This window comes from Enorma burkinafasonensis (genome assembly GCF_902150035.1).
In the GTDB taxonomy this organism is placed as follows: Bacteria; Actinomycetota; Coriobacteriia; order Coriobacteriales; family Coriobacteriaceae; genus Enorma; species Enorma burkinafasonensis.
The window spans coordinates 1-57,671 of record NZ_LR597504.1; the positions used below are offsets into that span (position 1 = coordinate 1).

At 66.8% G+C, this 57,671-nt stretch carries 42 protein-coding genes (1 of these 42 running past the window's edge); 11 read left to right on the forward strand and 31 right to left on the reverse strand.

Going from position 1 to position 57,671, the window contains the following annotated elements:
• Positions 1-18 precede the first annotated feature (18 nt).
• The 4 genes from glpK to prfA all read right to left on the reverse strand — a co-directional run bounded on the left by glpK (position 19) and on the right by prfA (position 4,921).
• Entirely contained in the window at positions 19-1,560 is a 1,542-nt protein-coding gene (gene glpK, locus FS885_RS03340) for a glycerol kinase GlpK (protein ID WP_144743597.1), read from the reverse strand.
• Between the two features lie 13 nt (positions 1,561-1,573).
• A complete protein-coding gene (locus FS885_RS03345) occupies positions 1,574-2,323 on the reverse strand; it encodes an L-threonylcarbamoyladenylate synthase (RefSeq protein ID WP_144743598.1) in 750 nt (249 codons plus the stop codon).
• A 161-nt stretch (positions 2,324-2,484) separates the two neighbouring features.
• Positions 2,485-3,606, reverse strand: coding sequence for a N5-glutamine methyltransferase family protein (locus FS885_RS03350; RefSeq protein ID WP_144743599.1), 1,122 nt, complete (start codon positions 3,604-3,606; stop codon positions 2,485-2,487).
• 247 nt (positions 3,607-3,853) lie between these two features.
• Positions 3,854-4,921 (reverse strand): peptide chain release factor 1, encoded by a 1,068-nt coding sequence (gene prfA / locus FS885_RS03355; protein ID WP_144743600.1) that lies wholly within the window; start codon positions 4,919-4,921, stop codon positions 3,854-3,856.
• 379 nt (positions 4,922-5,300) lie between these two features.
• Here prfA and FS885_RS03360 point away from each other — a divergent pair, with 379 nt between their 5' ends.
• Complete coding sequence (locus tag FS885_RS03360; protein ID WP_144743601.1) at positions 5,301-5,807, forward strand: low molecular weight protein-tyrosine-phosphatase; 507 nt, start codon at positions 5,301-5,303, stop codon at positions 5,805-5,807.
• A gap of 207 nt (positions 5,808-6,014) precedes the next feature.
• Here FS885_RS03360 and FS885_RS03365 read toward each other — a convergent pair whose 3' ends face one another.
• The 4 genes from FS885_RS03365 to FS885_RS03380 all read right to left on the reverse strand — a co-directional run bounded on the left by FS885_RS03365 (position 6,015) and on the right by FS885_RS03380 (position 9,854).
• A complete protein-coding gene (locus tag FS885_RS03365) occupies positions 6,015-6,899 on the reverse strand; it encodes an aldose 1-epimerase family protein (protein ID WP_144743602.1) in 885 nt (294 codons plus the stop codon).
• A 127-nt stretch (positions 6,900-7,026) separates the two neighbouring features.
• Positions 7,027-7,779, reverse strand: coding sequence for an amino acid ABC transporter ATP-binding protein (locus tag FS885_RS03370; protein WP_281281376.1), 753 nt, complete (start codon positions 7,777-7,779; stop codon positions 7,027-7,029).
• Positions 7,780-7,782: 3 nt separating this feature from the next.
• Positions 7,783-8,997 (reverse strand): amino acid ABC transporter permease, encoded by a 1,215-nt coding sequence (locus tag FS885_RS03375; protein ID WP_144743603.1) that lies wholly within the window; start codon positions 8,995-8,997, stop codon positions 7,783-7,785.
• A 29-nt stretch (positions 8,998-9,026) separates the two neighbouring features.
• Positions 9,027-9,854, reverse strand: a complete 828-nt coding sequence (locus FS885_RS03380; protein WP_144743604.1) for a transporter substrate-binding domain-containing protein — start codon at positions 9,852-9,854, stop codon at positions 9,027-9,029.
• A 458-nt stretch (positions 9,855-10,312) separates the two neighbouring features.
• On the opposite strand from FS885_RS03380, the gene FS885_RS03390 reads away from it, so the two are divergent.
• From FS885_RS03390 to FS885_RS03400, 3 genes are read left to right on the forward strand one after another with little or no spacing between them, the layout of a single operon-like run.
• Complete coding sequence (locus tag FS885_RS03390) at positions 10,313-10,810, forward strand: MarR family winged helix-turn-helix transcriptional regulator (RefSeq protein WP_144743605.1); 498 nt, start codon at positions 10,313-10,315, stop codon at positions 10,808-10,810.
• The gene (locus tag FS885_RS03395; protein ID WP_144743606.1) at positions 10,807-12,609 is read left to right on the forward strand and encodes an ABC transporter ATP-binding protein; all 1,803 of its coding nucleotides are present in this window, start codon (positions 10,807-10,809) and stop codon (positions 12,607-12,609) included. The genes FS885_RS03390 and FS885_RS03395 overlap by 4 nt, the downstream gene beginning before the upstream one ends.
• The gene (locus tag FS885_RS03400) at positions 12,599-14,566 is read left to right on the forward strand and encodes an ABC transporter ATP-binding protein (RefSeq protein WP_144743607.1); all 1,968 of its coding nucleotides are present in this window, start codon (positions 12,599-12,601) and stop codon (positions 14,564-14,566) included. The genes FS885_RS03395 and FS885_RS03400 overlap by 11 nt, the downstream gene beginning before the upstream one ends.
• Positions 14,567-14,744: 178 nt before the next feature.
• On the opposite strand, the gene FS885_RS03405 is transcribed toward FS885_RS03400, so the two are convergent.
• Together FS885_RS03405 and FS885_RS03410 are read right to left on the reverse strand one after the other, a co-directional pair.
• Positions 14,745-15,722, reverse strand: a complete 978-nt coding sequence (locus FS885_RS03405; RefSeq protein ID WP_144743608.1) for a hypothetical protein — start codon at positions 15,720-15,722, stop codon at positions 14,745-14,747.
• A gap of 438 nt (positions 15,723-16,160) precedes the next feature.
• Positions 16,161-16,991, reverse strand: coding sequence for an HAD-IIB family hydrolase (locus FS885_RS03410; RefSeq protein ID WP_186365766.1), 831 nt, complete (start codon positions 16,989-16,991; stop codon positions 16,161-16,163).
• A 151-nt stretch (positions 16,992-17,142) separates the two neighbouring features.
• Here FS885_RS03410 and rlmKL point away from each other — a divergent pair, with 151 nt between their 5' ends.
• Entirely contained in the window at positions 17,143-19,395 is a 2,253-nt protein-coding gene (gene rlmKL, locus FS885_RS03415; RefSeq protein ID WP_144743610.1) for a bifunctional 23S rRNA (guanine(2069)-N(7))-methyltransferase RlmK/23S rRNA (guanine(2445)-N(2))-methyltransferase RlmL, read from the forward strand.
• A gap of 80 nt (positions 19,396-19,475) precedes the next feature.
• Here the strand turns inward: rlmKL and FS885_RS03420 are convergent, their stop codons facing one another.
• Positions 19,476-20,159, reverse strand: a complete 684-nt coding sequence (locus FS885_RS03420; protein WP_144743611.1) for a transaldolase family protein — start codon at positions 20,157-20,159, stop codon at positions 19,476-19,478.
• A 319-nt stretch (positions 20,160-20,478) separates the two neighbouring features.
• On the opposite strand from FS885_RS03420, the gene FS885_RS03425 reads away from it, so the two are divergent.
• Both FS885_RS03425 and FS885_RS03430 read left to right on the forward strand, forming a co-directional pair.
• A complete protein-coding gene (locus tag FS885_RS03425; RefSeq protein WP_144743612.1) occupies positions 20,479-22,650 on the forward strand; it encodes a KUP/HAK/KT family potassium transporter in 2,172 nt (723 codons plus the stop codon).
• 240 nt (positions 22,651-22,890) lie between these two features.
• A complete protein-coding gene (locus tag FS885_RS03430; protein ID WP_144743613.1) occupies positions 22,891-25,113 on the forward strand; it encodes an LTA synthase family protein in 2,223 nt (740 codons plus the stop codon).
• Between the two features lie 85 nt (positions 25,114-25,198).
• On the opposite strand, the gene FS885_RS03435 is transcribed toward FS885_RS03430, so the two are convergent.
• Positions 25,199-25,969: a tyrosine-protein phosphatase gene (locus tag FS885_RS03435; protein WP_144743706.1), complete on the reverse strand. Its 771-nt coding sequence runs from the start codon at positions 25,967-25,969 to the stop codon at positions 25,199-25,201.
• A 166-nt stretch (positions 25,970-26,135) separates the two neighbouring features.
• Between FS885_RS03435 and FS885_RS03440 the strand changes: the two genes are divergently transcribed.
• On the forward strand, positions 26,136-27,710 hold the full coding sequence (locus tag FS885_RS03440; protein ID WP_144743614.1) for a Mur ligase family protein: 1,575 nt from the start codon (positions 26,136-26,138) through the stop codon (positions 27,708-27,710).
• 123 nt (positions 27,711-27,833) lie between these two features.
• Here FS885_RS03440 and FS885_RS03445 read toward each other — a convergent pair whose 3' ends face one another.
• The 10 genes from FS885_RS03445 to carA all read right to left on the reverse strand — a co-directional run bounded on the left by FS885_RS03445 (position 27,834) and on the right by carA (position 41,466).
• Entirely contained in the window at positions 27,834-28,346 is a 513-nt protein-coding gene (locus FS885_RS03445) for a 4Fe-4S binding protein (RefSeq protein ID WP_144743615.1), read from the reverse strand.
• Between the two features lie 6 nt (positions 28,347-28,352).
• Positions 28,353-29,441 carry a hydrogenase large subunit gene (locus FS885_RS03450; protein WP_144743616.1) on the reverse strand — a complete coding sequence of 363 codons (1,089 nt, stop codon included), beginning with the start codon at positions 29,439-29,441 and terminating at the stop codon, positions 28,353-28,355.
• 2 nt (positions 29,442-29,443) lie between these two features.
• Positions 29,444-30,106, reverse strand: coding sequence for an NADH-quinone oxidoreductase subunit C (locus tag FS885_RS03455; RefSeq protein ID WP_144743617.1), 663 nt, complete (start codon positions 30,104-30,106; stop codon positions 29,444-29,446).
• Between the two features lie 8 nt (positions 30,107-30,114).
• Positions 30,115-30,552 (reverse strand): NADH-quinone oxidoreductase subunit B family protein, encoded by a 438-nt coding sequence (locus tag FS885_RS03460; RefSeq protein ID WP_144743618.1) that lies wholly within the window; start codon positions 30,550-30,552, stop codon positions 30,115-30,117.
• A gap of 12 nt (positions 30,553-30,564) precedes the next feature.
• A complete protein-coding gene (locus FS885_RS03465; protein ID WP_144743619.1) occupies positions 30,565-33,450 on the reverse strand; it encodes a proton-conducting transporter transmembrane domain-containing protein in 2,886 nt (961 codons plus the stop codon).
• A 116-nt stretch (positions 33,451-33,566) separates the two neighbouring features.
• Positions 33,567-34,751, reverse strand: coding sequence for an FprA family A-type flavoprotein (locus tag FS885_RS03470; protein ID WP_144743620.1), 1,185 nt, complete (start codon positions 34,749-34,751; stop codon positions 33,567-33,569).
• 99 nt (positions 34,752-34,850) lie between these two features.
• The gene (locus FS885_RS03475) at positions 34,851-35,270 is read right to left on the reverse strand and encodes a helix-turn-helix domain-containing protein (protein WP_144743621.1); all 420 of its coding nucleotides are present in this window, start codon (positions 35,268-35,270) and stop codon (positions 34,851-34,853) included.
• Positions 35,271-35,349: 79 nt separating this feature from the next.
• Entirely contained in the window at positions 35,350-36,441 is a 1,092-nt protein-coding gene (locus FS885_RS03480; protein WP_144743622.1) for a M42 family metallopeptidase, read from the reverse strand.
• 84 nt (positions 36,442-36,525) lie between these two features.
• Complete coding sequence (carB, locus tag FS885_RS03485) at positions 36,526-39,816, reverse strand: carbamoyl-phosphate synthase large subunit (protein WP_144743623.1); 3,291 nt, start codon at positions 39,814-39,816, stop codon at positions 36,526-36,528.
• Between the two features lie 231 nt (positions 39,817-40,047).
• Entirely contained in the window at positions 40,048-41,466 is a 1,419-nt protein-coding gene (gene carA, locus FS885_RS03490) for a glutamine-hydrolyzing carbamoyl-phosphate synthase small subunit (protein ID WP_144743624.1), read from the reverse strand.
• Between the two features lie 307 nt (positions 41,467-41,773).
• On the opposite strand from carA, the gene FS885_RS03495 reads away from it, so the two are divergent.
• Positions 41,774-42,667 (forward strand): pyridoxamine kinase, encoded by an 894-nt coding sequence (locus tag FS885_RS03495; protein ID WP_144743625.1) that lies wholly within the window; start codon positions 41,774-41,776, stop codon positions 42,665-42,667.
• Between the two features lie 6 nt (positions 42,668-42,673).
• Here FS885_RS03495 and FS885_RS03500 read toward each other — a convergent pair whose 3' ends face one another.
• Together FS885_RS03500 and FS885_RS03505 are read right to left on the reverse strand one after the other, a co-directional pair.
• Positions 42,674-43,663 carry a hypothetical protein gene (locus FS885_RS03500; protein ID WP_144743626.1) on the reverse strand — a complete coding sequence of 330 codons (990 nt, stop codon included), beginning with the start codon at positions 43,661-43,663 and terminating at the stop codon, positions 42,674-42,676.
• 20 nt (positions 43,664-43,683) lie between these two features.
• The gene (locus FS885_RS03505) at positions 43,684-45,477 is read right to left on the reverse strand and encodes an ABC transporter ATP-binding protein (RefSeq protein ID WP_186365774.1); all 1,794 of its coding nucleotides are present in this window, start codon (positions 45,475-45,477) and stop codon (positions 43,684-43,686) included.
• A gap of 246 nt (positions 45,478-45,723) precedes the next feature.
• On the opposite strand from FS885_RS03505, the gene FS885_RS03510 reads away from it, so the two are divergent.
• Positions 45,724-46,239, forward strand: a complete 516-nt coding sequence (locus tag FS885_RS03510) for a bifunctional nuclease family protein (protein ID WP_144743628.1) — start codon at positions 45,724-45,726, stop codon at positions 46,237-46,239.
• A 119-nt stretch (positions 46,240-46,358) separates the two neighbouring features.
• On the opposite strand, the gene gyrA is transcribed toward FS885_RS03510, so the two are convergent.
• The 7 genes from gyrA to FS885_RS03545 all read right to left on the reverse strand — a co-directional run bounded on the left by gyrA (position 46,359) and on the right by FS885_RS03545 (position 57,191).
• Positions 46,359-49,100: a DNA gyrase subunit A gene (gene gyrA / locus FS885_RS03515; RefSeq protein ID WP_144743707.1), complete on the reverse strand. Its 2,742-nt coding sequence runs from the start codon at positions 49,098-49,100 to the stop codon at positions 46,359-46,361.
• Between the two features lie 32 nt (positions 49,101-49,132).
• Positions 49,133-51,157 (reverse strand): DNA topoisomerase (ATP-hydrolyzing) subunit B, encoded by a 2,025-nt coding sequence (gene gyrB / locus FS885_RS03520; protein ID WP_144743629.1) that lies wholly within the window; start codon positions 51,155-51,157, stop codon positions 49,133-49,135.
• 118 nt (positions 51,158-51,275) lie between these two features.
• A complete protein-coding gene (locus FS885_RS03525) occupies positions 51,276-51,827 on the reverse strand; it encodes a DciA family protein (RefSeq protein WP_144743630.1) in 552 nt (183 codons plus the stop codon).
• Positions 51,808-52,950, reverse strand: coding sequence for a DNA replication/repair protein RecF (gene recF / locus FS885_RS03530; RefSeq protein WP_144743631.1), 1,143 nt, complete (start codon positions 52,948-52,950; stop codon positions 51,808-51,810). The genes FS885_RS03525 and recF overlap by 20 nt, the downstream gene beginning before the upstream one ends.
• Before the next feature lie 24 nt (positions 52,951-52,974).
• Positions 52,975-54,078: a DNA polymerase III subunit beta gene (gene dnaN / locus FS885_RS03535; protein WP_144743632.1), complete on the reverse strand. Its 1,104-nt coding sequence runs from the start codon at positions 54,076-54,078 to the stop codon at positions 52,975-52,977.
• A gap of 238 nt (positions 54,079-54,316) precedes the next feature.
• A complete protein-coding gene (locus tag FS885_RS03540) occupies positions 54,317-55,945 on the reverse strand; it encodes a DnaA ATPase domain-containing protein (protein ID WP_144743633.1) in 1,629 nt (542 codons plus the stop codon).
• Between the two features lie 31 nt (positions 55,946-55,976).
• Positions 55,977-57,191 (reverse strand): ATP-binding protein, encoded by a 1,215-nt coding sequence (locus FS885_RS03545; RefSeq protein WP_144743634.1) that lies wholly within the window; start codon positions 57,189-57,191, stop codon positions 55,977-55,979.
• 353 nt (positions 57,192-57,544) lie between these two features.
• Here FS885_RS03545 and rpmH point away from each other — a divergent pair, with 353 nt between their 5' ends.
• Positions 57,545-57,671, forward strand: the 5' portion of a protein-coding gene (gene rpmH, locus FS885_RS03550; RefSeq protein WP_019127408.1) for a 50S ribosomal protein L34. 8 nt of this gene lie beyond the right edge of the window; 127 of the gene's 135 nt are visible here — the first part of the coding sequence; it begins with the start codon at positions 57,545-57,547; its stop codon lies off the right edge, out of view.

A 57,671-nucleotide genomic window follows, 5' to 3' on the forward strand; every position in this document is an offset into this window, starting at 1 on the left:
GGTCGGGGGCGAGCGGGCCTACGCGTGGACCGTGCGGGCGCGGTCCACGGCGGCATGCCAGCCGGCGAGGCACGCCGCGCGGCACTCGTCGGCCATCGCCGGCTCGAAACGCTTCGCGACGTCGCGGTTCTGCCTGATCTCCTCGCGGTCCTCCCAGAAGCCCACGGCAAGGCCGGCGAGGTAAGCGGCGCCGAGCGCCGTCGTCTCGACCGAGGCGGACTGGATGACGGGGATCCCCAGCAGGTCCGCCTGGAACTGCATGATGAAGTCGTTGCGCGAGGCGCCCCCGTCGACGCTCAGCTCCTCGAGGCGCACACCGGCGTCGGCCTCCATCGCGCGGAGCACGTCGAAGCTCTGGTACGCCATGGACTCGCAGGCGGCACGGACGATACTCGCGCGGTCGGAGGCGCCCGTGAGGCCGCAGATGAGCCCCTGCGCAGTGGGGTCCCACCACGGCGCGCCCAGGCCGCTGAACGCCGGCACCAGGTAGCAGCCGCCGTTATCCTCGCGCGAGCGCGCGATGTCGGCGGTCTCGGACGCCTTCGAGATGATGCCCAGCTTGTCGCGGAGCCACTGGATGACCGACCCCGCGTGGAAGATCGACCCCTCGAGGGCGTAGCTCACCGTGCCGCCCTCCGCGATGCCGATGGTCGAGACCAGGCCGTTTCTCGACTCGACCACGGTGTCGCCCGTGTTCATGAGCAAAAAGCAACCGGTGCCGTAGGTGTTCTTGGCCTGGCCGGGATCGAAGCAGCAGTGCCCGAACAGCGACGCCTGCTGGTCGCCCGCCACGCCGGCGATGAGCGGCGCGTGCGTCATGACCTCGTGCGAGATGCGGCCGTACTCGCACGAGCTGCTCCGGACCTCGGGCAGCATGCACCGCGGGATGTCGAGGAGCTCGAGCAGCTCGTCGTCCCAGGTGCAGGTATGGATGTTGAAGAGCATCGTGCGGCTCGCGTTGGTGTAGTCGGTCGCGAAGACCGCGCCGCCCGTGAGGTTGTAGATGAGCCAGGTGTCGACCGTGCCGAACATGAGGCGGCCCGCCTCGGCGAGCTCGCGGGCGCCGCTCACGTTGTCGAGGATCCAGGCAAGCTTGGTGGCCGAGAAGTAGGCGTCGGGCGTGAGGCCGGTCTTCTGGCGGATGAGGTCGGTGCAGCCCTCGTCGACGAGGCGCTGGGCGAGCGGGGCGGTGCGGCGGCACTGCCAGCCGATGGCGTTGTAGATGGGCTGGCCGCTGTCGCGGTCCCAGACGATGGTGGTCTCGCGCTGGTTGGAGATGCCCACCGCGGCGATGCTGTCGGAATGGATGCCGCTCTTGAACTGGACCTCCATCATGACCGCGATCTGCGAGGCCAGGATCTCCATCGGGTCCTGCTCGACCCAGCCCGGCTCGGGGTAGGTGCACTTGAGCGAGCGCGACGACTGCGCGACGATGCAGCCGTACTCGTCGACGATGACGGCGCGCACCGACGTGGTGCCGCTGTCGAGCGCCATGATGTACGACCCGCCGAACGAGTACACGTTGTCCACCAGGTTGAGGTCCTTCAAGGAGAGCGCCATCGTTTCCCGCTTTCTAGTAGGTATCCCGCGCGCGTCGCGTCTGGGCGGCGAGCGCGGAGCGCGCGACGCGCTCGAGGTCTTCGATCGGTAGGGCGCCGCGGCGGATGACCTTGAACGTCCCGTCCACGCACGACACGATGGTCGAGGCGTCGCGGCACGGGGTCGCGCCCGCGTCGAGGGCCACGTCGACGCCGTCCAAGACCGCCTCCTCGACATCGGCGAAGGCAGCGGGCGCCGGCGCCCCGTGGGTGTTCGCGCTCGTGCAGGCGAGCGGGCAGCCGCACGCCCTGATGAGGGCCTGCACCGCCGGCGAGGCCGATGCCCTGAGCGCGACGGTGCCGTCGGCCGCCTGCATGTAGGCGGGCACGGAGGGCTTGGCGCGCACGATGAGCGTGAGCGCACCAGGCCAGAACGCCTCGGCGAGCGCACGGGTCGCGGGATCGACGTCGATGCCGTAGCTATCGAGGCTCGAGGCGTCTGCGACGAGCCACGGCACGGTCTGGGCGAGGTCGCGCCGCTTCACCGTGAAGATCCGCCGGTAGCCCGTCGCGGGGGCGGGCAGGGCGGCGCCGTTGACGCGCGGGGCCCGGGGCGCGGCGTCCATCTCAACCTGTCCGTCGACCAGGGGGCCGACCGCGGCGGCGAGCCCGTAGACGGTCTCGGTCGGGATGAGCGCGAGGCCTCCCGCGGCGAGCTCGCGCGCGACCTCCTGTATCGCGAGGCCGGAGGGAATCCCCTCCCCTATGCGGTATATCGTCTGCATCGCGCGCGGCGCACCCTTCCGAAAATCCGTTCCCTATGGCTGAGCGTTCGAAGTATTCTCTCACGGCTCCAGGCGTTTTCGCCCCGCGGCGGCAGGCGAGGCCGCAGACGGGGATATGTCTCCGGTGGAAGGGGTGTTGTGTGGCGGAAACGTGATGCGCGCTACAGGCGCGCGGGCGTGCGCGCCAGCACGAAGCGCGAGCGGCCCGTCAGGTCGGGCATGATCTCGACCTCATCCATACCGGCCTGGCGGCAGAGCGCCGCGGCGGCCTCGAGGGAGTCCTCGAAGAGCTCGCAGGCGAAAAGCGCCCCGGGTTTGAGCATGGCGGGCGCCGCCGCGAGCAGGCGACGGAACACGTTGAGGCCGTCGGCACCCCCGTCGAGCGCGAGGTCGGGCTCGTGCTTGCCCACCTCATCGGGCAGCGTGCCCATCACCGAGGTGGGGATGTAGGGCGGGTTGGACACGAGCGCGTCGAACGTGCCCGCTTCCTCGGCGGTCACCGGCGCGACGAGGTCGCCGAGCCTGAAGTCGACCGTTTCGGGGTCGATGCCCAGCTGGGCACGGTTGCGCTCGGCGAGGGAGACCGCCCGCTCGCTGATGTCGGTGGCGATGCAGCGGACGCGCCCGGGGCGCTCGGACGCGAGCGCGAGCGAGATGCAGCCCGTTCCGCAACCGACCTCGAGCACGCGGACCTCGGCCGGGGCGATGGCGTCGTCCTCTCGGGTCATCTCGTCCTGCGCGACGGATTGCGCATCGTCCGTATCCGGGGCGGCCGGCGCGTCCCCCTCCGGGGCGACGTCTTCGCCGGCATCCGCGGCGCCCTCCGCCCCGGCCTCCGCCGCCGCGGCGGCGCGCTCGGCCTCGCGGGCCCGCTCGACCTCGGCGTTCCACGGGAGCTCGGTGCGCTCGCGCGCGGGCTTGGCCATATCCGGGATCGTGCGCGCCAGGCGGTCGAGCACGAGCTCCACGAGCATCTCGGTCTCGGGGCGGGGGATCAGCACGCCCGGCTCGCAGGCGACCGTGAGCGACCTGAAGGGCGCCTCGCCGATGATGTACTGCAGCGGCTCGCCCTTGGCGCGGCGCACGACCCCATCGTGCATGAAGGCGAGCTCCTCGGGCGTGAGGGGCCTATCGAAGCTCGTGTATATGCCCACGCGGTCAAGGCCGGTCGCCGCCCCCATGAGCCAGTCCGCCGAGACGCGGGGGTGCTCCACCCCCTTGCTCGCCAAGAACTCGACCGTCCACTTGATGCACCGCTCGATCGTCCAGGTCTCGTCAGCCATGTCGGCCCCTTCCTCGCTGCGCTGGCGGGCGCGCCTTCCGTGCCACCATGGTCGCGGTCCCATCCAACGGGAATGCCGCGTCATCTGACCCAGACCTCTCCGAAACCAAACGGGGCGCTTCCCCCTATCTGGCCGGCGCAGGTGAGGGCATCCGCTGTGTGGCATGCGGTGCGCACGGCCCGCGGGAGCCGGCGGCAAAACTCGTCAATATCCCACAAATCGCGCGCGGTCCCGCCGCGCCCGGCCCTTAGACCGCCTGGGCGAGCTTCTCCGCGCGGTCGGCGGCGGCGAGCGCGTCGATCACGGTGCCCAGCTGATCGCCCAGAAGCACGCCGTTGTAGGTGGAGTTGAAGCCGATACGGTGGTCGGTCACGCGGTCCTGCGGCTGGTTGTAGGTGCGGATCTTCTCGGAGCGGTTGCCGTGGCCGATCTGGCTCTGGCGCTCGGCGCCGAGCTCCGCCTGCTGCTTCTCGAGCTCCATCTCGTACAGACGGGCGCGCAGCATCTGCATGCAGACCTCGCGGTTCTGGATCTGCGAGCGCTGCTCCTGGGACTGCACCACGGTGTTGGTGGGCAGGTGGGTGATGCGCACCGCGGAGTACGTGGTGTTCACGCACTGGCCGCCGGGGCCGGACGCGCAGTAGGTGTCGATGCGCAGGTCGGACTGGTCGATGTGGATGTCGATCTCGTCGGCCTCGGGCAGCACGGCGACCGTCGCCGTCGAGGTCTGGATGCGGCCCTGGCTCTCGGTCTTGGGCACGCGCTGCACGCGGTGCACGCCGCTCTCGTACTTCATGACGGAGTAGACCTTGTCGCCCGAGACCTTGAACTCGATGGACTTGAAGCCGCCGGCATCCGACGGGCTCGAGTCGAGCACCTCCATCTTCCAGCCCTTGGCCTCGATGAAGTGCTGGTACATCTTGAACAGGTCGCCCGCGAAGATGGCCGCCTCGTCGCCGCCGGCGGCGGAACGGATCTCGACGATGGTGTTCTTCTCGTCCATGGGGTCGCCGGGGATGAGCAGGAACTTGATGTCCTCCTCGAGCTGGGGCAGCTTGGCCTCGTTCTCGGAGATATCGGCCTGCAGCAGCTCCTTCTCGTCGACGTCGGACGCCTCGCGCAGCATCTCCTTAGCGGCCTCGATGTCGTCGAGGGCACCCAGGTACTCGCGGGCCTTCGCGATGAGTTCGGACTGGTGCGCGTACTCCTTGTTAAGGCGCGTGAACTCCTTGATGTCGGAGGCGACGGACGGGTCGGAGAGCTTCTTCTCGAGCTCCTCGTAGGCGGCGATGAGTTTCTCTAGCTTGTCGCGCATGATGGTTCCTTCTCTTGGGGGCGCAGCGCGCCGGGTTCGACAGGTGAGGGGCCGGGCGGCGCGGTGCCGCTCGACGGGTGATGGCGGGGTGTCCCCCAGCTAGAGCATATCGAACCGAGAATACATGCGCGTCCTTTCTTCCGGCACTTAATCATACCCGGAGCGGCGGGACGGGCAAGCGGCAAGGCGCCGCCGGGGCATCTCCCCACATGTTCACCTCAGACGCGCGCGGCGATTCCCGGCCGGGCACCCGCGCCCGCGACACATCGAGACGCCCGTACCGGGCCGTGGCGGCGCCGTTTCCCCGCCTACCGAAGACGGCTATGATATGAGCCGACTTGCTACCGGTAACTTAAGTATTAGTAAAGGCTTGGATTCCATGCACCGCATCCTCTTCGTCTGCCATGGCAATATATGCCGCTCCACCATGGCCCAGTCCGTCATGGCCGAACTCGTCCGCCGCGCCGGGCGCGAAGCCGAGTTCGAGATCGACTCCGCAGCCGCCACGCGCGAGGCGCTCGGCTGCACGCCGCACCATGGGACCGTCGCGGAGCTCGGGCGGCGCGGGGTGCCGGTCGTCCCCCATCGCGCCCGCCAGATCCAGGCGGACGAGTACGCGGACTGGGACCTCATCATCGGGATGGACGATGAGAACATGGACGACCTGGAGCGCATCCTGCGCCGGAGCCCCGCATGGCGGCTCGACGGCGGCGCGCGCGTGCGCAAGCTGCTCTCGTTCGTCGGGGACGGGGCGCTCGACCCCGCCCCGCGCGATAGGGCCGGCCGCGTGCGCGACGTGGCCGACCCCTGGTACACCGGTGACTTCGACGCCACCTACCGCGATGTGCTCGCCGGCTGCGAGGCGCTGCTCGCCGAGCTCTCGTAGCGCCGGTCGCAGTACGGAAAGCGTTAAGTGCACCAAAAACAACGTTGGGTGCAAACTCCCTGGGGATTCTCGGGCAGCGTTTCCGAATTCCCCTGCGGGTTTGCACCCAACGCGTTTTGGACTGCACCTAACTTGGAAAGCAAAGCGCAAAGCGGAGCTCGCGCCCAGCCCGCAAAAGCTCGCCGCGGCGTCCTGCCGGGCGCGCCGCTACAGCAGCGTCACCGTGAACGAGCGCTCGTCCACCGCGCCGGGCTCGAGCAGCGTGATGTCGCGCTTGTGCTCGAAGACGTCGTCCTCGCTCGTGAGCGTCGAGTGACCCGTCCAGGGCTCGAGCGCGACGAACGGCGCGTCGCCGGCGGCGGACCAGATGCCGATGTACTTGAAGCCGGCGAAGTCGATCTTCACGCCGTGGCCGGAGACGCGGCTGCGCAGCGTGAGCGTGCTACCCGGCACGTCGGTGAGCATCACGGCGTCGTCGGCGAAGAGCTCGTGGGTGATGGGCAGCACGTCGGCGTCGTCGATGACCGTGGCGGCGGTGTCGTAGGTGAGCAGGCCGCCCTCGGCGATCTTGGGCGCGATGCACGTCCACGGCTCCTCGAACGCGAGCTCGTAGTCGGCGAAGCGCTCGTTGGCGGTGCCCGGCGCCGGCACGTTGAACGCGGGATGTCCGCCCACGGAGAAGGGCAGCACCACGTCGCCGGTGTTCTCCACGCGGAAGGTCTGGGTGAGGCTCGCCGGCCCGGTGAGCGCATAGGTCATGTTGAGCTTGAACGCGTACGGGTAGGCGGCGCGCGTCTCGGCGGAGTCCGTGAGCTCGAGGGTCACCGCGTCGGCGCGCTCATCGACCACGCGGTGCTCGTAGTCGCGCGCAAGGCCGTGGCGGCCGAACGCGACCGGGCCCTCGGCGGACACGGCCTTGCCGTCGCGGATGGACCCCACGATGGGGAAGAGGATCGGCGCCTGCTTGGCCCACCAGCGCGGGTCCGCCTGCCATAGGTACTCGTTGCCGTCCAGGCTGAGGCTTGTGAGCTGGGCGCCGAGATGGTCGATGGCGGCCGAGAGGCCCCCGCGGGAGATGGTCGTGGTGGACATGCGGACTCCTTAGAACGTATGGCTTGCGGCGGGCGGCGGGGCCCGCATGTCCCATCGTAGCGCTCCGGGGCACCGCGCCCCGCGACGCCTCGGCGACCGGGCCGGATGGGCCCCGCGGGCGCCCGGCCTAGTCGTCGAGGTACCGGGAAAGGAACTCGCGGGTGCGCGCGTGCTCGGGCTCGGTGAACATCTTCTGCGGCGAGCCCTTCTCGGCGATCACGCCCCCGTCCATGAAGACCACCTCGTCCGAGACGTTCTTCGCGAACGACATCTCGTGCGTGACCACCACCATGGTCATGCCGCCGCGCGCGAGGTTGCGCATGACCTCGAGCACCTCGCCCACGATCTCGGGGTCGAGCGCGCTCGTGGGCTCGTCGAAGAGCATCAGGTCGGGGTTCATGCAGAGCGCCCGCGCGATGGCGACACGCTGCTTCTGCCCGCCCGAGAGCGTGCTCACCGACGCGTCGGCGAACTCGGCGAGGCCCACCGACTCCAGATGGCCGCGGGCGACGCGCTCCGCCTCGTCCTTCTGCATCTTCTTCAGGGTCACGGGCGCGAGCGTGCAGTTGTCGAGCACGTTCATGTTGTTGAAGAGGTTGAAGCCCTGGAACACCATGCCGATGCTCTCGCGCAGCTTGTTGACGTTCACGTGCGCCGCGGCGAGGTCCTCGCCGTGGAACCACACGTGCCCGGCGTCGGGCGTCTCGAGCAGGTTGATGCAGCGCAGAAGCGTCGACTTGCCCGAACCGCTGGGGCCGATCACCGTCACCACCTGGCCGGGCATGACCTCAAGGTCGATGTTGCGCAGCACCTCGTGGCTCCCGAACGACTTGCGCAGGCCCTCGATGCGCACCATGGGCTCCATCGTCGTATCCATCATGCTCTACGCCCCCATCGTGTCGGCGGCCGCGGCGGCGGCCTCGGTGTTCACCGTGGAATCTGACATGCCGGTGACCCCGGCCCCGCGCCCGCCCAGACGGCGCGACAGCTTGTTGAGCAGCCATGTCGCCACCATGGTGAGGACCAGGTAGGCAACCGCGGCGATCATGTTGGCCTGCAGCTGCTGCCAGTAGATGCCCGCGACGGTGTTCGTCGCGAACATGAGGTCGAAGGTGCCGATGACCGAGAGCACCGACGAGTCCTTGATGTTGATGACGAGCTCGTTGGAGAGGCCGGGAATCGCGAACTTGATGCCCTGCGGGAACACGACCTTGCGCATGGCCTGCCACTGGGAGAGGCCGAGCGAGCGTGCCGCCTCGGTCTGGCCCACGTCGACCGACTCGATGCCGCCGCGCAGCACCTCCATCATGTAGGCGGTCGAGTTGATGGAGATGGTCACGAGGCCCGCCGTGAAGGCCGACCAGACCGCGTTGACCTCGCTCGTCCCCATGCCGGAGCCGCGCAGGACGCCGATCACGCCGTAGTAGATGATGCCCGCCTGGACCATCATCGGCGTGCCGCGGATCACGGTGCTGTAGACCTTGGCGAACCAGGTGCCCACGATCTTGAGAAAGCGGACCAGGTCGTTATCGGGCCTGTCCACGGTCTGGATGCGGCAGAACACGAGCAGGAGCGCGAGGAAGAACGCGATCACGGTGCCGAGCACGGCGAGCTCGACGGTGGTCGCGATGCCCGTGAGGAACATGTCGCGGCCGTGCCAGAGCATGTAGAGGATGCTCTGGAGCGCGTCGGCGGGCCGGCTCTCGACCGTGGTGGCGACGGCCCACGCGGAGGCGAGCCCCATCGCGATGCGGTCGACGACGAGGACCGCCGTGATGGCCCACACGAGGTAGGACCCCCAGCGCAGGAGCCGGCGCACCGGCGGCCGCGTGAAGGGCGAGCGCTCGGCGTAGCGATCGCGGAGCGAGAGCTTCACGACCAGGGCGACAGCGCTCAGGCCGACCCATGCGGCGAGCAGCCAGTACATGACCACCTCGACCGGGTAGGCGTAGTACATGAAGCTGAACCAGGGACGCGGGCTGCTCGAGAGCAGCATGCCCAGGCAGGCGACGGCGCTCGTGGCGAGCAGGACGTAGCGGTGATCATCGAGCACGAAGGACGCGAGGCGACCCCGTCTCGAGGTAGCGGTGGTTGTCATGGAAAACCCCTTTGTTCGAAAAGGCCGGCCTAGGCGGGCTGGCGGTCCATGCAGGCCGTCCAGAGTTCCTGGCGCTCGTCGTCGGAGATCGTGGCGATGGCGTCGTTGATGCGCTCGAGGATCTCCGGCTGGCCCAGGGCGATCGCGGCGTTATCGGGCATGGGCGTGCCCTCGAAGCGGTCGGTCATGTCGAGCTGCACGAAGTTGGGGTACATCTCGAGGAGCTTGGGCACACTGAGCTCGGAATAGGTGATGGCGTCGCACGAGCCGCTCGCAAGGTTCTCCACGACGAGCGGGATCGTGTCCGCCGGCGTCATGTGCACGCAGCCGGGGATCTGCTCGATCACGTCGTCGTACATGGTCGACACCTGCCCCAGGATGTAGGCGCCCTTAAGGTCGGCGAACGTGGTCGCGCCCACGTAGGGCGAGTCGTCGCGCACGATGAGGGCGACGTCGTCATCGAGGTAGGAATCGGAGAAGTCGGCCGACTTGGCGCGCTCCTCGGTGACCGACATGCCCGCGCAGACGATGTCGATCTGACCGTTGTTCAAGGCGTCGATAAGGCCCGAGAAATCAAGCTTGACCGCCACGGGCTCCATGTCGAGCGCCTCGGCGATGACCTTGGCGACCTGGACGTCGTAGCCGTCGGCGTAGGCGCCCGAGACGTTCTCGATGGGGATGGTGAACTCGCTCGGCTCGGCGGTCTGCCAGTTGAACGGCGCGTATGCCGCCTCCATGCCGACACGGAGCGTGACGCCGTCGCCGAGCACGCCCGAAGATGCGCCGCCCGTGGCTTCCGGGGCCATGCCCACGCGCGCGTCGGGCGCCGCGGGGCCGCAACCGGGAAGTACGGCCATGCCTCCCATCCCTACGATGAAGCCCGAGAGCTTCAGCAATCTGCGCCGTGTGTATAGCGCAGGTCCGTCCTGCGAATCACGTGAGGTGGTTCCCATGGCTGTTCCTTCCTGTTGTTCAAACCCCTTCCGTACGCGCAACCGGAGGGGACCCATTCCCCTCCCCCTTGCAACCTAATGCGAGAAAGTTCCGCGTACATGCGGCATCATACACCGGACGTGCATACCATCTCAGGAGATTTACCGATTTGATACATTTTGGCCTTAACTAATCCTGATTATTTTTCCGGTCGATTCATCTATCGGTATATTCGGCCGACCCTGCGGGTTTACCGCACGGCCCTCCCGACACCGTTCCGTGAATCATTTGCAACCTAATGGTTCGGTACCTTGACACTGAGATCCACCGTAGTAATCTGCTTACGTTCACGAATCGCAACCGTATAGGGAAGGAGGGCTCCATGAGCATGCACGGGGACGACGACCCTTCGCACAGGCAGGGTCATGACGAGACGCCGGATGCGGGCGCGCCCGAGGTCGACGAGAGCGACCTGCTGGCGCGGCGCCTGATCGCGGGCCTCGGGTTCTGCGGGCACTACCTGCATTTCCATGGAGGCGGGCGCTCGGGCAAGGCGCCCATCATCTGCCTCATCGCCAAGCACGGCGGCGAGATGTCCCAGCAGGAGCTCGGCTCGTACTTCGAGCTCAAGCCGGGGTCGCTGTCGGAGGTGCTCGCCAAGATCGAGACCTCGGGCCTCATCGAGCGCACGCGCAACCCCGAGGACCGCAGGCAGCTCACCATCCGCCTCACCGAGAAGGGCCTCGAGGAGGCCGCACGCGACCAGGAGGGCCGCGACCGCTTCCGCCGGGAGGCGTTCGACAACCTCACCATCGAGGAGCGCGAGCAGCTCGCCGGCATCCTCGATAAGATCCGCAACCGTTGGGAGGAACTTGCATGATCAAAACGCTCATGGCGAGCATCCGTGAGTACCGCAAGGCCGCCATCGCGACGCCCATCATCGTGTTGGGCGAGGTCGTCATGGAGGTCGCGATCCCGTTCGTGACCGCACGGCTCATCAACACGATCCAGGCCGGGGCGACGCTCGGCGAGCTCATGCCCTACGCCGGCGTGCTCGTGTGCATGGCGCTCGCGTCGCTGGCCTTCGGCATCGGCGCCGGTATCACCTGTAGCCAGGCCAGCTGCGGCTTCGCGAAGAACCTGCGTCACGACGTCTTCGCCGCGGTGCAGCGCTTCAGCTTCGCCAACATCGACCAGTTCTCGAGCTCCTCGCTCGTGACGCGCCTCACCACGGACGTCACGAACGTGCAGCTCGCCTACATGATGATCATCCGCACCGCCGTGCGCTGCCCGATGCTGCTCATCTGCGGCATCATCATGGCGTTCATCATGGCAGGCCCCCTGGCCGTCGTGTTCGTGATCATCGTGCCCCTGCTCGGCTTCGGCCTCTTCAAGGTCGTGCGCACCGTGCACCCCATCTTCCGTGCCGTGTTCCGCAAGTACGATGCCCTGAACGAGTCCATCGAGGAGAACGTCACCGGCATGCGCGACGTGAAGAGCTACGTGCGCCAGGAGTACGAGAAGCAGAAGTTCGGCCGCGCGGCGCAGGACGTGTGCGCCGACTTCACCCGTGCCGAGAAGATCCTCGCCCTCAACAACCCCATGATGAACTTCTCCGTGAACACGGTGTTCGTCGTGGTCATCCAGTTCGGCAGCTACCTCATCATCACGAGCCGCGGCACCCTCATGAACGTCGGCCAGATGAGCGCCCTCACCACCTACGGCTTCATGATCCTCATGGCCCTCATGATGGTGTCGATGGTCTTCGCCATGATCACCATGGCGCAGGAGTCGGCCGAGCGCATCGTCGAGGTCATCGAGACCGAGCCCACCATCAAGAACCCGGAGCACCCGGTCACCTACATGAAGGACGGCTCGATCGACTTCGACAACGTGACGTTCAAGTACTCCGAGAAGGCCGAGCACCGCGCGCTCGCCGAGATCGACCTGCACATCGCAAGCGGCGAGACCCTCGGCATCATGGGCGGCACCGGTTCGGCCAAGACCTCGCTCGTGAACCTCATCAGCCGCCTGTACGACGTGACGGAGGGCTCCCTCAAGGTCGGCGGCGTGGACGTGCGCGACTACGACCTCGAGTACCTGCGCAACAACGTCGCCGTGGTGCTGCAGAAGAACGTGCTGTTCTCGGGCACCATCAAGGAGAACCTGCGCTGGGGCAAGGAGGACGCCACCGACGACGAGATCAAGGAGGTCTGCGAGCTCGCGCAGGCCGATGAGTTCGTCCAGGGCTTCCCCAAGAAGTACGACACCTACATCGAGCAGGGCGGCACGAACGTCTCCGGTGGCCAGAAGCAGCGCCTGTGCATCGCCCGCGCGCTGCTCAAGCACCCGAAGGTCCTCATCCTCGACGACTCGACGAGCGCCGTCGACACCAAGACCGACGCGCTCATCCGCGAGGGTCTGGCACAGTACCTGCCCGAGACCACCAAGATCATCATCGCGCAGCGCACGAGCTCCGTGGAGCACGCCGACCGCATCCTCGTGCTCGACAACGGCCACATCGCCGGGCTCGGCACGCACGATGAGCTCATGAAGACCTGCGACATCTACCGCGACACCTACGAGAGCCAGAACCGCATGAGCGAGGAGGCCGCTCCCGCAGAGGCCCCCGCGCAAGATGCCGCAACCCAGGAAGGAGGTGTCGCCGATGTCCGCTAATAACGCACGCGAACAGTACGAGGCCAACCGCCAGAACGTCGCCGGGCGCAGCAAGCAGCCGGCCAGGCGCACGGGCGCCCGCGGCAAGACGCTCATCCGCCTGCTGCGCACCCTGTTCTCGTTCTATCCCAAGCTCCTGCCGCTCGTCTTCTGCTGCCTGGTGGTCAACTCCATCCTCTCGGCCCTGCCCGCGACCTTCATGCAGCGGGCCCTCGAGATCGTGACCGCCACGTGGGAGTCGGGTGACTGGGCGAGCGCCGCCGGTCCCATCCACGGCATCGTGATCACCCTCATCTGCATCTACGCCGTGTCGCTCACGCTCAGCTTCACGTGGAACCGCGTCATGGCCGTCGTCACGCAGGGCTCGCTCGAGAAGTTCCGCGAGGAGGTCTTCGACCACATGCAGGACCTGCCCATCCGCTTCTTCGACACGCGCCAGCGCGGCGACATCATGAGCCACTACACCAACGACATCGACGCGCTGCGCCAGATGATCGGCCAGTCGCTGCCCAACATCACGCTCACGATCGTGACCTGCATCTCCGTGATCTGCGTCATGCTGTACTACAGCGTGTGGATGTGCATCATCATCGTGGCGGGCGTGCTGTTCATGTCGTATGTGACCAAGCAGCTCGGCGGCCGCTCCGCGAAGAACTTCGTGGCGCAGCAGCGCGAGATCGGCATCGTCGAGGGCCATGTCGAGGAGATCATGAACGGCCAGCGCGTCGTGAAGGTCTTCTGCCACGAGGACGCGGCGCAGGAGGACTTCGACGTGCGCAACGAGGCGCTCTTCCAGGCGGCCCGCGCGGCGAACATGTACTCCAACACGCTCGGCCCCATCCTCATGAACCTCGGCAACCTCATGTACGTGGTGGTCGCGGTCGTGGGCGGCGTGTTCATCGAGCTCGGCGTGCCCAACCTCTCGGTCTCCGGCCTCGCGTTCTCCATCGCGGTCACGGTGCCGTTCCTCAACATGACCAAGCAGTTCGCGGGCCAGATCGGCCAGATCTCGCAGCAGATCAACGCCGTGATCATGGGCCTCGCCGGCGCCGAGCGCATCTTCGAGCTCCTGGACGAGGAGCCCGAGACCGACGAGGGCTACGTGACGCTCGTCAACACCAAGATCGAGAACGGCGAGCTCGTCGAGGTCCCCGTGAGCCAGCACACCGGCCGCTGGGCCTGGAAGCACCCGCACCACGACGGCACGGTCGAGCTCGTGCCGCTCAAGGGCGACGTGCGCCTGAACCACGTCGACTTCGGCTACGAGCCCGGGCACACGGTGCTCCACGACGTGAGCGTGTGGGCCGAGCCCGGCCAGAAGATCGCCTTCGTGGGCGCCACCGGCGCGGGCAAGACGACGATCACGAACCTCATCAACCGCTTCTACGACATCGCCGACGGCAAGATCCGCTACGACGGCATCAACATCAACAAGATCAAGAAGGACGACCTGCGCCGCTCGCTCGGCATGGTGCTCCAGGACGTGAACCTGTTCACCGGCACCGTCATGGACAACATCCGCTACGGCCGGCTCGACGCCACGGACGAGGAGTGTATCGCCGCCGCGAAGCTCGCCGGAGCGCACGGCTTCATCGAGCGCCTGCCCGAGGGCTACCAGACGATGCTCACCGACAACGGCTCTAACCTCAGCCAGGGCCAGCGCCAGCTGCTCTCGATCTCGCGCGCCGCGGTGGCCGACCCGCCGGTCATGATCCTCGACGAGGCGACCTCGTCGATCGACACGCGCACCGAGGCGATCGTGCAGAAGGGCATGGACGCGCTCATGAACGGGCGCACCACGTTCGTCATCGCGCACCGTCTCTCCACCGTGCGCAACTCCGACGCGATCATCGTGCTCGACCACGGCCGCATCATCGAGCGCGGCAGCCACGACGAGCTCATCGCCAAGCGCGGCGTGTACTACCAGCTCTACACCGGCGCCTTCGAGTTGGAGTAGCCGAGCGCAAGCTACGGCACCCGCATAGGTCCGGACGCCAGGGGCTCGCATGCCAGCCATGCGGGCCCCTGTTCTTATGTCGGGCGCGCCTTCGACGGCGCCTCGTCACGCGCCCTCGCCGTGCCGACACCTCCTCGTCACGTGCGCTCGTCGCACCGACACGGCCTGCCGTGCGCACCTAGCCGGCCAGCGGGACGCCCGCCTGGGTGAGCAGCTTGAACAGGTATTCGGGGTCCTCCGCCTCGGCATACGAGAAGCGCACCACCGTAGCTCCCGTCAGGTTGAGGTGCGCCTCGCGGCGTCGCTCGCGAGTAAGGCGCCGCACCGCCTCGTCGACGCCCGCCGCGAAACCATCCCGGTACTTCACGAAGCCGTCGAGCTCCCCGATGATTATGCGACCGTCGGGGAGCAGCCAGAACATATCGACCCGCGCCGAGACGTTGGGGTTCATGGGGTCTGTGACCTCGACTTGAAGCTCGGGGATCATGAGGCCGAGGTCGATGATCGTAGCCCGCGCGACCGACTCGCCCCCGTTCTCCGCCCTGCCGTCGCAGTAGCGGAGCACCCTGCGCGCGGTCGAGATCCCGATCCTGCCCTTTCCGTAGACGGCGACATAGGCCTCGAGCTGCGCGCGGGATACGAGCCGCCAATGAAGCGCCGAGTCCACGATGGCGAGACCGTACCTGAACGGCGCCTGGCACATGCAGTCGAGCAGGGTCCTCAGCAGCGAGGTCACGCGCAGATCCTGCACGGCAACCGGTACGTCCTCCTCCACGAGATGGAATTGCACCAGTCCACGGTGCTCTCCGCGCCACTGGTTTCGTCGCGCCGCGACGTGGACCTCGTTGAGCAGCGCGTATGAAACCTGAAGTCCATAGACGAGCGCTGCCGAATATGAGCAGAACACGTAGTGGGGGTGCATGGTTCCAAGCGTTCGGATGGCAGCAAGGGAGCGCTCGCGCGGGGACAGCTCGCTGTGGCGGGCGGCCTGCATGTACAGTCCCCTGCACGGCGAGACCATCAGCCCCTTGGCTACCCTCCGCTCCATCGCGTACAGGTCCGCCCTTGATGCGGCGACGATGAAGAGCCCTTTCTCCTCGGCCTCGCGGGCCATCTGCTCGACGCGCGCGTCGGCGGATCCGACTATGAGCCCCATTGCCGTCCTCCCCAAACGAACGAGACGCTCCGTAGGGGAACCCTAACCGAACCAGGCCTTACATGTCTCAAACGAGCATCTTTCCGAAAGGTAACAGGCGGGGCCAGAGGGCCGCACGCGAAACGGCAATCGGTAGACGGCGCATGATCGGGCTTCAGCGGAGCGCGCTGGGGCGCCCGGGACGTCTGAATATATAAATATAAAAAAGAGAATTGGATCGCCCGTCGGCTGCCTCCGCGCCCTGCGCCGGCGGCATTTCAATCCTGTGTATGAAAAAGAAATCCTGTTGGTGCTATATGCACATCGACCGTGACGATTGATGTGGATATAGCTCCAACAGGATCGATTCGCCATACAGAGGATTGAAAACGCCCGGCAAACGAGGGGCCTGCCGGTGAACGAACCCAAGGGGCCGCTCGGGCGGCTGCGGCGTGGCGCCTAGATCAGCGCGAAGTGCCTGAGGGCATCCACCACGCCATCGTGCTCGACGCGGCCGGTCACATAGGAGGCCGCCTCCTTCACGGGGTCGAGCGCATTGCCCATCGCGACGAAGGTATCGACCGCGGCGGCCATGGGCAGGTCGTTGCCCGAGTCCCCGAACGCGAAGGCACAGGAAGGGGCCGCGTCGTAGTGCTCGAGGATGCCGCGCACGCCGAACCCCTTGTCGACGCCGCAGCGGGTCATCTCGAACGCGCCGCCGCCCAAATCGAACAAGTCGAAATGGGCATCGAGCTCGTCGCGCACAGGGGCGAGCTTCGCAAGCTCGCGCTCGGGGATACAGATCTTGTTGAAGCGCATGTCGCTCACGCGCGCCATGCCCTCGGCGTCCGTGGCGCGCGGCGCGGGGTAGATCGACTCGACGGTGCCGCCCGGGACGGTGAACATGACGCTGTTGCGCGTGCCCTCGAACATCGCGTTGGAAGCGCATGATGCGATCAGCTCGATGGTGCGGGCAAGCAGGTCGGCGGGGATGACCTCGTCGCGGACGACCTCACCCTCGAGGTAGAGGCAGGCGCCACCCGAGGCGATGATGCCCGTGGGCTCGAGCTCGCGCAGCGGCTCGGACACCATGCAGAGCGGGCGGCCGGTGCTGATGAACGTATGGTGCCCCTGCGCCTTGAGGGTGCGGAACGCCTCGTAGACCGCATCGGTCGGCCGCGCCTTGGCGACCGTCTCCTCCACCTCGACATCGGGGCGGTGCCAGATGAGGGTCCCGTCGATATCGAAGAAGAGATATGCCTGGCCGCCCGCGACGTCGTGGCTCTCCATCGATTCACCTGCACGCATGCTGCTCACGAAAACCTGCCTTCCAAAACGCGAACGCCCAGTATTATGCCACGAGCCGCGCCCGTTTCCGACGCAGGGAGCCCCACGTATAATGGTGCGAACGCGGAGGAGGCCGCGAATGAAGGGTGGGTCCATGGAATTCTTTGCAAGCTGCCCCAGCGGGTTCGAGCGAGCGCTCGCCGAGGAGCTCAAGCGGCTCGGCTGCCGGCGGGCGCGCCCGCTCATCGGCCGTGTCGCCTTCGAGGGCGAGCAGGAAGACGCCTATCGGGCCTGCCTCCGCTCGCGCCTCGCCAGCCGCATCAACATGGCCGTCGACCGCATCCCCTGCGCGACGGCGGATGACCTCTACGACGGGATGTACGCGATCCCCTGGGAGCGCCTGATCAGGAGGAGTGCGACGGTGCAGGTCAGCGCGCAGGGCGCCAACCAGGAGCTCCGCAACACGCGCTTCATAGGCCAGTGCGCGAAGGACGGACTGGTGGACCGCATGCTCGACGAAGCGGGAGCCAAGCCCGCCACGGCACCCAAGGACGCGGACGTCCACGTGATCGTGACGGTGCGCGGGGAGCGCGCCGCCGTGAGCCTGGACCTCTGCGGGGAGCCGCTGTTCAGGCGCTGGCGCGGGCAGGCTGCCGGAACACGGCGGCTGCGACCGGATTACGCGGCGCTCGTCCTCGCCGAGGCGGGCCTGCCGCAGCTGCGCCGGACGGCTGAGGAGGGCGGCCCGGCGCCGCTCGTCATCTGCGCGCCCGGAACCTCGCCGACGCTTGTCCTCGAGGCGGCAGCCGAGCTCGCAGGCATCCGGGCCGCGGCGCACCGGCATCACTGGGGCTTCCAGAAGCTCCTCGATTACGACGCCGCCGCGTGGGCCCGCCTCTCCGAAGAGGCGGGCGCGCACGCGGGTGGCCGGCGCGGACGCATCCTGCTGCTCGATACCGCGCCGGCAGAGCTCGCCGAGCTCCAGGCTGCGCTCGACGGCATCGGGGCGCGTCGCTACGTCGAGGCGGTGGCAGCCCGGCCTGATGCTCTCGACCGCGCGCTTCGCCGCCATGTCGATGAGGAGGAGCGCCGAGGCGGCCAGATACCGCCCGCGGTCGTGGTCGGCGACCTCACCGACGAGGCGCCGGCTCGCCTTGCCCAGACGGTCGGCCACATCCTGCTCGCCGAGCAGGGTTGCCGAGACGCGGGCATGCACGCCGTCACCGCGCTTGTCGGCGCCGACGTCTGCGCGGCGCTCGCCGAGGGCCGCGAGGTACGTGCGCAGCGCACGATCCCTCTGGGCAGCGATGAGGTGAGCCTCTGCGTCCTCGAGGCAGATGAGGCCGACGAGCGGGAGCTCGCGACGGTCGATGTCGCTTCCGGACGGCCCCTGCCCGTGCTGCTTCCCGAATCGGAGCAGTTCGCCCGCCGGCTCGTCAAGGTGGCGCGGCTGCGGCGGCGCTGGGCCGAACGCGAGGGCGTTACCTGCTACCGCGTCTACGATGCCGATCTCCCCGACTACGCGGCCGCGATCGACCTGTACGTAGGGAGCCCCCAGACGCCCGGCAGGTGGCTCGTCGTCGCCGAGTACGCCGCGCCGCGCACCGTCGAGGCGTCGCTCGCCCAGGCGCGCATGCTCGACATGCTCGCCATCGCGCCGCGCGTCCTCGATGTCGACCCGCGCGAGGTGCACGCCAAGACGCGCATGCGCTCGCGCGGCGGATCGCAGTACGCGCAGGGCGCGGGACGCGGCGGCGAGCGCAAGCGGGATCGGCGCGCGCTGCCGCGCATCCATGAGGGGGGCCTCACCTTCATCGTGAACTTCGACGACTACCTCGACACGGGCATCTTCCTCGACCACCGCGTGACCCGCGGCCTCGTGCGCTCCTGCGCGCGGGAGGCGGATACGTTCCTCAACCTGTTCGCCTACACGGGGACCGCCACGTGCTACGCCGCGCACGGCGGGGCGCACCGGACCGTGACGGTGGATCTGTCGAACACCTATCTGGAATGGGCGCGCGACAACATGCGCGAGAACGGCTTCTCGGGGCCGGACCACCGCTTCATCAGGGCGGACGTGCTCTCGTGGATCGAGCGGCAGCGCACGCGTCCCGAGCGTTGGGACCTCATCTTCTGCGACCCGCCGACGTTCTCGAACTCCGCCAAGATGGCGGGGCGCACCTTCGACGTCCAGCGCGACCACGTCGAGCTCGTGAGCGCGCTCGCCGACCTGCTGACGCCCGGGGGCCGCGCGGTGTTCTCGTGCAACCTGAGGAGGTTCAGACCGGATGTCGACGAGCTGAGGCGCCGGGGCGTGAACCTCATCGACATCACCGAGCGCACCATCCCCGAGGATTTCGCGCGCAACCAGCGCATCCACCACTGCTATATCGTGGAGCGCGCCTAGCGAAGACCCCGCGACCCTGCCGCCGGGCGGGAGGTTCGCGGGGCCATCGAGCTGCGAAGCTACCGGCGCTGGGCGCCTTCTCACGCGCCGGCGGAGACCTTCTGCCAGTCGGCCTTGAAGCCGGCCAGGCCGCGGTCGGTCAGCGGGTGGTGCACGCACTTCTTGAGGGCGGCGAAGGGAACGGTCGCGATGTCCGCACCCATGAGCGCCGCCTGGGTGACGTGATGGGGCGTGCGGATGGAGGCGGCGATGATCTCGACCGTGTCGTCGACGTTTCTGCCCTCCCAATCGTAGTTCCCGATGCAGGCGACCACCTCGGCGAGCTGGCTCAGGCCGTCCTCGGCGATGTCGTCGAAGCGGCCCACGAACGGCGAGATGTAGCGCGCGCCGGCGTTCGCGGCGAGAAGCGCCTGCGGAGCCGTGAACACGAGCGTCATATTGACGCGCACGCCCTCGCTGGCGAGCTGGCGCGTCGCCGCGAGACCAGCCTCGCACACCGGGATCTTCACGACTATGTTGGGCGCGAGGGCGGCGAGGCGGCGCCCCTCGGCGACCAGGCCCTCGACGTCCTCGGACGTGGCCTCGGCCGAAACGGGCAGCCCTGCGCAGAGCTCGGCGATCTTAACCATATGGTCCTCGAAGTCGGCGAGCTTGCCGCCGATCTTGGCGTAGAGGCTCGGGTTGGTCGTGACGCCCGAAAGGCATCCCCAGCTTTTCGCCTCGGCGATCTCGTCCAGGTCGGCGGTATCGATGAAGAACTTCATAGCCGTTCCCTCCACCTATGCTAAGCAGGTACTTTGCGGTTCAACCCGGCTTTGAGCTTACCACAGACCGCGGCTGCGGGCGCCCGCGTCTTCAGGCACCCGAGTGCGCAGGTCCGCGAACGGTACCGCCCGGCAGCGCCGCCGGACGGGACCGGGGCGGCACGCGGCGCAAAGGGCGCCTCGAGAGCTGGTGCAACTTGTACGCGCAGGCGCTATAATGACGTGCCATGGCGGGGCCCTCCCGCCTGCTATCCGCCGGTTTAGCTGCACTAAAGCCGTGCGGGGAGCACTCACGTCACGCCCAGGGAGAACCTCAACGATGACAGATCAAGACAAGCAGAGCCCGTCTGAGCTAGACGAGCCCCAAGACACCGACGGCGTCGCCGCGCCAACGGAGCCCCGCGAGTCCCTGCTGCGCCAGGACCGCAAGAAGACCAAGGGCAGCACGCCCGTCCGTCCCTTCAAGACCATCCAGGGCGCATCGCATCCCGATGCCCACACCATCCCGGTGAGCCTCGCCGCCATGCTCGTGACGATCGGCGTGGTCTACGGCGACATCGGCACGTCGCCCATGTACGTCACCAAGGCGCTCCTCGCCGGCAACGGCGGCATCATGAGCGTCACCGAGGAGTTCGTGCTCGGCGCGCTCTCCCTCGTCATCTGGACGGTCACGCTGCTCACCACCGTCAAGTACGTGCTCATCTCACTCAAGGCCGACAACCACGGCGAGGGCGGCATCTTCGCGCTCTACAGCATCGTGCGCCGTTTCGGGAAGTGGCTCATCATCCCGGCCATGCTCGGCGGCTCCGCGCTGCTCGCCGACGGCGTGCTCACGCCCGCGGTGACCATCACCACCGCCGTCGAGGGCCTGCGCACCATCCCCGAGATGCACGCGCTCATCGGCGACAACCAGATGAACGTCGTCGTCATCACGCTCATCATCGTCTGCATCCTGTTCGCGGTGCAGCGGGCGGGCACCTCGAAGATCGGCCGCGCCTTCGGCCCGGTCATGACCTTCTGGTTCCTGTTCCTCGGCGGCGTGGGCCTCGTCTTCGTGTTCATGGCGCCCCAGATCCTGCTCGCCATCAACCCGATCTACGGCATCCAATTCCTGTTCTCCGCGAACAACCACGCGGGCATCATGATCTTGGGCAGCTGCTTTCTTGCCACGACCGGCGCGGAGGCCCTGTACTCCGACATGGGCCACGTGGGTCGCGGCAACATCTACGCCACCTGGCCGTTCGTCAAGGCCTGCCTCATCCTGAACTACCTGGGCCAGGGCGCGTGGCTGCTCGCCAACGCCGGCAACGCGAGCCTCGTGGACATCGCCGACCTGAACCCGTTCTTCCAGATGCTCCCCGACATGATGCGCCCCTTCGGCGTGGTGCTCTCGGCGCTCGCCGCCATCATCGCCTCCCAGGCGCTCATCACCGGTGCGTTCTCGCTCGTCTCCGAGGCGAGCCGCCTCGACCTGATGCCGCACCTCCAGGTCTTCTACCCCGCCGAGACCAAGGGCCAGCTCTACATCCCGCTGGTCAACAAGGTCATGTGGGTGGGCTGCATCGTCGTCGTGCTGCTCTTCCAGTCCTCGGCGCACATGGAGGCGGCCTACGGCCTGGCCATCACCATCACGATGCTGTGCACCACCATCCTGCTGTTCATCTACCTGCATAAGGTGCGCAAGCTCAAGCTCTTCCCGTTCATCTTCGTCGCGTTCTTCGTGGCGCTCGAGGGCTTCTTCTTCGGCTCGTCGCTCACCAAGTTCTTCCACGGCGGCTACTTCACCATCCTGCTCGCCGCGCTTATCATGGCCATCATGCTGTGCTGGTACGCCGGCACCTCCGTCGAGCGCCGCCAGGCCACGCTCCTGCCGCTGCGCCGCTACCTCAACCAGCTCGACCGCCTGCGCGACGACACGACCTACGACCTCGTGTGCGACAACCTGGTCTACCTGACCAACGGCACCAACACCGACTACCTCGACCGCGACATCCTCTACTCGATCCTCGACAAGCACCCCAAGCGCGCCAAGGCGTGGTGGTTCCTGAACGTCGAGGTCATGGAGGACCCCTACACCTTCGCCTACTCCGTCGAGGACTTCGGCACGGACTACGTGTTCCGCGTCCACCTGTTCCTGGGCTACAAGGTCGACCAGCGCGTGAACGCCTACCTGCGCCAGATCGTGCAGGACCTCTCGGCCACCGGCGAGCTGCCGCCGCAGTCGCATGACTACTCGGTCTACAAGCACCCCGGTCCCATCGGCTCGTTCCAGTTCTGCATGCTGCGCAAGACCCTCGCGCCCGAGTCCGACGTGCACAGCCGCGAGCGCACCGCGATCGGCCTCAAGTACGCCATCCGCAGCTTCGCCGGCTCGCCCGCGCAGTGGTACGGCCTCGAGAACTCGAGTGTGTTCGTGGAGTACGTGCCCCTGTTCACCAAGTTCAAGAGCGTGAACAAGATGGTGCGCATCGCCCCCGACGAGCGCCCGTAGCGCCCGCGCCGCGCACCCGCGATAGCTCCCCGACCGTGCCTTGCAAGACGGCCCGCCCTCGCTTGAGGGTGGGCCGTTCCCATGTGCAGAAACTGGGAATCCGCGCAGGTGAGGCTCGCGGTCGATAGAATCTCGACAATGACGGGGTACCATAATCACTCGTGTGAACGTCAACGCCGCGTGAGAGGTCCGTCAGGGTTCTGTAAACACCCCGGCCCCGCGGGTCCATAAGGAGCCATCATGCTCGTTTCCGCCATCTCCTTCGTCGCCGCCGCGGCCAGCGTGCTGCTGGGTATCCGGGAGCTCAAGGGGCAGTCTGCCGAGGGCACCGCGCTGCCGCTCCGCCGCAGCAGCGTGGTCTGGGCCGTCCTGCTTGTCGCCCTCCAGCTGTTCATCGGCATCTGGGCGGCGCTCGGCCTCGTGCAGGAGGACCCCGTGTCCGCCGTCATCGTCAACGCGGCGATCACGGGCGCGGTCTTCCTCGCGTGCGCGCGGCCCCGCCTCTACGCGCCGGTGCGCGCCCTGGTCGCGGAAGGCGGGCGCTGGCCCCATCCCCAGGCCGCCTGCGCCATAGTCACGGTCGTCGGCGGCGTGTTCGCGACCCTCGCGCTCGAGATCCCCAGCAACCACGACCTCCTGTGGATGTACCCGCTCTGCCTGCTGCTCGAGATCGTGCTCGTGGCATCGGTCGTCTCCGGCCTGTTCTACCTCACCCAGCGCCGCGGCGGGGCGTCCGCGGTCGCCGCCTTCGCGTTCTTCGCCGTCGGCATCGCCGAGTACTTCGTGATCCTCTTCAAGTCGCAGCCCATCCAGCCGGGCGACCTCACGGCCATCGCGACGGCCGCGGCGGTCGGCGGCGGCTACACCTTCACCCTGAGCGCCTACTGCCTCTACGGCATGATGTTCCTCGCGCTCGCGTGGCTCTCGCTCGCCTACGCCGTCGTGCTGCGTCCCGAGCGCGCCGAGCGCACGCGCAAGACGCGCCTCGTCAACTTCGCCGTGGGCGTGCTCTGCCTGGCGTTCATCGCCTGCCACGTGACGGTCATCGACTACTACAACGTCCTGCGCATCCAGGTCTACACCTGGCGCCCGCTCGAGAGCTACTACCGTCAGGGGTTCCTGCCGAGCTTCATCTCGAGCGCGCAGACCATCCAGCCCCGCATGCCCGAGGGCTACAGTGCAGACGAGGCGGAGGAGCTTATCGAGAGCTACGCCGCGTCCTTCGACGAGGGCGCCGGCGCGAGCGAGGAGCGCACCGCAGCGACCGAGCAGTTCGACACCGAGAACCCGTCGGTGATCGTCGTCATGAACGAGACGTTCTCCGACCTGTCGATGTACCAGAACCTGCACGCCGGCTACGAGGGCCCCGAGGAGTTCAACAGCATCTCGAACGCGGTGCAGCGCGGACAGCTCTACGTGAGCGCCTACGGCGGCGGCACCTGCAACACCGAGTTCGAGTTCCTCACCGGCAACTCGATGGCCTACCTCGGCAACGGCGTGTACCCCTACACGATCTACAACCTCACGCACGCCGAGAACCTCGCCGCGCAGTTCGGCGAGCTCGGCTACACCACGACCGCCATGCACCCCAACCACGCGACCAACTGGAACCGCGAGAACGTCTACAGCGACTTCGGGTTCGACGAGTTCCTCTCCATCGAGGACTTCCAGGGCGCCGACACGCTGCGTGGCATGGTGACCGACGAGGCGACCTACGACAAGATCCTCGAGATGCTCGAGACCGATGACGACCCGCAGTTCATCTTCGACGTCACGATGCAGAACCACTCGGGCTACACCACCGGCCTTCTGCCCATGAGCATGCGCTCGAACTACCTCATCGACGGCGTGTACGACGCCGAGGTGAACGAGTACCTCTCGCTCATCGAGGAGTCCGACCGCGCGCTCGGCGAGTTCCTCGATGCGCTCGAGGACGTCGACCGGCCGGTCGTCGTCGTGTTCTTCGGCGACCACCAACCCTTCTTCCCGTCCGATTACAACGACGCCTGGTTCACCGACGAGGACGACGCGACCCACAGCGAGCGCCTGTACCAGACGGAGTATGTCATCTGGGCGAACTACGACATCGAGGGCCGCGCGCAGGAGAGCGACGAGGTCGACCTCTCGACGAACTACCTCGGCGCCACGCTGATGGAGCTCATCGGCGCGCCCATGAGAGACTACCAGAAGGCGCAGATGGCGCTCCGTGCCGAGATGCCCGCGATCAACTCCGTGGGCTTCGAGGACGCGGACGGCGTGTGGCACCTGACGGAATCCGCCGACGACGACGCCACCGCCCAGCCCGAGGCCTACGCCGCCGCGCTCAAGGCGCGCCAGGACCTCGCGATGATGCAGTACCTGAAGCTCTTCGACCACGGCGACAGCGTCTACACCAAGACGCTCCAGGGCGCCGCGAACGAGACCGATCCCAACCTCGCCCCGGGCACGACCCAGATCAAGTAGCGAGGGCAGGCAAGCCGGCGGGCAGCCGGGAATCGACCCCGCACCATGCACCGCGCGTCGCGCCATCCGGCCGGCGCGCGGTTCCTTATCGGACGGCCCCGCGCAGGCGTGCGGCCAGGCGGTCGAGCAGGTCCGCATCGCAGCGGACGTGCCCGGCGAGGTAGCGCCGGGCGCTGCCGTAGGTCTCATGCAGGTAGGCCACGGTGCGCTCCATCTCCTCCGGGGCGGCGACGAACAGGCTCCGGGGCACCCTGCGGCGCAGCAGCGCCGTCGCCGCAGCGCGCTGGAGGCGCATGCTCGGCGTGAGGTAGGTCCCGGTCGCCGCGTAGTCATAGACGATGCGCTCGTCGTCCACGCCCGCAAGGCCCAGGAGCAGCATCGCGATCACCCCGGTGCGGTCCTTGCCCGCCCGGCAGTGGAAGAGCATGCAGCCCGGGGCGTCGAGCGCCTCGAAGACGGCGCGCATCTCGTCGGTCGCGTCGTCGAGCAGCGAGCGGTACACGTCGAACATGCACGCGGGCAGCTGCGCGCGCAGGCCGCTCGAGTTGAGCTGGTCGAGCATGGGGATGTGGAGGTAGTCGACCCCCTCATGGTGCCCGCCCGAGAAGGGGTCGCGGCTGTGGCGCACCTCGAAGGCGCTGCGGACATCGATGACGCGCACGAGGCCGTACTCCCGCAGGCGCGCGATGTCGCGTGCGGAGAGGCTGCGCAGCGAGTCGCCGCGCAGAAACGAGCCGAAGGCGGTCGTGCCGCCCGTGCCGTCTTCGGCGGTATACGGATAGCCGCCGAGGTCGCGCACGTTGCGCGCGCCATCGAGCGCGAGGCGCCGCGGCGGCTGGTCCACACGGTCCTCCATGCCCACCGGCACCTCCCTTGAGTTCGCTCGACTTGTCGCGAAAGGGCGCAGGCGCGCGCTCCCGCCCGCCTGCGCTTCGCTGGGAGCTTATTATAGTGTGATGCGCACAGCGCATTGTCTGCCATATGTCAGCCGACGGTAAGGCGCGACACCCAAGGAGGCTCCCGTGACATCCCCGTCCCATTCGCACGAAGGCGCGCATGAGCCGCTTCCCGCAGCCTCCCTCGAGGCGCTCGCCCTCGAGCTCGAGGCGCATGGCGTCACCGCCCGTATCGAGCCCGAGAACGCCGGCATCACCGCCGTGCGCGGCATGACCGTCGACTCGCGCGAGGTCGAGCCGGGAAACCTCTTCGTGTGCAAGGGCGCGGCCTTCAAGCCCGCGTTTGTCGCCTCCGCGGCGGATGCCGGGGCAGCCGCGTACCTCAGCGCCGACGCCCCCGAGCTCACCGCGGAGCTCGAAGCCGCCGCGCCGGGACTCCCCCGCATCGTCGCAGGCGACGTGCGCCGGGCCATGGCGTGGGCTGCGCCCGCCGTCTACGGCCATCCCGAGCGCGCGCTTTCCATCGTGGGCCTCACCGGGACGAAGGGCAAGTCCACGGCCGCCTACATGCTGCGCTCGATCCTTACCGCCGCCGGCGAGGAACCCTCGATCATGGGCTCCATCGAGACCGATGACGGCGTGGAGCGCTTCGAGAGCCACAACACCACGCCCGAGGCGCCCGAGCTCTGGCGCCACCTGCGCAACACCGTCGACGCGAGCCGCCGCCACATGGTCATGGAGGTGTCGAGCCAGGGACTCAAGTACGACCGCATGCTCGGCGTGCCGCTCCATATCGGCGTCTTCCTGAACATCGGCCGCGACCACATCTCCGGTGTCGAGCACCCGTCCTTCGAGGACTACTTCGCAAGCAAACTCAAGATCTTCGCCCAGAGCGAGATCGCGGTCGTGAACCTCGCGAGCGACCATGCAGACGAGATACTCGAGGCCGCTCGCGGGGCGGGCTCGCTCGTCACCTTCTCGCCCGTGGCCGACGCGCAAGCCGACTTCCATGCCGAGAACGTGACCTCGACGGGTATCGGCCTCACCTTCGACCTTGTCGAGCGCGGCCGAGGCGAGGCCACCGAGGTGTCGCAGCATATCGAGCTCGGAATCCCCGGCCTCTTCAACGTGGAGAACGCCCTCGCCGCCATCGTCTGCGCGCGTCTGTTGGGTGTGGGCTACGATGCCATCCGGCGCGGCCTTGGGCACCTGCGCGTACCCGGCCGCATGGAGGTCGTGGCCACGCCCGACCGGCGTATCATCGCGCTTATCGACTACGCCCACAACGAGCTCTCCTACCAGGCGCTCTTCTCGTCTGTCGAGCGCGAGTACCCCGGGCGGCGCATCATCGCCGTGTTCGGCGCGCCGGGCGGCAAGGCGCAGGAGCGCCGCGAGGCGCTGCCGCGCGTGGCGGGCGCCTATGCCGACCTCATCATCTACACCGAGGAGGACCCGGCGCACGAGCGGGTGGAGGACATCTGCGCCGAGCTCGCAGCGCATACCCCCGCAGGCGTTGACCACCGCATCGTCTGCGACCGCGAGCAGGCCATCGCGGAAGCCTTCGCCGACGCCCGCGCGCATGAGGGCGAGAGCGTGGTGCTCCTGCTTGCCAAGGGCGACGAGACGCGCCAGCACCGCGGCGACGAGTACCCCGAGGTCAAAAGCGACCTCGCTCTCGCCCGGGAGATCCTCGCCCCCTAGGGCAGAGCCCATCCCGCGCGGGTTGCGACCCTCCACTCACGAAAGGCGGCGCCGGCCACAAGGGTCGACGCCGCCTTGCATTCGATGCGAGCCCGTTGCGCCGGGCGCGCGGACTGTCCTCGCCTACTCGCCGGCCTGCTCGGCCGCCTTCGCCGCCTTCTTGGCGGCGGCCGCCTTGCGCGCGGCCTCGACGCGGGCCTGCTGCTCGGGCGTGAGCTCGCGCTTGGGCTTCGCGGGGGCCGCGGCGGCGCCCTCGCCCTTCGCGGCGGGCTTCGCGGGCTTGGCGGGCATGTCCTTGTGCATGGTCACCACGGTGAGCTCGCAGGTGGGCTCGGTGGGCCAGAGCTCCATCGAGAGGCAGTTCTTAGGGCATTCGTGCGTGCAGCTCGCGCACTGGATGCAGCGGTAGGGGTCCACCGTCCAGTCGCCGCCCTTGCGGTCCACCGTGATGGCGCCGACCGGGCAGACGCGCTGGCACATGCCGCACAGGATGCACGCGTCGATGTCGTTCACCAGGTGCCCGCGCATGTTCGGGAAGAGCTTCTCGAAATCGCGCTTCTCATACGGGTAGCGAACCGTCGCCGGCTTGCTGAACAGCGAGCGGAGCGTCAGTTTTCCCAGCTTGAAGGTTCCCATGCTCGCCTACCTTTCCGTGCAGCTGATGCACGGGTCGATCGTCAGGATGATCATCGGCACGTCGGCCAAATCGACGCCTTGGAGCGCCCGCACAAGACCGCCCAGGTTCTGCGACGTCGGCGTGCGCAGGCGGAAGCGATCGAGGTACTTGGTGCCGTTGCCGCGCACGTAGTAGAACGCCTCGCCGCGCGGCTGCTCGATGAGGACGTGGCTCTGGCCCTCGGGCACGACCTTCGCCTTGGGCTTGCCGCCGATGCCGTCGTGCGGCATCTTCGAGACGAGCTCCTTGATGATGTCGATGGCCTGGTAGACCTCCTCGCAGCGCACCTTGCAGCGGGCGTAGCAGTCGCACTCGTCGGAGATGATCGGCTCGAAGTGGTCGAGGTCGCCGTAGGCGCCGTAGCCGGTCGTGCGCATGTCGTGCTCCACGCCGGAGCCCTTCGCGAACGGGCCGACCATCGAGAGCTCGAGCGCGTCCTCGAAGGAGATGACGCCCACGCCGCAGAGGCGGTCCTTGACCGAGGAGTCGCCGAGCATGGTGTCGACGATGGTACGGTAGTCGCGCTTGATGCCATCGAGCTGGTCGCAGATGGCCTTGAGCTCGGAGTCCTCGATGTCGTGCGCCATGCCGCCCACGATCATGATCGAGAGGATGATGCGGCCGCCGCACGTGCGCTGGAAGATGTCGAGCACGGTCTCGCGCAGGCGCCAGCAGTGGTTGAAGAGCGACTCGAAGCCGAAGGCGTCGGCGAGAAGCCCGAGCCAGAGCAGATGCGAGTGGACGCGCGAGAGCTCCTCGAGGATGGTGCGCAGGTACTCGACGCGTCGCGGCATCTCAAGGCCGAGCAGCTTCTCGGTCGCGCTCACGTAGCCCCAGCCGTGGCCCACGCTGCAGATGCCGCAGGTGCGCTCGGCGACGTAGACGAACTGGTTGAAGTCGCGCTTCTCGACGAGCTTCTCGAGACCGCGGTGGATGAAGCCGATCTGCGGGATGGCCTCGACCACGTGCTCGTCCTGCACGACGAGGTCGAGATGGATCGGCTCGGGCAGCACCGGGTGCTGCGGGCCGAAGGGGATAACCGAACGGGTTGCCATCGCTACTCACCATCCTTCGCTGCGGCCTTGGCCGCCTTGGCGGCGAGTGCCGCGCGGACCTTAGCGGCCTTCTCGGGATCCATCGCCGCGAGCTTGGCCTCCATCTTGGCGGCGCGGTCGTCCGCGGCGGCAGCGGCCGGGTCGGCCTTGTCGGCCACGGCGCCCGCGCGCTCGCCCGCGTCGGCTGCAGCGGCCTTGGCGCCGGCGGCGGAGTCGGCCTCGGCGGCCTGGGCCTCCTCGGCCGCTTTGCGCGCCTTCGCGGCCGCGGCGGCCTTCTGCTTGGCCATCTTCTCGCGCTCGGCCTTGAGCTCGGGCGTGATGACGGTCATGGGCTCCTCGGAGGCGACGTTGAAGAAGTTGCCGCCGAAGTCGAGCTTCATGTTGATGAAGCGCACGCCGTAGAGGTCGTGCGTCTCGTTCTCGTAGCTGAACGCCGCGAAGTACAGCCCCTGGATCGAGGGGACCTCGGAGCTCTTGTCGATGCCGTACACGCAGAGGTTGAGCGCATTGTCGCACGTCTCATCGTAGAAGGTGTAGACGAGATCGATGCCCGCCGCGGTGGTCTCCGCGCACATCTGGATGAAGCGCATGCCCTGGTGCTTGAGCGACTGCACGCGGCCGAGCAGCTCGCCCAGGGGGATCTCGGTGAATTCGGTGGTGTACATCCGCCCTCCTACTTCTGGGACTCGGCGAGCTTGGCCGCCTTCTGGTCCAGGATCTCGACGGCCTTGAGCACGGCGTCGATGATGGTCTCGGGTCGCACTGCGCAGCCCGGTGCGTACACATCGACGGGGATCGCCTTGTCGACGCCGCCGATCATGTTGTAGCAGTCGCGGAACACGCCACCCGTACAGGCGCAGATGCCGCACGCCACCACGACCTTGGGCTCGAGCATCTGGTCGTAGATGTGCTTGACCACGTTGATGTTCTGGTGGTTGATGCCGCCGGTCACCAGGAAGATGTCGGCGTGCTTGGGGTTGCCCGTGTTGATGATGCCGAAGCGCTCGATATCGTAGAGCGGCATCATGGAATCGAGCACCTCGATGTCGCATCCGTTGCAGCTCGACCCATCGTAATGGATGAGCCACGGCGATTTCGAAGAGTATGCCATGTCACTCACTTCCTAGATGAACGGCGTGATGAGCACGTAGAACAGGTTCACGACGCCCACGACGAGCGCCACGAGCCACGCGAGCTTGAGGCAGCTCTGCCACTTCATGCGCGCGAAGTTGTTGTCGATGAACACCTCGAAGAACCACGTGGCGGCGACCACGACGGCGGCGAGCGCGAGCGAGGCGGGGTTGCCCCAGACGAAGAACATGCCCACCCACAGGAGGAACAGCACGCTCTCGCACCAGTGCATAATCTCGACCTTCGCGAGCGTGCGGCCGCTCATCTCGGTCGTGATGCCCTTGACGAGCTCCTGGTGCGCGTGGTGGCTGTAGGAGAGGTCGAACGGGCTCTTGCGCAGCTTGATGGTGAGGATGAACAGCAGACCGCAGAAGATGGGGATGAGCGTCAGGATGATGGGCGCGTCGAGCTGGAGAAGCGACGCCACATCGAACGACTGCGTGGCCGTGAAGAAGCCCACCGACATGATGAGCAGCATCGGCTCGTAGGACATGACCTGCAGGCACTCGCGGTCGGCACCCGTGTCGGCGAAGGGACTGCGCGCCGAGTACGCCGCGATGACCACGAAGAGCGTGGCGAGCGTCACGAGGAAGATGCACATGAGCAGGTTGGAGCCCGAGACGAACATGCCGCCCGCGAGGATGCAGAAGATGAGGGCGCAGGTGACATAGGCCTCGTCGACCGCGTTGACGCTCGCGTCCTCCTTGCCCAGGAGCTTGCGCACGTCGTAGTACGGCTGCAGCAGGCGCGGTCCCACGCGGCCCTGCATGTGGGCGCTCACCTTGCGGTCGAGGCCATCGAGCAGGCAGCCCACGACAGGCGCGCAGATGCCGAAGCCCACGATGCCCGCGATGAGGCCCGGGAGCCCCGGGCCCACCAGCTGCACGACGCGCTCGACGTAGAACGAGCCGGCGATGAGCACGTCGTTCTCGAAGATGAAGCACGCGGCGAAGGCCATGATGTCAACCGCGGTGCAGATGATGAGGCCCGCCGTGGTGATGGCGTGCTCGGGGAAGATGTCCTCCATGTACCAGTTGCGCTTGGTGGAGGTCATGGTGCGGCCCATGGCGCCGTGGAAGCGGCGGCTGTCCGGGTCGGTGCAGGTGCCGCCCAGGTAGACCTCGACACGGCGCTTACTCGTCGCGCGACCCCACGGCGTAAGCAGCACGATCGCGATGAACGCCACGATGACGACCATGATGACCATGTTGTCGACGCCGATGAACTGCGGGTTACGGTTGAATACGAACTCGAGGTAGGGCGAGACCACCTGCGTCGAGATGATCGGCAGGCCCAGGCAGCAGCCGAGCAGGAGCACCGCGATGAAGCCGATGGCGAACCACTCGGACTTGTGCACGCCGCCCTCGACGTTGTCGGCCTTCTGGTGCACACCGGCGAGCTTGCCGAGCCACTTGGCCCAGAAGAAGAACGTCGCGGCGGAGCCGAAGGCGAGCAGGATCAAGAAGAGCACGTTGCCGGTCTCGGCGAACGAGACGAGCGTGGCCCACTTGGAGATGAGCATGCCGAAGGGCGCCACGAACATGCCGAGGATGCCGAGCATCATGAAGCGCGTGAGGCGCGGCAGGCGGCTGAAGAGGCCGTCCATGTCCTCGATGTTGCGGCTGCCGATGCGGTGCTCGACCGTGCCCACGCACAGGAACAGGATCGACTTGGACACCGTATGGAAGATGATGAGGAAGATGGCCGCCCAGACCGCCTCGGCCGTGCCCACGCCCGCGCAGGCCGCGATGAGGCCGAGGTTCGCGATCGTGGAGTAGGCGAGCACGCGCTTGGCGTTGCTCTGCGAGATGGCCATGAACGAGCAGAGCACGAAGGTGACGCCGCCCACGGTGACCACCATCGCGGAGGCCGCCGGGTAGACCATGTACAGGGGCGCGAGCTTCACGAGCAGGAACACGCCCGCCTTGACCATCGTGGAGGAGTGCAGAAGCGCACTCGTGGGGGTCGGCGCGACCATGGCGCCCAGAAGCCAGCTGTGGAAGGGCATCTGAGCGGCCTTGGTGAGGCCGGCGACCGAGAGCAGCAGCACGGGGAAGATGAGCAGCGCCGCGTCGGCGGAGTACGAGACCGCGACGAGCGCGGAGAGCGACAGCTCGATCCCGGCGTGGTGCACCATGATGAGCGCCAGCAGAAACGCCAGCCCGCCGATCATGTTGAGGTTGATCTGGCGGAAGGAGTTCCTGATGGCCTCGGGCGTGCGGGTGTAGCCGATCATCAGGAAGGAGCACACCGTGGTGATCTCCCAGCCGGTGAACAGCCACTCGAGGTTGTCGGAGAGCACGATGACGAACATCGCCGACAGGAAGAGGAACATGAGCGCGCTGAAGAAGTGGCGGCGGTCGACGGCGGCGGTGCCGACCTTCTTAGCTGCCTCGTCCTCGTGGTGCTGGAAGTCCTTCATGTAGCCGAGCGCGTAGATGCAGATGGCGCTACCCACGAGCCCGACGATGAGGACCATGATGACCGACAGCTGGTCGAGGTAGAGCGGGCGCTCGATCATGTGCTCCGCGCCGGCCGAGAGCGCCAGGTTCGAGAAGTACACGATCCCGACGGTCTGCACCAGGCCGAGCGCGAGCGCGCACCGGTTGCGGTAGCGCACGGCGTTCAGGAGGATGACTGCGCAGAGCACGATATCGATGGCCGTGAAGACGCAGCTCGCGATATAGCTCGTCTGCTGCGGGACGGCGAAGCTCTCGTACCCTCCCATCAGATACGTGCAGGCGAATACCACGGACGTGACCCCGATCACGGCCGCCGCGGCGATGGTGATCGCCTGACGCTGCGCATCGCTGCGGAACAGCATGAGCAGCACGGCCGCGACAAGCGGCACGGCGACGAGCGTCGCTATGAGACCCATACGTCTCCCCTTCCGGTATCGGGCACCCCCGCCCAAGGCGAGGGTGCTATCCGGCAAGAATTACCATCGTGAAATTGTACACCCGAAGCGTCGAGGGGGCGGGCCTGATACGCAGGTTAGGCGCGCGCGTCCTCGATGATCTGCGCCACCTGCTCCTGGAGCTCGGCGAGGTTCTCCGCGCTGGGGATCCACTGCTGCGCCACCACCGGGCACGCCATGTTGAACTTCATGTTCTCCATCTCGGCGTAGACCTGCTTGGGTCCGAGCGGCGCCCAGCCGTAGGAACCGAACGCGATGCCGATGCGCTGCTCGTTTCTGGGCGAGAGGCCGCGCAGGTAGGTGAGGAAGCTCGCCATGGTGGGCATCATGTTGGAGTTGAGCGTCGGCGAGCCGCACGCCACGTAGTGCGCGTCGCAGAGGTAGAGCATGATGTCCGAGATATGCGTGTTCTTGACGTCGATGAGCTGCGCCGAGACGCCTTCCTTGATGAACGCGTCGCAGATCTCGCGCGCCATGCTCTCGGTCGAGTGCCACATGGAGTCATAGACCACGACGGCCTTCTCCTCCGTCTGGTAGGTGCTCCACGCCTGGTACCTCTCGAGGATCTCGGGGATGTGGCTGCGCCACATCACGCCGTGTGAGGGGGCGATGAGCTTGATGTCGAGCCCGGCGAGCGCGCCCATGGCCTTCTGGACCTGGGCGCCATAGGGCCACACGATGTTGGCGTAGTACTTCTTGGCCTGCTTCATGACCTCGCAGAGGTCGTTCTCGTCATCAAAGCGCTTGGTGGTGGCGAAGTGCTGGCCGAACGCATCGTTTGAGAAGAGGATGCCGTCCTCGGGGCACCAGGTGACCATGTTGTCGGGCCAGTGCACCATGGGCGTCTGCACGAAGTGGAGGGTGCGCTCGCCGATCGAGATGGAGTCGCCGGTCTTGACGCCCTCGACCTCGATGCCGAAGTGCGCGCGGATCTCGTTCACGCCGGCGGGGGCGCTCGCCACGATGCGCGCGGTCGGCGCGAGCTCGTGGATCTTGGGCAGGCTGCCGGAATGGTCCATCTCCACATGGTTGGTGACGACTAGCCCGATCTTCGCGGGGTCGACCACCTGGCTGATGCGCTGGATGAACTCGTCGGTGAAGGTCGACTTGGCGGTATCGATGAGGGTCACCGTCTCGTCCATGATGAGATAGGCGTTGTAGGTGATACCGCGCTCGGTGGTGTAGCCGTGGAACGAGCGCTCGTTCCAGTCGATGCCGCCGACCCACCAGACCTTGGGCGAAACCTCTATGGCGTTGAGCATTGCGTTTCCTCTCACGTTCAGTTATCCAAGCCGCGCCGCCGGGGCGCGCGCGGCACCATACCTATGGTACTCGATGGGACGTCACCTGTCCCGTAAATGCTACTTAACCGAAGATATATCATGCCCCGTACCTTCGTCGCCGCCACGCGGCCGGGGCCCGCGCGGGCGCTCGACGAGCGCCTCCGCCCCGCCGGCGCGGTACTTTCGGCACCAGAGTCTGACCGTCGACTCGCTGGGAACGCCGTAGGCGACCATGACCTCGCGCAGCGTCTTGCCGCGGTCGACATGGTCGCGGGCGGCGGCTACCTTGACCTCGAGGTCGAAGGACGCACGCCGCGGGCCGCGGGCGAGAAGCGCCTCCTCGCCGCCCACCGCGTACGTGCGCGCCCAGGCGCGGGCCGTGACCTCGGGGACGGCGAGCTCGCGGGCGACCGTGCGGTAGCCATGGCCCTCCGCGAAGAGCCCGGCGGCTGCGCGCCGCTGCGCGTCGGCGTATCCGCTCCCCTTCGGCCGCGCCATCCGGTCGCCTCCCCTCTCCCTGCGCTCCCGCCGCCTGACCGATCCGCCCCGAGGGTGCGGTGCAGACCCCGGCGTCGCGCTAGAACCCGCGCGCGTGCTCCTCCGTAAGGGCGCCCGCGGTCGCCACCGCGATGCGCGCCGCGGCCTCGATATCCGAGAGCATGCAGATCGCGGCTCCCGCGTGGATGTAGCGGCAGGGCACCCCCGCCACGACGCAGGGCACGCCGTGCATCTGGAGCGGGCCGCCGTTGTTGCCGCCGCCCGCGCGGACCGACGTCTGGCACACGATGCCCTGCTCGGCGGCCACGGAGAGGACGAAGCGCTGGTAGCGCGGGTTCGTGATGATGCTCACATCGAAGTAGCGAAACATCGGTCCCTGCCCGAGCGCGGTCTGCACTTCGTCCGCGGGCACGAAGGTGTCGTCGGCGGGGCAGCCCTCGAACGCGAAGGCAAGCTGTGGCCTCACCCGGCGCGCGACCTCCTCGATACCGCGCTCGCCGACCTCTTCCTGCGCCGACACGCAGCCCACCACATCGAAGGCGAGGTCGTCGCGGCGGCTGAGCTCGCGCAGGGCGAGAAGCATCGCCGTGATGCCCGCGCGGCAGTCGAACGCCTTGCCCACGGCCACATCGCGCGCGGCATCGTATGAGTAATGCGTCGCGGGGACGACCGGCTCCCCAATACCCGCACCGAACCGCTCTATGGCGTCGCGCTTCGAGGTCGCCCCGATATCGAGCAGAACCTCGCCCGCGGCATCCTGTCCGGCCGCGGTGAAGTGCGGCGGGCGCACCCCCATCACGCCGCGCACCCACGAGCCGTCGGCCATGCGCACGTACACGTCTTGGCCGCCCATAGTCCCCTTGGTGAAGCGGCCGAGCTCGACGAAGGTCATGGCGCCGTTGTCCTTGATGGCGCGCACCATGGCGCCCACCTCGTCGCCGTGGGCGTCGAGCAGAAGCACCGGACGGGTGCCGGTGGCGTTGGCGGGCGTGATCGTGACGTTCAGCAGGGAGTCGACCTCGACCGTGGCCCAGCCGGAGCAGAATTCCCGCACGATCCGGACGACCTCGTCCTCGAACCCGGACGGGGCCTTCGCCTCCGATAGGCGCCCGAGCAGCGCCGAGACCTCCTCGCGGTCGATGCGCCATCCCGTGCCCGTATGCGTGTCCATCACCGGCTCCCTTCTCGAGTTCCGCCCCGATGATAGCTCAGCCGGCGCCGCGGGCCCGCGACGCCGGTCCCGGTGACACCGATATCACACCTCGTACTGGGGCAGGTCCTGGAGGGCGATGACGTCGAGCCCGCGCGCGCCGTCGCCATGGGCGCCGCGCAGCGCCTCGACCGCGGATACGAACGCGTTCGCAGCGGAGAGCGCCGTGATGCAGGTCACCCCGCGGCGGACCGCCTCGGTGCGCACCGCGTAGCCGTCGCCGCGCGCCTCGCTGCCGTAGGGCGTGTTGATGATGAGCGCAATCTCGCCCGCGGCGATCATGTCGCCGATGTTGGGGTGCGCGCCCGAGAACTTGCGCACCACCTCGCACGGCACGTTGCCGCCGGCGAGCACCCGCGCGGTGCCCTCGGTCGAGATGATGTTGAACCCCAGGTAGCGCAGGATACGCGCGAGCGAGAGGATGCTCCGCTTGTCGCGGTCGTTCACCGAGATGAAGACCGCGCCGGCATCTGGCGTGGGCAGCCGGTAGCTGATCGCGAGCTGCGACTTCGCATAGGCCGCAGGGTAGCTCCGCGCGATGCCCATGACCTCGCCCGTCGACTTCATCTCCGGTCCGAGCACCACGTCGGCACCGGGGAAGCGCCCCCAGGGCATGACGGCCTCCTTCATGCAGAACCATTCCGGGCGGCGGTCGTCGGGCGGCAGGGCCAGGTCCGCGATGCGCTCGCCGGCCATGATGCGCGCGGCGGCGCGGGCGAGCGGCACGCCGGTGGCCTTGGAGATGAACGGCACCGTGCGGCTCGCGCGCGGGTTCGCCTCGATGACATAGACGGTGTCGCCCTTGATCGCGTACTGCACGTTCACCAGGCCGCGCACGCCGAGCGCCCGCGCGATACGCGCCGTGGTCTCGCGCAGGGTCCCCACCAGGGCGTCGGAGAACGAGAACGGCGGAATGCAGGTCGCCGAGTCACCCGAGTGGATACCCGCCTCCTCGATGTGCTCGAGCACCCCGCCGATGTAGACCTCCTCGTCGTCGCAAAGCGCGTCCACGTCGCACTCGATCGCGCCCTCAAGGAAGCGGTCGAGGTAGACCGGGTGGTCGGGCGAGACGGCGGCCGCCTCCGCCATGCAGGAGCACAGGTGCTCCGCATCGTAGGCGATCATCATGCCGCGGCCGCCGAGCACGTAGCTCGGCCGCACGAGCACGGGGTAGCCGATGCGCGCCGCGACAGCCTCGGCCTCCTCGGCGCGGTACGCCTCGCCTGCCGCCGGGTACATGATGCCGAGGCCGTCGAGCAGGCGGCTGAAGCGCTCGCGGTCCTCGGCGAGGTCGATGGACTCGGGCTGCGTTCCCATGATGCGCACGCCGGATGCGGCGAGCTGGCGCGCGAGCTTGAGCGGCGTCTGGCCGCCGAGCGTCACCACCACGCCGTCGGGGCGCTCGACATCGATCACGTCCATGACGTCCTCGTAGGTGAGTGGCTCGAAGTAGAGGCGGTCGGAGGTGTCGTAGTCGGTGGACACGGTCTCGGGGTTGCAGTTGACCATGATGGTCTCGAACCCGCGGGCGGCGAGCGCGTAGCTCGCGTGGACGCAGCAGTAGTCGAACTCGATGCCCTGCCCGATGCGGTTGGGGCCGGCGCCCAAGATCATCGCCTTGGGCTTGCCCGCGGGCGCGACCTCGCTCGCCACGGGCTCCCGGCCCGGGGCGCCGACATGCGCGAGCGGCGCCTCGTAGGTCTTGTAGTGGTACTCCGTCGCGCAGGCGAACTCCGCGGCGCACGTGTCGACCGTCTTCATCGACGGGAGCACGCCCAGGCCCTTGCGGTACGCGCGCACGTAGCGCTCGTCGCTGCCGGTGAGCGCGGCGATCTCGGCATCGCTTGCGCCGTATTGCTTGAGGATCAGCATCGCCGGGGCGTCGATGGCATCGATCGAGACGCCGCGCACGGCCTCGCGGACCGCGACCATGTCCTTGATGCGGGCGATGAACCACGGGTCGATGCCCGTGAGGGAGCACACGGTCCCCGTGTCCCAGCCGCGGCGCAGGGCCTCCACCACATACCTGATGCGCGCCTCCGCGGGCCTCGCCACCGCCTCGCGCAGCGCGTCGTCATCGAGTGCGGCCAGCTCGCGCTCGTGCCCGCAGGTGATCCCTGTGTAGCCGTCCTCGAGCGAGCGCATCGCCTTGCCGAAGGACTCCTCGAACGTCCGGCCGATGGCCATGATCTCGCCGACGGCCTTCATGCGCGTCGTAAGCGTGGTCTCGGTCCCCTTGAACTTCTCGAACGTGAACCGCGGTACCTTGACCACGCAGTAGTCGATGGCCGGCTCGAAGCAGGCGGGCGTAGCGCGCGTGATGTCGTTCACGATCTCGTCGAGCGTGAAGCCCACGGCGAGGCGCGCGGCGTTCTTCGCGATGGGGAAGCCCGTCGCCTTCGACGCCAGGGCGGACGAGCGCGAGACGCGCGGGTTCATCTCGATGACGATCATGCGGCCGTTTGCGGGGTTCACCGCGAACTGCACGTTGGAACCGCCCGTCTCGACGCCGATCTTCTCCAAAATGGCGAGCGACGCGACGCGTATGCGCTGGTACTCGATGTCGCTGAGCGTCTGGGCGGGCGCGACGGTGATCGAGTCGCCGGTGTGCACGCCCATGGGGTCGAGGTTCTCGATGGAGCACACGATGATGCCGTTGCCGGCGCGGTCGCGCATGACCTCCATCTCGTATTCCTTCCATCCCTCGATGCTCTCCTCGACGAGCACCTCGCCCGCAGGGGAAAGCTCGAGGCCCTGGCGCACGATCTCGACGAGCTCCTGCTCGGTATGCGCGATCCCCCCGCCGGCGCCGCCGAGCGTGAAGCTCGGCCGCAACACGCAGGGGTAGCCGATCTCGCCCACGATGCGCAGGGCATCCTCCACCGAGTAGGCGTAGCCCGAGCGCGCCACCTCGAGCCCGAGCTCCGCCATGGCGTCGTTGAAGAGCTTGCGGTCTTCGCCGCGCTCGATGGCCGCGAGGTCGCAGCCGATCATCTCGACCCCATAGCGCGCGAGCGCGCCGCTCTTGGCGAGCTCGACCGCGGCGTTGAGCCCCGTCTGCCCACCCAGGGTGGGCAGCAGCGCATCCGGCCGCTCGCGCTCGATCACCCGCTCGATGAACTCCGGCGTCACGGGCTCGACATACGTGCGGTCGGCGAGCGCCGGGTCGGTCATGATCGTCGCCGGGTTGGAGTTGACGAGGACGACCTCGTAGCCCTCCTCCTTGAGGACCTTGCAGGCCTGGGCGCCCGAGTAGTCGAACTCGCACGCCTGCCCGATCACAATCGGGCCGGAACCGATGACGAGGATGCGCTTGATATCTTCGCGTTTGGGCATGGTTTCCCTCTTCCTATGCGTGATTTCGGAAAAACCAGCCGCACAGTTCAGATATGAACGATTTTTTCTAACTCGAGAGGCCTGAGCGGGTCATAGAGCTCGTATTCATCGCTATCACCCAACAGTTTCCCGCGGTTTTTCCGCCTCGCGTTTCCGAGACATCGGCCGCTCGGCGCGCGGGCAATGCATATCTGAACTACACGGCTACTATCGATCGATTTCGGATTCGATTCAGCGCGCTGCCGGCGCGGCACCGCAATTCCAGCCCGCGAGGCGGCTCGCGGCGATGTCGATATCCAGATAGTCCGTCCTGCCATCCATGAGGCGCGTGAACGCGCGGAACAGATAGCACGCATCAGTCGGCCCCGGTGACGCCTCGGGATGGTACTGCACGGAGAAGGCGGGGATGTCGAGGAGCTGCATGCCCTCGACGGTGCCGTCGTTGAGGTTCACGTGGGTGAGCCCGATCCTGCCGAAACGCGGGTTCTCGACCACGGGCGCGACGCCGAGCTCCACCCATCGGCGCAGGTCGGCACCGGGGTGTTCCGCCACGCCCCCGCTGAGCTCGGGCACGAGCGGCCCCAGGCTCGCGAAGTCGAGGCTGAAGCCGTGGTTCTGCGCGGTGATCTCGACGCGGCGGGTGAGCAGGTTCATCACGGGCTGGTTGCCGCCGCGGTGCCCGTACTTGAGCTTCTCCATGCGTCCGCCTGCGGCGAGTGCGATCATCTGATGGCCCAGGCAGATGCCGAAGACGGGGACCTCGCCCAAGAGCTTCGCCACCTCGCGGTAGGTCTCCCCCACCGACGAGGGGTCGCCCGGGCCGTTAGAGAGAAAGACCCCGTCGGGGCGGCGCGCGAGCACTTCGGATGCCGGGGTGTCCCAGGGGACGAGCTCGACCACGCAGCCTGCGCGCACCAGCCCCTCGAGGATGCCCCGCTTGATGCCGCAATCGTAGGCGACGACCCGGTACTGCTTCCCGTCGGGCGCCGGGCCGCGGGCGAAGTCATGGCTTTCGGGGAGGTCGGCGGGACCGTAGGTGCACGGGCTCGTGCGGCTCACCGTCTCTACCAGGTTCACGCCCACCAGGTCCGGTGCGGCGGCCATGCGCGCACGCAGCTCCGCCTCGTCGAATACCTCCGTGGTGATGATGCCCTCCTGGGCGCCGGCCTCGCGCAGGTGCCGTACGAGCGCGCGCGTGTCCACACCCTCGATGGCGACCACACCCTGCCGCTCGAGATAGGCGGTGAGACTCTCGGTCGACCGCCAGTTCGACGGGGTGGAAACGACATCGTGCGCGACAAGGCCCCTGAGTGCGGGCGCCGCATCGACGCCCTTGCCGACAGGGCCCTGGTCGTCCTCGGCGTCGATCCCGTAGTTGCCGATCTGCGGATAGGTCATGGTGACGATCTGGCCCGCATACGAGGGGTCGGTGATGACCTCGAAGTATCCCTCAACGGAGGTGTTGAAGCAGACCTCGCCGACCGCGGTGCCCCGTGCGCCGGCCGCGCGACCGCGAAGCAGCAACCCGTCCTCGAGCATGAGCAGCCCCGGTACCGCGGTGCCCTTGGACGTGCCCGCGAGCATGCGCTCGGCGAGCGGGCTTCCCGTCGCTGCCGTATCGGACCCGACGGGGTTCTCGAACAGTGCCATCTTCTCTCCTTTCCGGCCTCGCGGGACCGGGCTTAAAGGTTTATAGGCTCATGGCATTATAGCGACAAGTTCTCATAAACTCGCGAGAACATACGGATTCGTAACAATTTGCCGCTATCTATATGCAATTTCGGAACCATACGGCGGCCGCTGGCGGCTCAAGCTGCCGGCCATAAGGAAAACGCAAGTGCGGTCCTGTGGCAGCAGCGTGTTTCCGCTCGGTTTCATCCTGGCGCACGCGGGAAAACGTACTATCCTTGGTCCTTGTACGCTGGTCCATAAGTCCGCGGATGAAAGAAGGAATCCCATGTCCAACCGAATCAGCACCGCTCTGCCGCCCCTCTACACGCGCGAAGGGGCCTACATCCCCCGTGTCGCCGCCGTCCACGACATGTGCGGCTACGGCAAATGCTCGCTCGGCATCGCCATCCCCGTCCTCTCGGCGGCGGGCGTCGACGTCTGCCCCGTCCCCACGGCCCTCTTCTCGGCCCATACCAAGTTCCCGGTGTTCTACATGCACGACACGACGAGCATGCTCGATGAGTATCTCGACGCCTGGCAGCAGGAGGGCATCGACCTCGACGGCGTGTACTCGGGCTTCCTCGGGTCCGCCGAGCAGGTCGTGGTCATCCAGCGCCTCTATCGCGAGTACCCCGAAGCGCTCCGCATCGTCGACCCCGTCATGGGCGACGGCGGCTCCAAGTACCCCACCTACACCGACGAGATGTGCGAGGCCATGAAGGGGCTCGTCGACGGTGCCGACATCCTGACCCCCAACCTCACCGAGGCCTCGATCCTCACCGGCATCCCCTACCAAGGCCAGGACGTCGACGTGGCGTTCATCCAGCGCAACGTCGACGCGCTTATCTCCATGGGCGCGAAGTCGGTGGTCATCAAGGGCATCGTCCATGAGGGCGAGCAGATCATCAGGAACTACCTGGCCACGGCATCGGTGGATGACGGCAAGGTCGTCGAGATCTCGAGCGAGCTTCTGCCCTACATGCTCCACGGCACCGGCGACCTCTTCGCGAGCGGCCTCACCGCGGCGGTCTACACCGGTCGCGAGCTCGACGAGGCGGTCGAGTTCGCCGGCACGCTCGTGCGCGACGCCATGGCCATCACCTGCGAGCAGCCCGACTACGAGGTCCGCGGCGTGAGCTTCGAGCCGGTCCTCGGCGATGTGACGGCGCTTCTCCCCTAGCGGGGCCTACTCGTCCGCGGCGCTCCGGGCGGGCGCATCGTCTTCCAGCACGTCGGCGAGCGACCTGTCGGGGGTTCCTCCCCGATAGGCCTCGCTGCCCATGAGCTCGCGCTCCATCTCGAGCTCGCGCTCCTGCGCCTCGATGTCGGTCTGGTCGACACCGGGCGTCTCGATGATCGAGGACACGGAGTTCACCTGCTCCTGGATGCGTTTGGCGACCTCTTCGTCCATGCCGACGATGCGCAGCTCCCAGCCGATGTTGCTCGACTCGCCCGAGCGGCTCTTGGTCCAGATGAACGAGAACATCTCGCGCTCGGCAGCGACATCGGGGGCCGCGGAGATGAACGAGTCGCCCACGATGTTCCCGTCCCCGTCCACCCGCGCCGAGACGTTGTAGACCACGCGGTAGATGTTGTCGTTCAGAAGCGCGTTGGTGGCGAGAGCCGACGATTCGAGCTGGCTGTTCGAGAACAGCTCGAGCTCGTTCGACGACTCAGTCGAGACGACGTCGACCTCGACGACGCCGGTGCGCTCATCAGCCTCGACGACGGTGAAGTCCTCCGGGAACTGCGTAAAGCCGTTGCCCCATTCCACGCCGCCGTCGAGCGCGCGGCTCACCGTCTCGACGTTCACCGATTCGGAGAGGTTCGCGGTGTTCAGGCGGCGGATGACGCCGTAGCCGATCTGCATGCCCACCACGAGCACGATGACGCCCACGATGAGGATGATGCCGAAGCGGGAGATGGTGCTGCCGACGGTCGAGCCGGAAGGGTCCTCATCCGAGAGCGGGTCGATGTTCCGCCGCTTGCGGGAGCGCCGGTCCTCTTCGCGGAGCTCCTCGAGCGCCTTCTCGTCGCCGGCGCGGCGGGCGGCGCGCCATGCCCCGAGCCGCCGCTCGCGGTCGCGCGCGCGGACGGGGTCGACGAGACCGGACGCATCGATCTCCGAGAACAGCTCGGCGACCTCTTCCGGTGTCATCTTGTCGTCTTTGCGCATGGCGGTCCTTATCGGGGATGCTAGGCGATCTGAGGTGCCGCGCCGCCCTCACGCAGGGGCTCGCGGGTGCCCTCGAACTGCATTCGATAGTACCGGGCGTACGTGCCCCCACGGGCGAGAAGCTCGTCGTGCGTGCCGCGTTCCACAACTCGACCACGCTCCACGGTGGCGATCTCGTCCGCGTTCTTGATGGTCGAGAGGCGGTGCGCGATGATGATCGTCGTGCGGTCGCGGGCCAGGCGCTCAAGCGATTCCTGAACCGCCTCCTCGCTCTCGTTGTCCAGCGCCGAGGTGGCCTCGTCGAGGATGAGGATCGAGGGGTCCTTGAGGAAGACGCGCGCGATGGCGATGCGCTGCTTCTGCCCACCCGAGAGGCGGCTGCCGCGCTCGCCCACCACCGTGTCGTAGCCATCGGGCAGGCTCTCGATGAAGGCGTCGATGTTGGCCTCGTGCGCGGCGCGCGCGATCTCCGCCTTCGTCGCGCCCGGCCGACCGTAGGCGATGTTCTCGCCGATCGTGCCGTCGAAGAGGTAGACGTCCTGCTGCACGAGGCCGATCGCCCGGCGCAGGCTCTCCTGCGTCACCGTGCGCACGTCCTGCCCGTCGATGGAGATGGAGCCCGCCTGCACATCGTAGAAGCGCGGGAGCAGCGAGCAGGTCGTGGTCTTGCCGCCGCCCGACGGGCCCACGAGCGCGATGGTCTCGCCCGGGCGGATCGAGAGGTTCAGGTGGTCGATGACCGGACGGCCCTCCCGGCCGGAGCCGAGCTCCTCGTCGTCGTAGGTGAAGCACACGTCGGTGTACTCGATGGCGCCCGCGGTGACCTCAAGGGGACTGGCGTCCGGTGCGTCCTCGATATCCGGCGCGGTCAGGATGACCTCGTCCATGCGCTTGAAGCCGGCGATGGCCTTCTGGATGTTCTCGGTCGAGTTCACGAGCGTCTCGATGGGCGTGGTGAAGAGGCTGATGTAGAGCGCGAAGGTCGCCATGTCGACTGCGCTCATCTGCCCCCGCGCGACGAGCGCGCCGCCGAGCACGACGATGATGGTGAACAGCGCCCCGGTCATGAGGGCGCTCGTGGCCTGGTAGGCGCCCATGGCATGGTACTGGTCGACCTTCGAGGCGAGGTAGCGCGCGTTCGAGCGGCGGAACTTGAAGCGCTCGGCATCCTCGTTCGCGAACGACTTCACCACGCGCATGCCCGCGAGCGAGTCCTGCAACTGGGAGTTGACCTCCGCGATCTTGCGGCGGTTGTCGGCGAACACCGCGCGCATGCGCAGGTTCTGCCGCACCATCACGGCAACGAAGAAGAGCGTCACGGCGCACATCACGCCCGCGAGCGCGGGCGAGATCGTGAAGAGGATCACGAACGCGCCGACGATCTCGACGCCGCAGATGATGATCCACTCAGGCACGTGGTGCGCAGCCTCGCAGATGTCGAAGAGGTCGTTCACCACGCGGCTCATCATGTCGCCCGAGTTGACCCGGTCAAAGTAGCTGAAACTGAAGCGCTCGTACTGGTCGAAGAGGTCCTGGCGCATCATCGACTCCATCCGCGCGCCCATGATGTGTCCTTGCGCGGAGACGAAGTACCTGCATGCGCAGCGTATGAGGTACATGATGACGAGCCCTGCGGCGACCATGCCGAGCGAGGCGAGGATGCGGGTCGGCCCCTCGGTGAAGAGCCCTCCGGTCAGGTTGCGCAGGATGACCGGGAACGCCAAGTCGATGCCGGCGATGACGAGCGCGCAGGCGGTATCGGCGATGAGCAGGTGCTTCTGCGGCCCGTAGTAGGCGAAAAACCTCCCCAGCATCGTGGCGCGGCGCTTCCCGCCGTTCGCGTTCCGCATGTCTCGAGATCCCATCGTTCCTCTTTTCGCCGACGTCGACGCCTTGTTCCCTACCCGTTTGGGTCTCTCAGTCTAGCACGTATGTAAATGAGCATATCCCACTGTATAGGTCCCCTGTTTTGGGTACCATTACATACCGTTCTTGCGAGGACGGGGGTCCACCCCGCAAGAGCAAGCCAACTCGAAACCGCATTATCTGGGAGGTGCCATATGATTCGCGTTGACATCGAGACCATCATCATGGCCTCCGGTCCCGTACCCTCCGTCATCGTGCTCCGCGAGCGTTCCCATGCCGACGGCAGCGAGGCGCCCCTACGGACGCTCTCCATCCAGACCGGCTCGTTCGAGGCGGCGGCCATCAGCCGCGGCATCGACGGCTCGAAGTCCGCCCGCCCCATCACGCACGACCTGTTCGTAGACGCGCTCCAGGCCCTCGACGTGAAGGTCGAGCGCATCGAGATCAGCCGCGTCGACGCGCCGGTCTTCTTCTCCAAGGTCGTGCTCGTCCGCCGCGACGAGGACGACGCGGTGCACGAGGTCGCGCTCGACGCCCGCCCGAGCGACGCCATCGCCCTCGCGGTGCGCTGCAACACTCCCATCTACGTCGAGGACGATGTCATGAACCGCGCGGGCACCATCTCCTTCCGCACCGAGCAGGCCGCAAGCGACGAGGAGGTCGAGCGCTTCGACCGCTTCGTCCAGTCCCTCTCGCCCGACGACTTCTAGGCGACTGGGAGACGTCGCGCCGCCGCTACACCTAAGGTGCCGGTGCCCTCCATACTCGTAACGCAAAGCGGCCCGATCCCTCTCGGAACCGGGCCGCTTTTCCTTAGTATCCCTATGGGCTACTCGTCCATCAGGTCCTCGAGCGCCTCATCGGAGGCACCGATATCCACGCGGTCGTCATCGACCGGCGCCTCGACCTCGCCGAGGTTGAGCACGCCCTGGTTCTCGGGCGGCGTCTGCGCCTTCGGCTTCTTCTTGGCGCTCGTCATGCGCGCCACGGCGGTCACGCGGTCGCCGTCGGCGACCGAGAGGATTTTCACGCCCTGCGTGGCGCGGCCGGTCTTGGAGATATCCGTGCTCTTCACGCGGATGACCGTGGCGCCCTCGGTGATGATGAACAGCTCGTGCTGCGGGCCGACCGTCTTCATGGCGGCGAGTTGGCCCTTGCGGGCGGTCATCTGGATGGTGTAGACGCCCTGGCCGCCGCGGTTCTGGCACGGGTAGTCGGCCACCGGCGTGCGCTTGCCGAAGCCGAGCTCGGTGATCACGAAGAGGTCGCCCTTGCCGTTCGAGATCTCCATGCCGAGCACCGAGGCGCCGTCCTTCACGGTGATGCCGCGCACGCCCGAGGTGTCGCGTCCGGTCGCGCGCACCTGGTCCTCCTCGAACACGATCGCCTTGCCGGCCGTGGTGGCCATGATCACCTTGTCACCCTCGCGGACGCGACGCACGTCGAGCAGGGCGTCGCCGGCCTTGAGGTTGATGGCGATGATGCCGTCGCGGCGGCTGCGGTCGTACGCGCTCATGACGGTCTTCTTGACCATGCCGCTCTTGGTGGCGAACAGCAGGTACTCGTCGTCGGGGAACTCGCGGCAGGAGATGACGCTCGCGATCTTCTCGCCCTCCTCGAAGGGCAGCAGGTTCACGATCGCGGTGCCGCGCGCCTGGCGCGTGCCCACGGGCAGCTCGTGCACCTTCAGGCGGTACACCTTGCCGCGGTTGGAGAAGAACAGCACGAACTCGTGGGTCGAGGCGATGAACATCTCGGAGATGACGTCGTCCTCCTTGAGGTTGACGCCCGACACCCCCTTGCCGCCGCGGCGCTGGGAGCGGTAGGTCGCCACCGGGATGCGCTTCACGTAGCCGGTGTGGGTGATCGTGACCACCATGTCCTCGTCGGCGATGAGGTCCTCCACGTCGAGGTCGCGCTCGGCGGCGGCGATCTCGGTGCGGCGCTTGTCGCCGTACTTCTTGGCGATCTCGCGCATCTCCTCCTTGATGACGCCGAGGATCTTCTCCTCGTGCGCGAGCAGGTCCTCGTAGTAGGCGATCGCGCGGCGGAGCCCGGCGAGCTCCTCCTCGATCTTGTCGCGCTCGAGGCCCGTGAGGCGACGCAGGCGCATCTCGAGGATGGCCTGGGTCTGCTCGGGCGTGAACCCGAAGCGCTCGATCAGGCGCTGGCTGGCCTCGGTATCGGTCTGCGAGGAGCGGATGATCCGGATGACCTCGTCGATGTGGTCGAGCGCGAGCAGGTAACCCTCGAGGATGTGGGCGCGGGCCTGGGCCTTCTTGAGGTCGTAGCGCGTGCGGCGCGTGACGACGTCGACCTGGTGGTCGATGTAGCAGCGCAGCATCTCGGGCAGCGACAGGCACTTGGGCACGCCGCCCACGAGGGCGAGGTTGTTCACGCCGAAGGTCGTCTGCAGCGAGGTGAACTTGTACAGGTTGTTGAGCACGACCTGCGGGATGACGCCCTTCTTGAGCTCGATGACGAGGCGGATGCCCTTGCTCGTGGACTCGTCGCGCATGTCGGAGATGCCCTCGATGCGCTTCTCGTTGACGAGCTGGGCGATCTTCTCCTGCAGGGTGCCCTTGTTCACCTGGTAGGGGATCTCGGTGAAGACGAGGCGGTTGCGGCCGGTCTTGGTCGACTCGACATGGGCCTTGGCGCGCACCGTGATGGAGCCGCGGCCGGTCTCGTACGCCTGGCGGATGCCGTCCGAGCCCATGATGAGGGCGCCCGTGGGGAAGTCGGGGCCCGGCATGATCTGCATGAGCTCCTCGACGGTCGCGTCGGGGTGGTCGATGAGGTGGCAGGTCGCCTCGACCGCCTCGACCATGTTATGCGGCGGGATGTTGGTGGCCATGCCGACCGCGATGCCCGACGAGCCGTTCACCAGGAGGTTGGGGAAGCGCGCCGGGAGCACCTGGGGCTCGGCCAGGGACTCGTCGTAGTTGGGCTGCCAGTCGACCGTGTCCTTCTGCAGGTCGCGCAGAAGCTCCATGGCGGGACGGGCGAGGCGGCTCTCGGTGTAGCGCATGGCCGCGGCGCCGTCGCCGTCGATGTTGCCGAAGTTGCCGTGTCCGTCGATGAGCGGCGTGCGCATGCTGAACCACTGCGCGAGGCGCACCATCGTGTCGTAGACCGCGGAGTCGCCATGGGGATGGTACTTGCCGATGACCTCACCGACCGTCCAGGCGCTCTTCTTGTGCGGACGGTTGGGGTAGATGCCCGACTCGTTCATCGCGTAGAGGATGCGGCGGTGCACCGGCTTCAGGCCGTCGCGCACGTCCGGCAGGGCGCGCGCGGTGATGACCGACATCGAGTACTCGATGAAGCTCTGGCGCATCTCGCGGCCGAACTCGCTGATCTGGAGCGAACCGCCGTTGACGTCCACGCCGGCGCTCTCGCCGCGGGTCACCTCGCCGAAGCTCTCCTCGAGTTCCTCACCGTCATCCTCGTCCTCGGCGTCCTCGTCGTCCTCGACGTAGACGTCGGCGCCCTCGTCATCCGCCTCGGCGCGGGCGAGCAGGCGCTTCAGGTCCTCGGGTAGGCCCTCGGTGTCCTCGGAGCCTCGCATCTCGTTGTCTTCTGCCACGTGCTACTCCTTAGTTACGCGTCCAGGAAGCGGGCGTCGTGCGCGTGCTTCTCGATATACTCGCGGCGGTACTCGACCTGGTTGCCCATGAGCTCGCGCACGGCGCGGTCGGCCATGGCGGCGTCCTCGATGGTCACGCGCTGGAGGATGCGCGTCTTGGGGTCCATGGTGGTCGAGGCGAGCTGCTTGGGGTCCATCTCGCCCAGGCCCTTGTAGCGCTGCACGGTGTAGCCGCGGCGCTTCTTGGTGACCTTGCCGGCCGCCGCCTCGTCCTCGCCGTCATCGGGGTTGAGGCCCAGGCTCTTGATGGTGTCGCGCAGGATCTCCTCCTCGGGCTGGCGGCCATTGGGGTAGACGTAGTGGATCTTGTTGCGCACCTTCACGCCAAAGATGGGCGGGCAGGCCACATAGACGTAGCCGGCATCGATGAGCGGCCTCATGTACTTGTAGAAGAACGTGAGGAGCAGGATGCGGATGTGCGCGCCGTCGACGTCGGCATCGGTCATGATGATGATCTTGTGGTAGCGCGCCTTCGTGATGTCGAAGTCGCCACCCTCACCGGAGCTCGTCGTCACGCCGCAGCCGATGGCGGTGATGAGCGACTGGATGGTGTCCGAGCTGAACGCGCGGTGGTCGCCCACGCGCTCGACGTTCAGGATCTTGCCGCGCAGGGGCAGGATCGCCTGGATGTCGCGGCGGCGGCCGTCCTTGGCGGAGCCGCCTGCCGAGTCGCCCTCGACGATGAAGAGCTCAGTCATCTCGGCGTCACGGACCGAGCAGTCGGCGAGCTTGCCGGGAAGCGAGGCGGTCTCGAGCAGGCTCTTGCGGCGAGTCGCCTCGCGGGCCTTGGAGGCGGCGGTGCGGGCCTTGGAGGCCTGCTGGGCCTTCTTCACGATCTCGCGGGCGGCCTTGGGGTGCTCCTCGAGGTACTCGGCGAGCCCCTCGGAAACCACCTTGCGCACCAGGGTGCGCATGAACGAGCTGCCGAGCTTGGCCTTGGTCTGTCCCTCGAACTGCGGGTCGGCGAGCTTCACGGAGATGACCGCGGCGAGGCCCTCGCGGACGTCATCGCCCGTGAGGTTGGAGTCCTTCTCTTTGAGGATATTCTGCTTGCGCGCGTAGTCGTTGATGACCGTGGTGAGCGCGGCGCGGAAACCCTCGAGGTGCATGCCGCCGTCGGGCGTGTAGATGTCGTTCGCGAAGCTCATGACGTTGCCGGAATAGCTGGTATTCCACTGCATCGCGACCTCGACCTCGCCGATCTTGTCGGTCGGCGCGCCCTCCTCGCTCTTGCCGGAGAGGTAGATGGGGCGCTTGAGGCCGTCGGGGATCTCCTTGCCCTCGTTCAGGAACTTCACGAAGTCGATGATGCCGCCCTCGTAGCAGAACTCGTCGACGCGGGGCATGAGCTCGCGCTCGTCCTTGAGGACGATCTTCAGGTTGCGGTTCAGGAAGGCGGTCTCCTGCAGGCGGTTGCGGAGCGTCTCATAGTCGTAGACGGTCGTCTCGAAGATCTCGTCGTCGGGCCAGAAGGTCGTCGTGGTACCGGTGGTCTTCGCGGTACCGATCTCCTTCATCTTCATCGTGGTCTTGCCGCGGCTGAACTGCATCTCGTAGATCTTGCCGTCGCGCTTGACCTGGACGTCCATCTTCTTGGAGAGGGCGTTCACGACGGAGACGCCCACGCCGTGCAGGCCGCCCGACACCTTGTAGGCGTTGTTGTCGAACTTGCCGCCCGCGTGCAGGACGGTCATGACCACCTCGAGGGTGGGGATCTTCTTGACCGGGTGCTTGGCGACCGGGATGCCGCGGCCGTTGTCGACCACGGTGATCGAGTTGTCCGGGTGCACGGTCACCTCGATCTTGGTGCAGAATCCCGCCATGGCCTCGTCGACGGAGTTGTCGACGATCTCCCATACGAGATGGTGCAGGCCGCTCGCGCTGGTCGATCCGATGTACATGCCGGGGCGCTTGCGCACCGCCTCGAGACCCTCAAGGATCTTGATGTCGCTTGCGCCGTAGTCGTTCGTTTTCGCCACGTTTCTCCTTTGCGAAAGATAAAGGCACAGAACCTTACCAATGATAGCTGATTGGAGACGACGCTCTTATCTCATTTTATGGCTCTACAAGGCCACCAGATTGCCTGTAAGGCTCATTTCAGCCTTCTTGACCCTTTTTCCACTCCATACTCGATTTCATGGCCTTTTTCAGAGCCTCCCTCAACTTATCGTCGACGATGGGGCTCACGTCGCGGTCGAGTTTGTCCTCCTCTTCGGTGGTGAGCGGCGTGCGGCGGGGAACGGGGGGCACGATCGGCGTCGTGGCGCGGTTTGCGTACGGGCGGGCCTCGTAGCCCTTCCTCGACGTCTTGAACACGAAGCCCTCGAGGCTCACGCCCGCGCGCTCCATCCGGGCGCGGATGATCTCGCGGAGCATCATGAGCTCCTGGGTCCACACGGCATCGTCGGTGTAGACGAGCAGTTTGTTGGATTCGGGAAGGTACCTGAGCCCGGTGACGTGCGCCCCCTCGCGCGTGTTTTGGCAGACGCTGTTCCAGGCGTGGTAGACCTCGCGCGAGCGCTCGGCCGCGCGATACCGCTCGCGCTCCTCGGGGGTCGCCCGGTCGAGGATCTCGCGTCGGGTGCGGTCGAGGTACTCACCCACCGCGATCGTGCGGCGGTCGCGGTTCCTATCCGATCTGCTCCTCACCGATCCTCACCACCTTCGCCTCGTCAACCACGCGCTCGGTGAAGTAGCCGAGGTTGGTCGTCGTTATCACCGTCTGCACGTCGTGCTCCACGCATTGCAGGAAGGCATCGCGCCGCGCGGCGTCGAGCTCGCTCATGACGTCGTCGAGCAGAAGCAGCGGCGGGCGGTCGAGGATGTCGCGCGTCACCTCGACCTCGGCCATCTTCCAGGCGAGCACGATGGAGCGCTGCTGCCCCTGGGAGGCGAAGGTGCGCGCGGCGCGCCCCGCGACCGTGAAGAGCACCTCGTCGCGATGGGGGCCGCTCAGGGTCACGCCCCGTCTCATCTCCTCGTCCGCGCGGGCCCGGAATGCCTCCGCGATGCGCGTGCGGATCGCATCGATCGCCTCGTGGCGGTCGGCGGCGGAAAGCTCTTGGAGCCATGGCCCCGCCGCGGCGTCCTCATCCATCCAGGAGGGTAGGTAGCTGACCTCGATGGCCTCACCGCCCGCGATCTGGCCGTAGGCGGCGAGCAGGTGGTCGCGAATGCGCGCGAGGAGCGCGATGCGGTGCACGGTGAGCGCGGCGCCGAGCGCGGCGAGCGACTCGTTCCAGGTCTCAAGCAGCTCAGGGGTGCAGAAGCGCTCCTTGAGCAGGGCGTTTCTCTGCTCGAGCGCGCGCTCGTAGGTTCCCACGAGCTGGGCGTAGCCCTCGTTCAGCTGCACGCCGAAGGAATCCAGCGCCTCGCGCCGTACCCTCGCGCCGCGTTTCACCATATCCAGGTCATCAGGGCAGAAGAGGACCGACGGGACCACGCCCCTAACGCCCGCGGCACGGCAGCGCTTGCCGTTCCGCGAGAAGCTGCGCTTGCCCGCCTCGACGGTACAGCCGAGGTCGATCACGCGTCCTTCGCCCTCCAGAGCGAGTTCGATACGGCAGCGCTCGGCTCCCTCGCGCACCAAGTCGGAGGGAGCGGGCTTTCTGAACGACCTTCCCGAGGTGAGGATCTGGAGCGCCTCGACGAGGTTGGTCTTCCCCACCGCGTTCCTGCCGACCAGGACCGTGAGGTTCGGGTCGAGGTCGAGCGTGTAGGAGGGGAAGTTCCGGTAGTCGGCCACCTCGAGCGTGTGGGCGAGGATGCTCATCGCGCGGACTGGACGGGGTCGGCGCTAGAGGCGCATGGGCATGACGAGATAGAGGTAGTTCACCTTGTCATACGATTTGAACACGCCCGCGCCCGAATAGCTCTTGAGTTCGAGCACCACTTCCTTGTCGTGCCCGAGCACGTTCAGGCAATCCGAGATGTAGTGGTAGTTGAAGGCGATGGCGCCGCTCTCGCCCTCGGCCTCGACATCGAGGGTCTCCGTCGCGGCGTCCTGGTCAGAGGAGAGCGTGGACAGGCTGAGCGTGCCGGCGTCGGTGTCGATATCGAACTTCACCGTCGGGCTCGTGGTCGCGACCACGGCGACGCGCTTCAGGGCGGCCGACAGCGCGTCAGCGTCGATCTTCACGGTCGTCACGCAGGAGTCGGGCAGGAGCTGGCGGTAGTTGGGGTAGACGCCCTCGAGACGGCGCGACACGTAGCAGGTGTTGCCCGACTCGAACACCACCTGGCTATCGGTGGCCCCGATGACGATCGAGGGGGAGGAGGACATGATGGACAGGCCGTCGTTCATGGCAGACGCCGGGATGTTGAGCTCAAAGCTGCCCTCGAGCGAGGACGTCTCGACCTGCGTGTCGCAGACCGCCAGACGGTAGGAGTCGGTCGCCACCAGGCGGATGGTGTTGTTCTCGACGCGCATGTGGATGCCGCCCAGGATGGGACGGGCCTTGTCGTTCGAGGTCACGCGCCACACGCGGGAGACCATGTCGGAGAGCACGCCCACGGGTAGCTCGACCGAGGCCTCGATCGCGTAGGCGGGGAAGTCGGGGAAGTCGACCGGGTCGAGGGCGTTCAGGCGGAACGAGCTCTTCTCGCAGGAGATGAGGACCTGGCGCTCGGCGGTCTCGAAGCGCACAGCGGCGTCGGGCAGGGTCTTGGCGATGTTGGTGAGCATCTTGCACGGCAGCACGATCTCGCCGGGCTCGTCCACACGGGCGGCGATGCGGTGGCGGATGTTGATGGTGAAGTTGGACGTCTGGAATTCCAGCACGCCGTCCTGCGCCTTGATGAGCACGCCCGAGAGGATGGGGAGCGTGGAAGCGCTGGCTACACCTTTGGAGACGATGGCGAGCGCATCGGCGAGTGACTCTTGGCTGACGACGAAGTTCATTGCGCTTCCTTTCTTATTATCTATAGGTATATATGTATTCAATCATAATAATAAGGACGTTGAGTCTGTGGATTACAGGTAAACACGCAGGTTGTTTACGGTGTCTTTTTCGACACCTATCTGTTGGGAACCGGTAAGGTTTTGGGGAGAACTTCGCTGCCCCGGGCGTTATCCCTCGGTTGCACCTCCTTTTCCACGACCCTTCCTCATCATCTGCACGGGTTATCAACACCGGGCGCTACGAGCTCAAGCGGATCTTGTTGCGCAGTTGCTGCAAATCCTCGCACAGCGCGCGGTCCTCCTTGAGCTTCTTCTCGATAACCTTGATGGAATTGAGGACCGTCGAGTGGTCGCGGCCGCCGAACTCGGCCCCGACGGCGACTGCGGTCATCTCGCACATGTCCATCGCGAGGTAGACCGCGACGTGGCGCGCGTGCGCGATGTTCGCCGTCCTCCTCGGCCCGATGAGGTCCTCGTGGCTCACGTGGAAGAACTTCTCGACGGCCGCCTGCACGGTGTCGATGTGGATCTTCTTGTGCGCCGTGTCGAAGTACTCGTTGGCGATGCGGTCGATATCCTCGCCCGTGAGCTCGGCTCCCGCCTGCTCCCGCTCGAAGGAGACCCCGGCGCACCGCTCGCAGAAGCTCTCGAGCTCGCGGATGTTGGTGCCCGAGACGTCCGCCATGTGCCTGAGCTGCGCGTCGGTGAGCTGCCCTCCGCCGACGTTCAGCGAGTTCAGCAGCGACCCCGCCTCGACGCCGGCGAGCGCGTCCGAGCCGTTCAGGATGGTGTTCTCGTAGTAGCGCTTCAAGATCATGTACTTCATCTCGAAGCCGGGCTCCGAGACGAGGCAAAGCATCCCGGCGTTGAACCTGCTGGTCAGGCGCTCGTCCATTCCCAGGTTCTTGGGCGCCCGGTCGGATGCGATGGCGACCTTCTTGTTGTTCCTGATGAACTCGTCCATCAGCGTGAAGAAGTTCTCGATGCTCTGGGTCTTGCCGATGATGTTCTGGATGTCGTCGATGATGAGCACGTCGGCGTCGTGGTAGTCGCGCAGGATGACCCCGGCCTTGCTCTTCTGCACCGCGAGCTCGCTGATGTAGTCCTCGACGTAGGTCTGGGAGTTCGCGTATTTCACCCGGAGATGGGGGCTGTGCTCGTTCAGGTAGTTGGAGATCGCGAGGAGCAGGTGCGTCTTGCCGAGGCCCGATTTGCCGTAGATGAACAGCGACGTGCAGCTGCCCGGCTCGTCGGCGAGCGCGGCGAAGCGCACGGCGGACATGTAGGCGTGCTTGTTCTCGTCGCCGTAGACGAAGTTCTCGAACGTGAACTTAGAGTGGATGCCCACCGCCGGCGCCGGCTCGGCTGCGGTGGGCACGGCGCGCTTGTCGGGCTCCGCCTCATCCCGCTTCATGATCCCCGTCAACTTCTGGAAATCATCGAGGGTGATGGTGTTGCGCACCTTGACCTTCGACTGCTCGGCCCCATCGTCGTCATGGCGGCTCGGTATGATCACGGCGGGGATGGGGGCGTGCACGACCGGCTCGCCTGCATCCTCGCTCTTCGCCGGGGTTTCACGGGAAACATGTTCGGGCGCGTCCGCCGACCGTTCCGTTAGGCCCTGGTCGACCTTCACGATGAGGGAGAGCGGGCAGAAGGCGATGTCCTCGAGGTAGCGCTCGATCACCTCGCGCTGCTTCATGAGGTACGAATAGGCGAAGCGCGAGGGTGCCTGGATGGTTAGCGCCTCATCGGAGAGCTCCACGGGGATAGACTGCGCCAGCATGTTGATAAGCCGGGCGTCCCGCCCGTCGCGCTGGCAGAACGAGATGGTGTCATCGAGGATGATCTTGGCTTCCGTGTCCATCCGTCCTTCTCCCCCTTCGAGCAGACCTCCTTTACGCGTTGTCCTTGAGCCAGGACTCCCCGAGGGAGGTCAGCGTGTACTTGCGCCCGTGCTTCACCACGAAGCCTTGCTCACCAAGTTTAGCAAGCACGCGCGACCAGGTAGGAACCGACTGCCCGAACGCCTGGGAGAGCTCACCAGGCCCCCCTGACCCATGAACCCCCAGGTAATCGAGGGCATTCATATCCCTCTCGTCGATATAGGGCTGCTCTCGGCGCATCGGCGCGCCCTGCATGGGGGTCGCGATATGCGCTGGTTGGGATGGGTATTGTGGATATGTGGAAAACTCATGGTTCTGCTGTGGAAAACTTTGCCCATATCCCGGTTGAAAGGGCTGTGCGGGGGGATAGCCCGGCATGCCGTATCCGCTGGGGTTCTGCGCGAAAGCGCCCGCCGCACCCTGTTGGGGGTAGGGGTACTCCCCCATGTACGGGTAGGGATAGGCCTGGCCGGGCTGCTGGGGGTACGGCGCGGCCATCCCGTAGGAGGGGATCCCGGGTCGGTATCCCGCACCAGCCGGGGCGGCGGCTCCCGTGGCGGCGGCGCCTGGGCTTGCTGTCTGCGAGGTGAACGATGTGCCCCGCACCGCCGCGCCGCGGGCGCTGTTCGCCTCGATCTCCTGCACCCTGGCGGCATCGACACTCACCGTGACGACCGTTCCCGAGCCGAGGTTGTCCTCGATCGATACGGCCCCGCCGGCGTTCTCGAGGTACTGCTGCACCATCGGCAGACCGGCGCCCGTGCCCCTGATGTAGCGCTTCATGGAGCGGTTCGCGGAGGTCACGCCGAATTCGAAGGCGCGCTCCTTGTCGTCGATGCCCGGCCCTTGGTCGGCGAAGCGCACCGTGTTCCCCCCGTCGAGGATCGAGACGATCGGCTCGGTGAAGTTCGCGTGTATGAAGTTCTCCACGAGCTCCCTGATCACCATGAGGGAGATCGAGCCGCCGAGCTCCTTCATGCTCCTATAGACCGTGTTGGTGATCTCCTCGAGGTAGGAACGGGGGTCATTCGGCTGCACGACGATCACGCGCGGCGTCGAGAGCATGTCGTCGTAGATGGCGATCCTCGTGGCGAAGACGGTGCCGTTCCCAGCGCCATCCTGCCCCACCGCACCGTCTTCGGCGGAGGGGTCGGGGGTACCGGTAATGTGCCTGTTGTCGGGGGCGGGGTCGCCGGAATCCACGAAGGGGTAGAAATCGTCTGCCATGGTCGTCCGTTTCACGCATGCCGAAAGCGGCGGGGTGCCGTAGTCGCCGTTTAGGAGAATAGTAGCGCACCTTGCACCTTGTGAAACTTTCCACATGTTTTCAAATCGTGTTGAAAACTGAAACAACGAGATGAAAAGTTATCCACACGAGAGAACAACCTGTGGAAAGCTAGATGAAACGGAGTGAAAGTAACGGGTCTGCTGCGCGTTCCGGAACTGTTGAATGGAAAATTGCCGCAGGAACTTATGATTCCTCGCTGCTCTTTATTGACATCCACGCACCTTGTTCCATACAATCTTGAAGCTCAAGTGCCTAATGTGTATTCCTAAAACGCACCAGGAGGATAGTCATCATGAAGCGTACGTATCAGCCGAACAAGCGCAAGCGTGCCAAGACCCACGGTTTCCGCGCCCGCATGGCCACCAAGGGCGGCCGCGCCGTCCTCGCTCGCCGTCGCGCCAAGGGCCGCAAGCGCCTTA

Bases quoted from the DNA above. Each gene is read 5' to 3' on its own strand.
- glpK (WP_144743597.1), bottom strand. From the start codon at position 1,560: ATGGCGCTCTCCTTGAAGGACCTCAACCTGGTGGACAACGTGTACTCG.
- FS885_RS03345 (WP_144743598.1), bottom strand. From the start codon at position 2,323: ATGCAGACGATATACCGCATAGGGGAGGGGATTCCCTCCGGCCTCGCG.
- FS885_RS03350 (WP_144743599.1), bottom strand. From the start codon at position 3,606: ATGGCTGACGAGACCTGGACGATCGAGCGGTGCATCAAGTGGACGGTC.
- prfA (WP_144743600.1), bottom strand. From the start codon at position 4,921: ATGCGCGACAAGCTAGAGAAACTCATCGCCGCCTACGAGGAGCTCGAG.
- FS885_RS03360 (WP_144743601.1), top strand. From the start codon at position 5,301: ATGCACCGCATCCTCTTCGTCTGCCATGGCAATATATGCCGCTCCACC.
- FS885_RS03365 (WP_144743602.1), bottom strand. From the start codon at position 6,899: ATGTCCACCACGACCATCTCCCGCGGGGGCCTCTCGGCCGCCATCGAC.
- FS885_RS03370 (WP_281281376.1), bottom strand. From the start codon at position 7,779: ATGATGGATACGACGATGGAGCCCATGGTGCGCATCGAGGGCCTGCGC.
- FS885_RS03375 (WP_144743603.1), bottom strand. From the start codon at position 8,997: ATGACAACCACCGCTACCTCGAGACGGGGTCGCCTCGCGTCCTTCGTG.
- FS885_RS03380 (WP_144743604.1), bottom strand. From the start codon at position 9,854: ATGGCCGTACTTCCCGGTTGCGGCCCCGCGGCGCCCGACGCGCGCGTG.
- FS885_RS03390 (WP_144743605.1), top strand. From the start codon at position 10,313: ATGAGCATGCACGGGGACGACGACCCTTCGCACAGGCAGGGTCATGAC.
- FS885_RS03395 (WP_144743606.1), top strand. From the start codon at position 10,807: ATGATCAAAACGCTCATGGCGAGCATCCGTGAGTACCGCAAGGCCGCC.
- FS885_RS03400 (WP_144743607.1), top strand. From the start codon at position 12,599: ATGTCCGCTAATAACGCACGCGAACAGTACGAGGCCAACCGCCAGAAC.
- FS885_RS03405 (WP_144743608.1), bottom strand. From the start codon at position 15,722: ATGGGGCTCATAGTCGGATCCGCCGACGCGCGCGTCGAGCAGATGGCC.
- FS885_RS03410 (WP_186365766.1), bottom strand. From the start codon at position 16,991: ATGGAGAGCCACGACGTCGCGGGCGGCCAGGCATATCTCTTCTTCGAT.
- rlmKL (WP_144743610.1), top strand. From the start codon at position 17,143: ATGGAATTCTTTGCAAGCTGCCCCAGCGGGTTCGAGCGAGCGCTCGCC.
- FS885_RS03420 (WP_144743611.1), bottom strand. From the start codon at position 20,159: ATGAAGTTCTTCATCGATACCGCCGACCTGGACGAGATCGCCGAGGCG.
- FS885_RS03425 (WP_144743612.1), top strand. From the start codon at position 20,479: ATGACAGATCAAGACAAGCAGAGCCCGTCTGAGCTAGACGAGCCCCAA.
- FS885_RS03430 (WP_144743613.1), top strand. From the start codon at position 22,891: ATGCTCGTTTCCGCCATCTCCTTCGTCGCCGCCGCGGCCAGCGTGCTG.
- FS885_RS03435 (WP_144743706.1), bottom strand. From the start codon at position 25,969: ATGGAGGACCGTGTGGACCAGCCGCCGCGGCGCCTCGCGCTCGATGGC.
- FS885_RS03445 (WP_144743615.1), bottom strand. From the start codon at position 28,346: ATGGGAACCTTCAAGCTGGGAAAACTGACGCTCCGCTCGCTGTTCAGC.
- FS885_RS03450 (WP_144743616.1), bottom strand. From the start codon at position 29,441: ATGGCAACCCGTTCGGTTATCCCCTTCGGCCCGCAGCACCCGGTGCTG.
- FS885_RS03455 (WP_144743617.1), bottom strand. From the start codon at position 30,106: ATGTACACCACCGAATTCACCGAGATCCCCCTGGGCGAGCTGCTCGGC.
- FS885_RS03460 (WP_144743618.1), bottom strand. From the start codon at position 30,552: ATGGCATACTCTTCGAAATCGCCGTGGCTCATCCATTACGATGGGTCG.
- FS885_RS03465 (WP_144743619.1), bottom strand. From the start codon at position 33,450: ATGGGTCTCATAGCGACGCTCGTCGCCGTGCCGCTTGTCGCGGCCGTG.
- FS885_RS03470 (WP_144743620.1), bottom strand. From the start codon at position 34,751: ATGCTCAACGCCATAGAGGTTTCGCCCAAGGTCTGGTGGGTCGGCGGC.
- FS885_RS03475 (WP_144743621.1), bottom strand. From the start codon at position 35,270: ATGGCGCGGCCGAAGGGGAGCGGATACGCCGACGCGCAGCGGCGCGCA.
- FS885_RS03480 (WP_144743622.1), bottom strand. From the start codon at position 36,441: ATGGACACGCATACGGGCACGGGATGGCGCATCGACCGCGAGGAGGTC.
- carB (WP_144743623.1), bottom strand. From the start codon at position 39,816: ATGCCCAAACGCGAAGATATCAAGCGCATCCTCGTCATCGGTTCCGGC.
- carA (WP_144743624.1), bottom strand. From the start codon at position 41,466: ATGGCACTGTTCGAGAACCCCGTCGGGTCCGATACGGCAGCGACGGGA.
- FS885_RS03495 (WP_144743625.1), top strand. From the start codon at position 41,774: ATGTCCAACCGAATCAGCACCGCTCTGCCGCCCCTCTACACGCGCGAA.
- FS885_RS03500 (WP_144743626.1), bottom strand. From the start codon at position 43,663: ATGCGCAAAGACGACAAGATGACACCGGAAGAGGTCGCCGAGCTGTTC.
- FS885_RS03505 (WP_186365774.1), bottom strand. From the start codon at position 45,477: ATGCTGGGGAGGTTTTTCGCCTACTACGGGCCGCAGAAGCACCTGCTC.
- FS885_RS03510 (WP_144743628.1), top strand. From the start codon at position 45,724: ATGATTCGCGTTGACATCGAGACCATCATCATGGCCTCCGGTCCCGTA.
- gyrA (WP_144743707.1), bottom strand. From the start codon at position 49,100: ATGCGAGGCTCCGAGGACACCGAGGGCCTACCCGAGGACCTGAAGCGC.
- recF (WP_144743631.1), bottom strand. From the start codon at position 52,950: ATGAGCATCCTCGCCCACACGCTCGAGGTGGCCGACTACCGGAACTTC.
- dnaN (WP_144743632.1), bottom strand. From the start codon at position 54,078: ATGAACTTCGTCGTCAGCCAAGAGTCACTCGCCGATGCGCTCGCCATC.
- FS885_RS03540 (WP_144743633.1), bottom strand. From the start codon at position 55,945: ATGGACACGGAAGCCAAGATCATCCTCGATGACACCATCTCGTTCTGC.
- FS885_RS03545 (WP_144743634.1), bottom strand. From the start codon at position 57,191: ATGGCAGACGATTTCTACCCCTTCGTGGATTCCGGCGACCCCGCCCCC.